Here is a 57,671-nt window from a genome sequence, read left to right as displayed (position 1 = left end):
GACGACCGTACAGGACCCCTCGGCAAAAGTCACGTTCCCATCACGACGGAACGCGGCCCCGCGCATCGCCGCAGGTCACGGCGTTTCCCCCGGTGAACGGGCGGCTATCCGCGGGCGACGAAGAGGTGGCGCGCGACGTCGTCGGGCAGGTCGAGGACGACCGGCGCACCCTCTCCCTGCACGGTGACCCCGCCGGCCGGTGCCGGTCGCACGACGAGCGTGCGGCGCGGCAGCACCCCGGCCTGGGCGAACCGCGCGAGGAGCTCGACGTCGACCTGGACCGGCTCGGCGATCCGCTGGAGCACGACGCGCACCTCGCCGCCGCCGAGGCCGTGCTGGGCGAGGTGGACGGGGAGCGACACGACGCCGTCGAGGAAGTCGACCTCCTCGAGCTGCTCCCCGAGCTCCGGCAGGCCCGGGATGGGGTTGCCGTACGGGTCGAAGTGCGGGTGGTCGAGCAGCCCGAGGAGCCGCTCCTCGACGAGCTCGCTCATCACGTGCTCCCAGCGGCACGCCTCGGTGTGCACGTACTCCCAGTCGAGCTTGATGACGTCCGTGAGGAGCCGCTCGGCGAGCCGGTGCTTGCGCATGACGCGCGTCGCCTTCTCGTGGCCCGCGGGCGTGAGCTCGAGGTGGCGGTCCCCCGTGACGACGACGAGCCCGTCGCGCTCCATGCGCGCGACCGTCTGCGACACCGTGGGCCCCGAGTGGCCGAGGCGCTCCGCGATGCGCGCGCGCAGCGGGACGATGCCCTCCTCCACGAGCTCGTAGATCGTCTTCAGATACATCTCGGTGGTATCGATCAGATCGGTCACGTCACGCTCCCAGTCGCTCGTCGGCTCGGGGCGCCCGGTCGTCGCTCCACGGGGCGCCTGCCCGCACCGGCGGGCCGCTGGGGGTCAGTCTATGGCGATCCCGTGACCCGACCGGGGTGCCGCCCGGGGCCACCCGTGGTGCTCGCGGCCCGCGCCTCCCCGCGGGCCCCCGGCGCGGGCCGTGCGGTGACGCACGGCCTGTGGACGAGGCTCCCGGGGCGCGCCGCGCGCGCGTAGGGTGACGCCGTGCCCGATCTCGCGAACACCTCGATCACGATCCCCTCGGACCTCCTGCCGGCCGACGGCCGCTTCGGGTCCGGGCCGTCCAAGGTCCGCGCCGCGCAGGTCCGGGCGCTGTCCGACGCCGGCACCTCCCTGCTGGGGACGTCCCACCGGCAGGCGCCCGTCCGGTCGCTCGTGCGGCGCACGCGCGAGGGCCTCGCCACGCTGTTCGCGCTGCCCGACGGCTACGAGGTCGTGCTGGGCAACGGCGGCTCCACGACGTTCTGGGACGTCGCGACGGCGTGCCTCGTCCGCTCGAAGGCGCAGCACGCGGCGTTCGGCGAGTTCGGCGCGAAGTTCGCCGCCGCGACGACCGCCGCACCCTTCCTGGAGCCGTCCCAGGTGATCTCGGCCCCTGCGGGGACCGTCGCGCTCCCGGAGCCCGCCGACGACGTCGACGTGCACGCGTGGCCGCACAACGAGACCTCGACCGGCGCGATGGCGCCCGTGCGCCGCGTCCCCGGCTCGCGCGAGCGCGGCGCGCTCACGCTCGTGGACGCCACGTCCGGCGCGGGCGCGATCCCCGTGGACGTCGCGGAGACCGACGTCTACTACTTCGCGCCGCAGAAGGTCTTCGGGTCGGACGGCGGCCTGTGGCTCGCGCTGTGCTCGCCCGACGCGCTCGCGCGCGCGGAGGAGGTCGAGAGCAGCGGCACGCGCTGGGTCCCGGAGTCGCTGTCGCTGCGCACGGCCGCGGCGAACTCCCGCCAGGACCAGACGCTCAACACGCCCGCGATCGCGACGCTCGTCATGCTCGCCGAGCAGGTGGAGTGGCTCCTGGGCAACGGGGGCCTGGAGTGGGCCGCCGCCCGGTCCGCCGAGTCGGCCGCGCACCTCTACGGGTGGGCGGACTCGCGCGAGTGGGCGACGCCCTTCGTCGCGAACCCGGCGGAGCGGTCGACGGTCGTCGGCACGATCGACCTGGACGACGCGATCGACGCGACGGCCGTCGTCGCAGCGCTGCGCGAGAACGGCGTGCTCGACGTCTTCCCGTACCGCAAGCTCGGCCGCAACCAGCTGCGTGTCGCCATGTTCCCGGCGATCGAGCCCGACGACGTCCGCGCCCTCACCGCGTGCGTGGACCACGTCGTCGACCACCTCGGCTGACGAGCGTGACCGAGGTCCGCGCCCAGCACGAGGCCGGTGCCGCCCACGAGACCGGGGCGGCACCGGCCTCGTGGCTCGGCGGGAGGGGCGGCGTCAGGCCGCCCGGGCGGCCTCCTGCGCGTCCTCGGCCTCGATCCGGCGCCGCGCCTCGGCGCGGGCGGAACGGTCGGTCGGGGTCCCGGCGTCGAGGTAGCGCACCACGAGGTGCGGGCGCTGCAGGACGCGGTACCGGACCTCGAGGTGCCAGTTGCGCACGGCCCAGACGGCGGCGCCCACCGCGACGAGCGCGGCGGTGATCGACCCGACGCCGATCGCCCAGCGCGGGCCCCACGCCTCGGCGATCCAGCCGACGAGAGGGGAGCCGACGGGCGTCGCACCGAGGAACACGATCATGTAGAGCGACATGACGCGCCCGCGCATGACGGGGTCCACGGACATCTGGATGGTCGAGTTGGCCGCGGTCATCATGGTGAGCGACGCGAGCCCCACGGGGATGCACGCGACGGCGAAGCTCGCGTACGTGGGCATGAGCGCCATGACCCCCGTGGCGACGGCGAACCCGAACGCGGACCCGATGACGAGCCGGACGCGCGGGCGTTCCCGGCGCGCGGCGAGCAGGGCCCCGGTGAGCGACCCGATCGCGAGGATGGACCCGAGGATCCCGTACTCCCCGGGCCCCATGCCGAACTCGACCTTCGCCATCATCGCGGACGTGAGCTGGAAGTTGAGCCCGAACGTCGACACGACGCCGACGACGACCATGATGACGATGATGTCCGTCCGTCCGCGCACGTACCGGACGCCCTCGCGGATCTGACCCTTCTCGCGCGGCGCGCTCGGCAGCACGTGGAGCTCGCGCGTGCGCATGTACAGCAGCGCGAGGATGGTCGCCCCGAAGGTCACGCCGTTGATGATGAACAGCCAGCCGGAGCCGACGGCCGCGATGAGCAGCCCGGCGACGCCCGGCCCGACGAGGCGCGCCGCGTTGAACGACGCGCTGTTGAGCCCGACGGCGTTGGAGAGCTTGTCGGCGGGCACCATCTCGGCGACGAACGTCTGGCGCACGGGGTTGTCGAACGCCGAGACGACGCCGAGCAGGCCGGCGAACACGTAGACGTGCCACAGCTCGACGTTCCCGGACAGCACGAGCGCGCCGAGGCCGAGCGCGAGCAGTCCCATCGCGCCCTGGGTGGCCATGAGGAGCCGACGGCGCGGGAGCCGGTCGGCGAGCAGGCCCGCCCACGCGGACAGGGCGAGCACGGGCGCGAACTGCAGCGCGGTGACGACGCCGACGGCGACGCCGGAGTTGTCGGTGAGGTCGCTGAGGACGAGCCAGTCCTGCGCGACGCGCTGCATCCAGGTGCCGACGTTCGCGACGAGCGCGGCGCCGAACCAGACGCGGTAGTTGTAGTACTGGAGGGAGGAGAACGTGGTGCTCATCGGGCGGCGATCCGGGTCAACAGCTCACTGGCGCGGGCCAAGGTCTCTCTTTCGTCAGGGGTGAGGGAGGACAGCTGCTGCGTGAGCCACGCGTCCCGGCGGCGCCGCGTCTCCTTGACCTCGCGCACGCCGGCGTCCGTGAGGCGCACGACGACCTGACGGCGGTCGCTCGCGTGCTCCCCCTTCTCGACGAGACCCATCTCGACGAGGGCGTTGACGGCGCGGGTCATCGACGGCGGCCGGACGCGCTCGTGCTCCGCGAGCTCGCTGGGCGACATGGCGCCGTGCTTGTGCAGGACGGTGAGGACGCCGAACCGCCCCTCGGGGAGGTCCGCCTCGCCGCGCTGGGCACGCAGCCGCCGGGAGATCCGGGTGAGCGCGACCCGCAGGTCGCCGCCGAGCGTCGCGGGCCGGTACTGGTTCCGGGTAGGAGCAGTGAGGTCCGCAGCAGGCATGATAGTTACCCTAACTCATTACCTTGGGTAAGAAAAGGCCTGCGGGTGGAGACGCCCGTCACGACCAGGCGTCCGAGACGTCCCGCACGTCCGCTATGGTGTGCGCCGTGCACCAGGAACTGACCCTCGCCGAGACGCTCCACCTGCTCGGCCTCATGGGCCGCAAGCTCCCCTCGTTCGTCACGTCGGTGTCGGGACGCGGGGACGCGCTCGAGGTCGTCGCCGACCCGCGCCAGGTGAAGCGCCTGCCCGCACCGCTCCGGCTCGCGACGCGCCTCGCCCCCACGGTCCGCGCCACGCTGCGCGTGGTCGACGTGCAGGACGGCGTCGCGACGATCTCCGTCGACGCGAGCGCCGGCGGCCTGCCCGCGCACAAGCTCCTCGGTCTCGCGGCGAGCCGGATCGAGTCCGTCGTCGCGGCGAAGGGCCTCCCCGCCGGGTCCGTGCGGGTGCTCCCGGACGCGCGCGTCGCGCTCGACGTCCAGCGTCTCCTCCAGGCACGCACCCCGGGCGCGCGGGTGAGCGGCGTGGCGTTCAAGGACGGCGTCGTCGTCCTCGACGGCGTCGCCTGACCCTTCCCTCGAGAGCCCGGCTCCGCGGGGGCCGCGTCCCCTCGGCGGGCCCGCGGCCTGCCGGGACCTGCGTCAGACGGCGGCGCGCGTCGCCTCGTCGAGGAGGTCGAGGAAGGCGCGGTAGTAGTCCTCGACGTAGTGGACCGGCGACGGGCCCCACCGGTGGGACGGGTCGCCGACCACGAGCCGGTCCGGGACCCGGAGGAAGCGCGCCTCGGGCAGGTCCTTGCGCATGCGCGCGTAGAGATAGGTGAGCGTGCGGTTCGCCGACTCGACGCGCTGCTGGTCGAACGCCCCGCCCGCCGCGTCGCCCCGCGCCCAGTACGCCTCGTGCACGACGACGCGGCCCAGTCGGCCCTGCCGGCGTGCCGTGGCCACGAGCGCAGCCCAGCCGGCCTCCCACCGGACGAGAAACTCGGGCGACCCCGACCCGACCCGACGCGACCGCACGCCGTCGCCACCGGCCCGCAGGAACTCCATGGAGCGCGTCGCCACGCCGCCGTCCGACCCGACCACGAGGTCGTACTGCTCGTCGACGAGGTCCAGCACGACGACGTCCGCGTCCGTCGTCCCGAGCCGCGCCGCGAAGTCCTTCCCCAGGTCCCGTTCGACCATGCGGCGCTGGAACGGGGACTCGACGCGGGCGACGTCGACCCCGGAGAGCCCCTCGGACGCGAACGCGGACGCCAGCGAGCTGCGTGCGTAGTAGTCGGCGAGGCGGAACCGCGTCTCCTCCGGCAGCGCGAACGCGTCGCGGGTGACGCAGCTCCCGTGGACGAGGACGCTGCGCTGCGGGCTGCTGGAGCGGTCGGTCACCGGCGCCCGATCACTTGACCGTGGGCGGCAGGACCTCGAGCGCCTCGGCGTTCTGGACGAGGTAGTCCCCGACGGAGTCGTTCGCGATCGACGCCATGAGCGGGTCGAACCGGGCACGGTCGAGCACGACGATCGACTGCCCGTCGGCGCTGCGCCCGGTCCCGGAGTTGGGCGCCGTCATGAACGTGACGTCGTTCGTGCTCAGACCGCGGGCACTCATGTAGAGGTTCCGCATCTCGTCGATGGTCAGGCCGTCGTCGGTCGCCACCGACTCGCTCACCGCGGTGAAGAAGCGCGTCATCATCGCGACGTCGTTGCGGTTGTTGTTGATCTTGCCGAGCATCGCGCGCATCCAGTTCTGCTGGCGCTGCACGCGGCCGAAGTCGCCGTTCGCCAGGCCGTGGCGCTGACGCGTGTAGGTGAGGGCCTCCTCGCCCGTCATCTGGTGCACGCCCGCCTCGAAGAACACCTTCTTGCCGTCGCCGATGTCCTCCGGGATGCGGATCTGCACGCCGCCCAGCGCGTCGGTGAGGGTCGTGAAGGACTCGAAGTCGGTCACGGCGAAGTGGTCGATCCGCACTCCGGTGAGGTCCTCGACCGTCTGGATCATGAGGGAGGGGCCGCCGTACGAGAAGGCGGCGTTGATCTTCGCCTCCCCGTGCCCGGGGATCGGGACCCACGCGTCGCGCGGGATGGAGACGACCTGCGCCGTCTGCCGGTCGGCCGGAAGGTGCACGAGCATGATCGCGTCCGTGCGCTGCGCGCCCGCCTCCCACTGGGACGGGTCCCCGGCCGAGATGCGGCTGTCGGAGCCGAGCACCAGGAAGTTCACGGCCTCCGTCGCGACCTCGGGGTCGCTCGGCGCCGGGTCGGGGCGGTTCTCCAGGCCCTCGAACGGGTCGGCGAGCTTCTCGATGTTGCCGTCGAGCTGGCGCTGGAACCACCAGGCGCCCCCGACACCGGCCAGGACGAGCACGGCGAGGAGCGACACGAGCACGACGAGCGCCGTCCGGCCTCCACGACGACGGCGCGCGTGCCGCCGGTCGGCACGCGGCTCGGGCGAGGGGTCCGGGAACAGGGTGTCGGCCACGGCAGGCATCCTACGGCGCGCGACCTGCTTCGACGGCTGTTTCGAGCGCCTGCGCCGGCCTCTTCACCCTCGGTGCTCGGCCGTCTCACGACTTCACCACGTTCCAGAGCGGTACTCTCGTACCGCTCAGTTCCAGGAAGGCACCGGCGGAGGGCGCGCCCCGGAGAGCCGTCGATCGCAGGGGGCGACATGTCTACGAGTGCGGCACGGCACGCTCGCGCGCGCCGTCGACCGGCGCCCCGACCGCGGCGCCGGGACCGGCACGACCACCTCCTCCTGGTCACCCACCACTACGAGCCCGAGACGGGCGCGCCGCAGCGCCGCTGGGGTGCACTCGTGCCCCGCCTGGTCGGCGCGGGCTTCCGCGTGACCGTCCTCGCTCCGCCCCCGCACTACCCGGCCGGCGTGCTCGACCCCGAGCACGCGCACCTGCGCCCCGGGCTCGTCCAGCGCGGCCGCCACGGCGAGCGGATCCTGCGCGTGCGCTACCGCGAGCACTCGTCCTCGCTCGTCTCCCGCACGGCTGACCACGTGGTCGCGGCCGCCCACTCGGTCGTCCTCGGGTGGCGGCACCTGCGCGCTCGGGCGCACCGCCCGACCGTCGTCGTCGGCACCGTGCCCGGCATCCCCAGCATGTTCGCCGCGTGGGCCCTGGCCCGGCTCTTCCGCGCCCGCTTCGTCGTCGAGATGCGCGACGCGTGGCCCGACCTCATCCGCCCGGCCGGCGTCGTCGCCGACGGCTCCGGCCGTCGGGCGCGGTCCGCGGTGGTCGCGCTCGCGCACCGCGCGATCGTCCGGCTGCAGACCCGCAGCGACCTCGTCGTGACGACGACGGAGACGTTCGCCGGGGTCGTCGAGAGCCGGGGCGCCCCGAACGTCGGGGTCGTGCGCAACGGCACCGCGTTCACCGACCGCCTCGCCGACAAGGTGGACGACGAGGTCGACGCCCTGCCCGACGACGACGCCCACCCCCTGGGCCCGGACCGGCCGCTGCGCGCCGTCTACGTGGGGACGATCGGCCGGTCGCAGGGTCTCGAGGTCGTCGTGGAGGCCGCCGCCGCGCTCGCCGCGCGGGGCGTGCCGCTCGAGGTGCACCTCGCCGGCACGGGGGCCGACGTCCCTCACCTCAAGGCCCTGGCCACGACGCTCGGCGCACCGGTGACGTTCCTCGGTCGTGTGCCGCACACGGACGTCCCCGCGCTGTACGCGTGGGCCGACACCGTGCTCGTGTCGCTGCGCGACTGGGAGCCCTTCCAGTGGACGGTGCCCTCGAAGCTCTACGAGACGATGGCGACGCGTCGGCACGTCACGGCGTGCCTCGCGGGCGAGGCCGCGGAGCTCGTGCTCTCGCTCGAGGCGGGCGACGTCGTCCCGCCCGGGGACGTCGAGGCGCTGGCCGCGCTCTGGGCCGGCTTCGTGGCCGCGGGCTCGGTCCCGGAGATCGGTCCCGCCGCCCAGGAGTGGGTCGCGCTCAACGCGGACGACGACGCGCTCGCCGCCCGCTACGTCGAGCTGCTCGACGGGCTGCGTCGATGAGGGCGGCGGCACCGCGCGACGCCGTCCGCGCCCTCGTCCTCGCGCTGTCCTTCGGGGCGCGCGCCGTCGTCGACGACCCGGTGTGGCTCGGGATCCAGGCCGCACGGCGCGCGCCCGCCCCGGTCCGGCGCGGCGTCGTCCGCCTGCTCCTCGTGGCGCGCGACCCGTCCGCGCGCCGTGCGCTCGGCCTCTTCCTCGACGGCTCCCCCGACGACGCGGCCCGCACCGTCGCCGCGGTGCTCCGCGCGCCCGGGTCGCGGCTCGCGCGCCGCGTGGCCGCCGAGGTCGCCGTCGCGGTCGGCCACCCCGAGCTGCTCGACGGCGTCCCCCACCCCGGCCCCGCCCGGCTGCGCGCGCTCTGGCAGGCGGGCGACGTGGACGCGCTCGATCGCGCCAGCGCGTCAGGCCGCGGCGAGCGTCGCACCCTCCGCGCCCTCCGCGCCCAGGTCGACGCGCTCCGGCCCGACCCCCCGACCAGCGGGACCTCGCCGCACCCGGCGCGGGGCGACGTCGGGCAGCCGCGGGTGCTCCACCACCTGACGAACTCGCTCCCCCACACCCAGAGCGGGTACACGCTGCGCAGCCACGCGATCCTCCGCGCGCAGCACGAGGACGTGCTGACCGTGTCCGCGACGACGCGCGGCGCCTACCCGGTGACGATCGGCGTGCTCGGCGCGCGCTCGGCGGACGTCGTCGACGGCGTGCGCTACGAACGGCTGCTCCCCTGGGTGCTGCGCGGCGACCCGGCGCTGCGCGCCGAGGTCGAGGTCGACCTGCTGGTGCGCGCGGCGCGGAGGTTCGCGCCCGACGTCGTGCACGCCACCACCCCCCACACGACCGGCGCGGCGGCGCGCGCGGCCGCCCGACGCCTCGGCGTGCCGTGGGTGTACGAGGTGCGCGGCCTGCCCGAGGAGACCTGGGCGGCGTCGCACCGCACGCCCGACGCGCGGCGCGCCGCCGAGGCGTCGGACCGCTACGCGCTGATCCGGGCCAAGGAGACCGAGCTCGCGCTCGCCGCCGACCACGTGGTGACCCTCAGCGAGACGATGCGGACCGAGCTCGTGGGGCGCGGCGTGCCGGGCTCCCGCGTCACGGTGGTCCCCAACGCGGTGCCGACGACGCTCCTGGGCACGACGCACCCGTCGCCCGACGCCGCCCACGAGCGCCTCGGGATCACGGCGCGCGGGCCCGTGATCGGCACGGTGAGCAGCGTCGTCGACTACGAGGGTCTCGACACGGTCCTGCGCACGGTCGCCGCGCTCCGGGCGGACGGCGTCGACGCGACCGCGCTCGTGGTGGGCGACGGCGTCGCCCGCCCCGGCCTCCTCCGCCTCGCCGACGAGCTGGGGCTCGGCGAGCACGCGATCCTGCCGGGGCGGGTGCCGCGCGCCCTCGCCACGACCTACCTCGCGGCGCTCGACGTCGTCCTCGTCCCGCGCCGGGACGACCGCGTGACGCGCCTCGTCACCCCGCTCAAGCCGGTCGAGGCGATGGCCGTGGGCCGGCCGGTGGTCGCGAGCGACCTGCCCGCGCTGCGCGAGGCCGTCGGTGCCGCGGGACGCCTCGTGCCCGCGGGCGACGTCGCCGCGTGGACCACCGCCGTGGCGGACGTCCTGGGCGACGACGACGCACGTCGTGGCATGCTGGCGCGCGGTCGCGAGCTCGCGGCCACCAGGACGTGGGCCGCGAACACGGCCCGGTACCGCGAGGTGTACGCACGAGCGCTGGCAGGAGGAACGCGATGAGCACCGCCCTCCTGCGTCGTCCCCTCGGTGCCCTCGTCGCGACCGCCCTGCTCGCCGGCTGCACGACGGCGGCGCCGGAGCCCGCGCCGTCGGCGACGAGCGCGTCCCCCGCGCCGACGCGCTCCGCGGCTCCCAGCCCGACCCCCACGCCGACAGGACCGGCGGACCCGCTGCCCGAGGGGCCGGTGAACGCGCTCCTCGTCGGCACGGACTCGCGAGACCCGGCCGACCTCACGGGCAACGCCGACACGATCCTGCTCGTCCACGTGCCCGCGGACCGGGAGAACCTGTACCTCGTGTCCTTCACGCGCGACATGTGGGTCGACATCCCGGGGCTCGGCGAGGGGAAGATCAACGCGGCGTTCTCGCGCGGCGGGACGGACACGCTCGTCCAGACGGTGTCCGGCCTGCTCGGCCGTGCGGAGATCGACTACGTCGTCCAGTCGAACTTCGCGGGGTTCATCGCCCTCACGCGCGCGCTCGACGGGTTCGAGGTGGACAACCAGCACGCGAGCACGGTGACCGTGCAGAGCACGGGACGCGTCGTCGACTTCCCCGAGGGGCGCATCACGCTCTCCGGCACGGACGGCCTCATCTACGTGCGCGAGCGCAAGCGGCTTCCCCTCGGCGACCTCGACCGCACCGAACGGCAGCGCGCCGCCGTCGTCGGGATGCTCGACAGGATCGCGGAGCGCGCCGACGATCCGGCGGTGCTCGCCGAGCTGATGCCGATGCTCGTGCGCAACGTGAAGATCACGGGCGACCTCGACGTGGACGACGCGCTCGCGCTCGTCCCGCTCGCCGCCGAGCTCGAGCGCGAGGACGTCGTCGGGCTCATGGTGCCGATCACCGGGTTCGGCGAGAGGGGCGGCGCGTCGGTCAACCTCGTGGACGCGGAGCAGACCGCCGCGCTCGGTGACGCGGTGCGCACGGACACGCTCGACGCCTACGTCGCGACGTACGGCACGGCGTACGCGCCGACGGGATCCTAGGATGCCGCGATGACCGGAGAGACGAGCACCACCGAGAGCAGGTCCCCTCGCGGGGACCTGTACTCGATGCTGTTCGCGGGCCCGCCGTCGACGACGGAGGTCGTCTCCGCGGGTCGGCTCACCCGCGTCGGGGCGCGCCCGCCGCTCGGGGTGTACCTCGGGCAGCTGTGGAACCGTCGGCACTTCCTGTGGGCCGAGGCCCGCGCGAAGGTGACGAGCGGGACGCGCGAGAACCTGCTCGGCACCGTGTGGCTCGTGCTCAAGCCCGTGCTCGACGGCCTGACCTACTTCCTCATCTTCGGCCTGCTGCTGAAGTCGTCGCGCGGCATCGACAACTTCATCGGCTACCTCATCATCGGGGTGTTCCTCTTCTCGTTCACGACGAAGGCCGTGACGGGCGGGGCGAACTCCATCAGGAACGGCCGCAACCTCATCCGGGCGTTCTCCTTCCCCCGCGCCTCTCTGCCCATCTCGGTGATCCTGCGCGGGATGCTCGACATGATCCCGGTGCTCGGTGCCATGGTGGTGCTGCTCGCCGTCATGCCCCCCGCCGAGGTGTTCACCTGGCGCGTCGTGCTCGTGCCCGGCGTCCTCGCGCTCCAGGTGCTGTTCACCACCGGCCTGGCACTGCTGCTCGCGCGGTGCGTCGCCGTCGTGCCCGACCTCAACCAGCTCATCAGCTTCGGCATGCGGCTGTGGCTCTACGGCTCCGCGGTGTTCTTCTCCTACGACCAGTTCATCGACCACCCGACGGCGCTCGCCCTCATGGAGGCGAACCCGATGTTCATGGTGCTGAGCATGGTCCGCGACTGCCTGCTCTACGGCGTGACGCCGGCGCTGTCGTCGTGGCTCGGGCTGGGCGCCTGGGCCGTCGGGACGCTCGTCGTGGGGTTCCTCTTCTTCTACCACGGGGAGGAGTCCTATGGCCGAGCTTGACCCCTTCGCGTCCGCCACCGTCGCGGTCCAGGACGTGCACGTGCGCTACCGCGTCCCGTCGACGGACGCGGCCGAGCGTCGGCGCTCGAACCGGCTCGTCCGGGCCGCCAAGACCGTGCTCGGCCAGCAGCCCATGGTGCTCGTGCGGGCGCTCTCCGGGATCTCCTTCGTCGCGCGCTCGGGCGAGCAGATCGGCCTCGTCGGCCAGAACGGCTCCGGCAAGAGCACGCTCCTGCGGATCATCGCCGGGCTCGAGCGGCCCGCGCGCGGGCGTGTGCTCGCCGAGAGCACGCCCGTCCTCATCGGGGTCAACGCCGCCCTCGTGCCCGACCTCTCGGGCGAGCAGAACGTCCGGCTCGGCTGCCTCGCCATGGGGCTCACCCCCGAGCAGACGGAGAAGGCGATCCCCGACGTCGTCGAGCTCGCCGGCCTCGGCAAGTCGATCTACCTCCCGATGAAGACGTACTCGTCCGGCATGGGAGCACGGCTGCGGTTCGCCATCGCGACCGCCGCGAACCCGCACATCATGCTCATCGACGAGGCCCTCGCCACCGGCGACGCCGCGTTCAAGGAGCGCAGCGAGGCCCGCATGAACCGGCTGCGGGAGAACGCCGGCACGGTGTTCCTCGTGAGTCACGCAGCGCAGACCATCGAAGAGACGTGCACGCGCGCGATCTGGCTCAACTACGGCCGCCTCGTGCTCGACGGCCCGGCGGAGGACGTCGCGCTGCGCTACCGCAAGTGGGCCTGGGCGATCGCCAAGGAGAAGCCCGACGAGGCGAAGAAGATCATCGAGGACGCCCTCGCGGAGAAGACCGAGACGCACGTGCAGGTGGAGGAGTCCCCTGGACGCAGCTACCGCCCCCGGCACGTCCGGGGACACGGCCGGGACGCGGCCGCAGCAGAGAAGAGAGAAGCATGACCGCTCGCATCATGACCGTCTACGGCACCCGACCGGAGGCGATCAAGGTCGCTCCCGTCATCAAGGCGCTCGAGGAGAGCCCCGACTTCGAGTCGGTGACCGTCGTGACCGGCCAGCACCGCGAGATGCTCGACCAGGTGAACGAGCTCTTCGGCATCGTCCCCGACCACGACCTCGACATCATGAGCCACGGGCAGACGCTGGCGCAGATCTTCGCGCGGGTGATCGAGGGCCTCGACCCGATCCTCGCGAAGGAGAAGCCCACCGCCGTCATCGTCCAGGGCGACACCTCCACCTCGACGGCCGCCGCGCTCGCCGCGTTCTACCGGCAGATCCCCGTGGTGCACCTGGAGGCAGGCCTGCGCTCCGGGAACATCCAGTCCCCGTTCCCGGAGGAGGCGAACCGGAAGATCACGACCCAGATCGCCGCCCTCCACCTCGCTCCCACCGAGACCAGCCGGGCGAACCTCCTCGCCGAGGGGGTCGACGACTCGACGATCGTCGTCACCGGCAACACCGTCATCGATGCGCTGCTCACCACGGTCGGCAAGGAGATCCCCTTCACCGACCCGCGCCTCGAAGACCTCGCCGCGTCAGGGCGGCGCATCCTCCTCGTGACCACCCACCGCCGCGAGAACTGGGGCGGCGCGATGGAAGGCGTAGGGCGAGCGCTAGCACGGATCGCACGGTCGTTCCCCGACGTGGAGATCGTCCTCCCGGCGCACCGCAACCCCGTCGTGCGGGAGGCCGTCCTCCCCCAGCTCGACGGCATCGAGAACGTCACCGTGACCGAGCCGCTGCCCTACGGCGAGTTCGCGCGCCTGATGTCGCTCAGCACCGTCATGCTCTCCGACTCCGGCGGCGTCCAGGAAGAGGCGCCGAGTCTCGGCAAGCCGGTTCTCGTCATGCGCGAAAACACCGAACGACCTGAGGCCGTAGCGGCGGGCACCGTTCGACTCGTCGGGACGGACGAAACGCGCGTGGTTGAAGAGGTAACCGAGATGTTCACCCATAACTCTTCATATCGGAAGATGGCTGCGGTCGACAATCCCTATGGCGATGGCAATGCCGCAACGGTATCAATCACGGCAATCGCGGCCGCGCTCAACTCGAAGCACCTCGCTTAGAGAGTCGACGCGGATCAAGATTGAACCGAAAAGCGCCTCCCGTCGTTCGGTCAGACCCCCGGTGCAAGGTTTAGCGAAGAAGAGCCGCGGCTGCCGCCCCGATGCGCCCCAACGGCCAGCCGCCAGAACACTGATCCCAGCCATCCGGCATAAAAAGACACCACGAAAGTCGTCCAAGCTGGCGCTGAGGTGAATCAGCACCGGCGATACCGATAACATGTAGCTTCGCGCAGATGAAGCCCACCAGGCCGCGAGAAACCCTGGGAATACAGGCCGCTCAAAGCCAACGTCCGTAAAACGAACGCGCGCTGAAGACAGCCGAGCGCGGGCGTACCACACAACTCAGCAAGACAACCTACGCCGCAAAAAACGATATTCTACAGTGAAGCAAAGGCAAAAACGCTCTGCCCCAAGCGCGCCTGCACTTATGCTCGAAATTCTCAGCAGACGAGGAGCCCTATGAGCGCCCGCCACGACCCCGATGGCGCAGCGCACACGAGGAAGAAAGGGCGACGCGGACGGCCTTACCGACGCCCTGGATCCGAGTGTGGCTACTCGTCCTCATAGAAGGCCGCGCGCACGTTCCTCACTACCACCCGACGCGCCTGGCCGCGCGGATTCCACGGTACAACCTCCAAAGCGCTTACGCGGGCAGCCTCGGGAATGCGAAGGCGCAACTTAATATCTCGGGATCCAGCGCGGGTGGCCAGATACGCGAATGGACTGTACGCGAATCCTGGCTTTACATGCACACCAACCGAATTCCATACGGTGTCGCCACCGGGGCCGCGGAACACCAATAGCGCATCCTGACCGCCAAGATCACCATCGCAATCGAGGGTTGCGGTGAACTCCAACGTTCCGTGCTCGAACCCAGAGAAGTCCATCCGTAGATCGCTATGGTTTAAGTCTACGGGGCCCTCTAGCTCATACGTACCTCCCTCGCGGCGCTGCGACGCAAGACGACGCAACTCAGCCCCCGACGTAACCCAATCAACGCTCCCCGACCAGTCATAGCTCGACCAATCTGCGCTCCGCACCAGCCGACCGAAGAAGGAAATGTAGAAGTCGGGAGTTGGCCCAACGTGGCCATCGCCCCAAGAACGCACCAGTACAGGAGTAGAAGCACTACGAGCTTCCACAAAGCGCGCAGCGTGAACATCGATGTGGTGTCGATCGGTACTATTTAGTAGCAGGATCGGAAAATTCGCGACGTCTAGCGAATACACTCGCCGCAGATCTTCGACAAAAGCTGCGCGCGCCAGCCCGGAGCGGGCGCGAAAGTCCTTCTTGGATATCCCCCAGCAACTTTCGTAGTAGCGCTCGATCGCCCAGTCCTCGTACTCGGGCAGAACCACCTGCGGAATACACGCAATCGCAACGCTTCCAGGAAATTCGTGCGACACTTGTAGCGCCGCGTATCCGCCACCAGATACCCCGAAGAATGCAAGCCGACGAGTCGAGGTACGGCAAAGGAGATGATCAATTGCGCGGGGCAGTATGGTCTGCGTAGGCAATCCAACGCCGCCGCCGTACCAAGCCAGCGAAAGTCCCATATCCAGATATAGCGTAGGATCGTGGACGAACAGCGCGTTAACCGGAATATCTTTAGAGAGTCGATCGATCACACCGGTTACGCTGAAGCCCGGGCGCTTCAAATCGCTCGGATAGCCCGCACCATTAAAAATGACCAGCGTCGTTTCCGCAGAATCATCGCGCCACAACAGGTCGAGAAAGACCTCGTCCTGAATGCGAATGGAATGAAGTCCTGACATGAACTCCGTACAACCGTAGAATTCGTCTAGGGACTCGTAGACGCGAGTGCGCCCCGCATACCTGCTGATATCACGTATGGGAATACGCTTCTCCTGCTGCTTCATCACTGGCTCACAGCTTTCCGCCGAACACCCAGTAGATCGACGCCGTCGGAAAAGAGCTCGTAGTGGGGTTCCAGAAATGTCACGAGCGCCTCGCCCTCCTCGGTATTCAGCAGCATCCACTCCATCAGCAGCATGCTAGGGCGAAACGACGACGGCATCGCGAATAGGATCTCCGCGTCCATTCCTTCGCAATCACTAACGTAGACGTTAGCACCTCTATCGAGTCCAGATTCGATTAGTGCGGATGCGCCTATCGAGTGGATGCGTCGCGTTCTCACATGACTCCGGATCCTGTCGAACGAATCGGCGGATACGAGTGCACCAGTGATCGCATTCCGCTCAGGCATCAAGCTAGAGATACCAAACGCCCATGCGGGCACTACCCCGGACGTAACTGCGGCGGGGTCGACAAAGTGTATGATGCGCTCGCCGCCCTCCGGCGTAACCGCGATGTTCAAGAACGTCGATCCAACTTTGTCACGGTAGTTCCGAACCAGCGCCTCAAAGTACTCGAGCATCGGTTCGATAAAGACGCCCTGTGCCCCCGAGTTTTGCTTCATGAAGCGGAAAACCGGATCGTGGCGGCGGCCATCACCAGCACCAATCTGGAGAAGTCTAACCCCGGCATGGACCATCAACCGAGAGAGTTCCTTACCGAAACGCTCGTGCAGATCCGCTGATGTGATCGGGTCAACTCCACGAGAAGATCGCATCGCGATCACACGCCCCTATTCTGGCCCGAGGGAAGGTCCAACTCGCTAATCGCTTGCACCAGCCCGCGAACGTCACCCACATCGACCAGCTTCTGCGGCGCTGCGGAGGGGCCGTGCTCGCTGAGTGCACCGACGTCGTACGAAACGGTCCGAAGTCCACTGCTCGTCGCCTCCAGAACTCCGTATCCGAAAGACTCCATGAGACTAGTGGACACAAAGCAACCGTCCGCACGTGCAACCTCGGCGTATAGGCGCGCAAGACGCACCGGCGATAGGTCCATCATGACACGAATGCGCTTCGTGAGCCCCAAGCTTGCCGCATAGCCCATAAAACGCGAGATCCGTTCTGGCGCATTCTCAAGGCTAAGCACCGTGAGGCCGATGTAGTCTTCTGGGAGAAGCGCGAGCGCGCGTAGAAAATCGTTCGGATTCTTGCCCTTGTCCAAGCGTCCGACCCAGAGGAGTGGCTTACGGCCCTCGAAGTTCAGGTGTGGCGTACGGCCAACGGCCAGCGGCTCAACTGCTGGAAGAAGATTCGGGCGAACACTGACACGCGAGGCAAAATTCGGAGCGATCGCCGCAACCATTTGTGCACTAAATCGGCTCGGGACTTGGATCGTCGTAATGCGATCGGAGTCAAGTCTCGCAAGTTCCCTGGTTACCACACTCTCATCAGAGGAGTGTACTTCATACGAAACAATATCCGGTCGCACGCCGGCCACTTGGTTCGCGAGCTCGGGCATAGATGTGATGCTGATTTCGCGGTATGGCTGCGTCGAAGCAAGATACTCCGCCAATGCATTGATCCTGCCCTTAGCCACGCGGTGAAGGACAATGTTTGGCGTTGCCGCAAGCGAGGCGCGCCCTCCCGCCTCGTTGTGAAAGAGAAAATCAAATGTTGTCGCCTTATCATTTGTCGCGCGTCCGCGCAGGACCGTCGACATGCCACCCGAACTGCAGTTCGGATAAACAAAGAGTGACCTCTGTCTCAATGGTCTGCCCCCATTAGTTCGGCCATCCTTCGGGCGCGCGTGGCCCAAGACATATCAGCGAGCGCGCGCTCAATCTTCGCTAGTTCCGCTGGTCGCATCGGTGCCTCACACGCCCGAGCAAGAGCCTTAGAGAATGCCTGAGGGCCCCGAACAACAGCAGTGCTGGGGCAGTCAGATACCGAACCCATGGGCACAGACACCGTCCGAAGTCCGAACGCTAGATACTCGTAGATCTTGTTCGGATCGACCGCCCAAGTCAGTGGACTCTGCTTGAACGGGATGATACCGACGCGCCACCTTCTAGCAATTTCGGCGCATTCCTCGTGGTCACGAGGCCCAAGAAATGCCACGTTATCCGGTAGGGCGACAGCATCGGGCATGCCGTGCCCGATAATCTCGAAGCGGATTTCGGGCAGGTCATTTGCGACCGCGGTCAGTAGGTTCCAATCGAACCATGACGGTGTTAGGTGCCCGATGTACCCAACGGTAGGTGGCGTTGAGGCGCGCTCGGCCCAGGCAGCCTCCGTCCGAAGATGGGCGGACTCTTCGATGGTGCGGATTGCGACACCATTGGGGACCACGTAGACATCATCTGCATTCCCTCGCAGATTTGTCATTTTCTCCGCCAGGCGCGGGCTTACATTTACTATGAGATCAGACTCCCGGGCGACCCGCATTTCGAGTATTGGGTCGTACCACTTTGAGTATCCGACGCGGTTGAACTCCTCCATCTCGTCCCGTACCTCATAGACAGTGCGCAGTCCACTCATCTTTGCATAGTCAATCGCGGTGGCCGCTTGGATATCGGGGAACGAACTGCATATGAAGATCGCCCGGGAACAGAGACTCTCATCGGCGGTCACGAGTTCCATGACTTCCATCAGATGTGCTCGTTCAAGCTGGAGGATGCTCTCCGAGTAGTGAGATGCGGCGGGGTCCACCGAACCGAAGGGAAAGAACACCACTGTCCAGCCGAGCGCGGCGTACTCGCGCGCCAGCCGATTGGGGCGCAGCCCTAGCGTGGGGTGATCCATGTTCGGCGCCGTGCTGTAAATGATAACGATGGGGCTTCTGCTGTCCCGAGACTCGAGCCAACTCTCGAGCGTAGGTTCGCTATCGGGACGGGCGATTGGCGCACTGTCGTTCGCGACAAAAGACACTACGCGTGTATCGGCTTGCTTCTTCCACTGCACGCCCTTGACCTTGAGATGCGCTGCGTCGTGCGGGAAGGTTAGGGATAGGGTTGTCTCACTAGTTCCCGCATCGTCAAGATACGCATACATACCAAGCTTTGGATGCACCGGATGCTGCACCACTGGAATGGCAATCGAGCCGTCATCCCGAACGAACTCAAACGTTAGGAGTGCGCCACGCTCGCACTGCTCGCCATAGTTTGCAGCGCGCATCGTCAGTTGAAGTTGACCCGAGTCGGTCCTCGGGATCCGGGCTTCGAACGTTCCGATCGGGGTTCCAGGGCGCTTGGTGAATGGATCGCGGTTCGTGGAGTCCTCATCCCGATGCGTTGCCAGTAACTGAGGACCGACCGGTGTCGTCGCCGATTTTGATGATTGCTTGCCCGCATCGCTAGGTCTTCCGGAATCCGCCAGTGTTCGGATCCGCAACTCCATCCGCGCGGCACGTCGGTCGCGTGAGTTTAGATCGTCGAAGAGTATCGCCACGAGCAGCAAGCTCATGGTCCCAATCGCCCAGACTGCGCCTGGAGCGGCGGAAGCCGCGCCAGCGAAAGCCGTCGCAGTGAGGATGATCAGGGTGCTAAGAAGCAGCGCGACACGGCGCCCGCGACTGAGTGTCTTCAGTCTCGTGACAGGCCCACCTCGTGCCTTCACCGCCAGACTCCCTTGGTGTCAATAACGATCTTCTCCCGCAAACGGAGGGGTTTGCGATCCGCCTGCTTGAAGTCGGTGTGGTCGACGAGAACCAGGACGATGTCGGCCTCGCTGACGGCACCGCTGAGGTTTCTGAGCTCCACGTTGGTCCGATCAGCGAGAAGCGTGGGAAGCTGGTCGATGTGCGGTTCGACCGCGAGGATGGTCGCCTCCTCAATCTCCTTCGCCAGGCGCGCGGCGATGTTGAGGGCAGGCGACTCGCGGAGGTCGTCGATGTCCGGCTTGAAGGCCAGGCCGAGCACCGCGATGCGCGGCGCCTTGAACCGGTCGGCGTGCGCCTTGACCCGGGAGATCACGTACTCGGGCTTGGCGTCGTTGACCTCGCGCGCCGTCCGGATGAGCTGTGCTCGCTCGGGCGCCGCGTCGACGATGAACCACGGGTCGACCGCGATGCAGTGGCCGCCCACGCCCGGGCCGGGCTGAAGGATGTTGACGCGCGGGTGGTGGTTGGCGAGGCGGATCAGCTCCCACACGTCGATGCCGAGGTCGGCGGAGATGAGGGAGAGCTCGTTGGCGAACGCGATGTTGACGTCGCGGTACGAGTTCTCCACGAGCTTCGCCATCTCGGCGGTGACCGCGTCGGTGAGCAGGATCTCGCCCTGGCAGAAGACCTGGTAGAGCTCCTTGGCCCGCTCGGCGGCGTCTGCCGTCAGACCACCGACGATGCGGTCGTTCGTGACGAGCTCGATCATGACCCGGCCCGGGAGCACGCGCTCGGGGCAGTGCGCCACGTGGATGCGCGCGCGTCCCTCGGACCCGTCGAGCGACAGGTCGGGGCGCGCCGCGAGGATCCGCTCCGCCATCTGCTGCGTCGCCTGGGGCGGGGACGTCGACTCGAGGATCACGAGGGCCTCGGCGGACAGGTGCGGCGCGATCGCCTCGGCCGCGGCCTGGATGTAGGAGAGGTCCGGCTTGTGCCCGTCGGTGAACGGGGTCGGCACGGCGACGATGAAGGCGTCGGCCGGCTCGGGCTTCGTCGTCGCACGCAGCGTGCCCTGGGTGACGGCGCCGGCGACGTAGGTCGCGAGGTCGGGCTCCACGAAGGGCACGTCGCCACGGTTCACCGCCTCGACGGTGCGCTCGTTGATGTCGACCCCGATGACCTCCACGCCGTTCGACGCGAGGATCGCTGCGGTCGGTAGCCCGATGTAGCCGAGCCCGACGACGCACACGCTGGTGCTGCTCATGTTTCCCCTTAGATCAGGGCGTGCTGGTCGGCACGCCCGTAGAACTGGACCTCACCGCTCGCGAGCAGCTCGGCGTCGGACACGTCCCACGTGTGCGCCGCTCCCGCGCGCACCTGGACGAAGTTGAAGCGGTCGGCGGAGAAGACCCGCGCCCCGGCGTCGACCGCCGACCGGAGGAACCCGGTGTCCTCGCCCCGGGCGACGGACTCGAAGGGCACCCGCTCGGCGAGACCGCGGGTCGCGACGATCGTCGGGCCCATGACGAAGTCCGTGTACCGGTGCTCCCGCTCGGCGAAGCGCAGCAGCGTCGCGTCGAGCGACGCCACGTACAGATAGTGGGCCTGCTTGCCCACCACGTCGGCGTCGGAGTAAGCCAGGGCGTCGAGCTGGTCGGACAGGTAGTGCTCGCCGTACAGGTCGTCGTCGTCCATCTTCGCGACGACGTCGCCGTCCGACGCCGCGACGAGGCGGTTGAGGCACTCCCCCAGCGGCACGTCCTCACCTGCCGTGAGGAGGACGAGGTCCTCGACCCCGGCCTCCTTGGCGCGCAGCCGCACGTCCGCCTCGTCCACGGCGAACCCGTGCGTGAGGAGCGCGAGCTGCACGTCCACGTCGCGCTGCGCGCCGACGGTCCGCAGCACGTGGTCGAGCTGGCCCGGGCGGTTGGTCGAGACCAGCGCAGACACGCTCGGGCGGGCGACCGTCCCCGAGTCGGCCAGCCCGACGTCGTGCAGCACGCGCTGGACCCGCGCCCCGTACGTGTGCTCGCGCCAGATCCGCCGCTGCCCCCGGTGCGTGGCGCGGTCGCGCAGCTCGCGCGAGCGGACGAGCGCACGGATCGTGTGCGCCGCCTCGGCGCGCTCCCCGACGACGAACACCTCGTCGGGCGGGAAGAACTCGCGGACGGCCGCGCTCGGCGTCGTCACCACGGGCGTCCCGCACGCCGTGATCTCGAAGACGCGGCGCGCGCACATGCTCGGCGAGTCGACGACCGAGTTCACGTTGAGGAACACCTTGTACTCGCGGTACGCGGTGAGCATCCGGTCGTAGTCGAGCGACCCGACGACGCGCGACCCGAACGGCTGCGGGAACTGGTACCGCTCGTCCCCGCCCTGGAACCGGGAGAAGATCTCGAGACCGTTCTTCATGCGCGGCGAGACGTCGACGGCTGCGCCCAGCAGCAGGTCCATCTGCGCCCGACGCTCCGGGTACTTGTGCGCGAAGTACATGCCGCCGAACGCGACGTCGCCGGACGGCCCGTCTCCGTGCGCGCGCACCGGGTTGTGGATGGCGGGCTGCGCCCCGAACGCGAGGACGCCCACGCGGTCGTGGCCCAGCCGCTCGCGGTACGCGTCGACCCGCCCGACGTCGGTCGTGTACACGTGGTCGAACAGCGCCGCCGCGTCGAGGAAGTCCTCGAAGTGCGCGGGGTCCTCCTTGTTCCAGAAGACCGTGGGCACGCCGAGCTCGCGGCACGCGGCGACGAGCTCGACGAACGCGGGGCGGGGGGCCGAGGTCCCCGTGAGGTGGTACTGCCAGGCGCCCCCGTTCCCGTTCCACGCGGACTCGACGAACAGCAGGTCCAGCCCGGGGCGGCCGTCGCGGTCGCGGTCGAGCTCGTCGCGCCACGACGTCGGGGTGAGGGCGACCTGGTCCCACTCGAACCCGAAGGCGAGCCGGGAGAAGTCGTCGAGGATCACCCCGACCCGCAGGGTCGGGCGGGCGGTCGCGCGCTGCGAGACCGTCCAGGGCTCGAAGGTCACCCCGTGGTCGGAGCGGATCGCGCCCGAGGAGCCGCCGAGCCGCGGCAGGCCACGACGGCGGAGATACGTACGGAACTGGGACAAACCACCCCGGCGGAGGTGCCAGAGGGCTCTGCGTGCGTCATCGAGGCGAGAGCCCCCCCGTGCGTCCATGCCACCATCTCGTCCGGCGTCAACCGGAGCTCACGTCGCGCCCCGGCCGCGCACATGGTACCGCTGTGCCGGTACCCCGGGAACACCGGTCCGGGCGCCGGTCACGGCACGAAGGCGACGACGACCTCGCCCTCGCCACGCATGACGACCGCGCCCGTACGGTGCGGGACGAACACGGACTCCCCCCGGACGAGCCGCGTCCCGGCCCCGGCGTCCGCGCGGTCGGCCGCGAGCGTCACCGCGCCGTCGAGGCACAGCACGACGCGCGGACCGGCGGCGGGCAGCGGCACCGCGCCCGCGACCCGGCCGGCCCGGAGCGCGAACTCCGCGACGGGCGGGCGGTAGGCGACGAGGCCGGTGCCGTCGTCGACGAGCCGCGGTCGCGCGGCCGGACCGGGCGTGCACGTGGCGCACTCGAGCAGGGCGTCGACGTCGACGAGCTTGCTCGTCAGCCCGGCCCGCAGCACGTTGTCGGAGCTCGCCATGATCTCGACGGCGCACCCGGACAGGTACGCGTGCACGTGCCCCGACGGGACGAACATCGACTCCCCGGGCTCCAGGGTGACGCGGTTGAGCATGAGGGACACGACGGCGCCCGGGTCGCCCGGGTGCTGCTCCGCGAGCGCGAGGACGGTCGCGTCGGCACGGCGCGACGTGCGCCGGCCCCCCGGCGCGGGCACCGCCGGCTCGCGCTCGGCCCGGGCACGGACGGACGCGACGGTCATCGCGAGGTCGGCCGCGACGTCGGGCTCCGCGCGGGCGTGGAGCGCGAGGGTGAACGCCTCGCGGACGCCCGCCTCGGTGGGGCGGGCGCGCAGGGTGTCGCGCATCCGTCCGGCGAGCGCGCCGTCGAGCCCGTCGAGCAGCTCGAGGATGCGCGCGGGCCGGCGGAACCCGGAGAGGCCCTCGAAGCGGGAGACCGCCACGACCATCTCGGGCTTGTGCTGGTCGTCGTGGAAGCTGCGCAGCGGCGAGTCGCGTGCGACGCCCTCCCGGTTCTCGCGGTTGAAACCGGCGCGCGCGAGGTGCGGGCGCGGGTGGACCTGCAGCGAGAGCGCGCGGTCGGCGGCGAGCACCTTGAGGAGGTACGGCAGGCGGGGCCCGTACTGGTCGAGGACGCGCTGGCCCAGCACCCCCACCGGGTCCGCGCGCACCAGGTCCGCGAGCGTCGTGCCCGACGCCGTCTCCGCGCCCGGGTGCGACGTCCCGCCCGGGCGGGCGCCGCCGTCGGGCACGACGCGCGACGGCGCGAGCGGGTGCGCCCCCATCCACAGCTCGGCCGCCGGACGACCGTCCGGTACCACCCCCAGGAGGTCCTGGATCGCCGACGTCGAGCCCCAGTCGTACCGCTGGACGGTGTTCTCCAGCCGGTAGAACGCGGACGGACGAGCGCCGGGGAGGGCGTCGTCCACCGACGCCTCCCCCGACCGCTCGTCCGCCGCGCTCGTCATGGGCCGAGCCTAGAGGCCCAGGGCGTCCCGGATGGGGCCGAGGAGGAAGTACACGACGAACATCGCCGCCGCGACCCACATCAGCGGGTGGATCGCCCGGACCTTGCCGAGCGCGAGCTTGATGAGCACGAAGGCGAGGAAGCCCGCCCCGATGCCGTCCGCGATCGAGTACGTGAACGGCATGACGATGATCGTGAGGAACGCGGGGATGCCGATCTCGACGTTCTTCCAGGAGATGCCGGCGATCTGCGTCATCATGAGGAACCCGACGAAGACGAGCGCGGGCGCCGCGGCCTCGTACGGGACGAGGGCGACGAGCGGCGACAGGAACGTCGCGAGCAGGAACGCGATCCCCGTGACGACCGACGCGAGGCCCGTGCGGGCGCCCTCGCCGGCACCCGTCGTCGACTCGACGAAGCTCGTGTTCGACGACACGGACCCGGCACCACCGGCCGCCGCGGCGATCGAGTCGACGACGAGGATCGCGCGCGAGCGCGGCGGAACGCCCTCGGCGTCGTTGAGGCGCGCCTCGGCGCCGACGGCGACCATCGTGCCCATCGAGTCGAAGAAGTCGGCGAGCAGGAGCGAGAACACCAGCAGGATCACGGTGACGGTCGCGATGTTCTGGAACGAGCCCAGGAGCGAGAACTGGCCGAGGAGGCCGAAGTCCGGGACCTGCACGACGCCGTCGAACGTGGGCGCGTTGAGGTTGAAGCCGTCCGGGTTCGAGCCGTCGGGGGCCTTCGCGCCGATGTGGAGCGTGTTCTCCAGCACGACGGCGAGCACCGTCGCCGTGAGGATCGCGACGAGCAGCGCGCCCTTGACCTTGCGCACCCACAGCACGATCGTCAGCACGAGGCCCACGACGAACACGAGGATCGGCCACGTGCCGAGGTTGCCGAGCGCGAGGAGCGTGCCGCTGCCCGCGGTGACGAAGCCCGCGTTGACGAGGCCGATGAGCGCGATGAACAGACCGATGCCGACGCTGATGGCGGTCTTCAGCTCGAGCGGCACGGCCCGGAAGACGGCCTCGCGGAACCCGGTGAGCACGAGCACGAGGATGATGAGGCCCTCGATGACGACGAGGCCCATCGCGTCCGCCCACGTGACCCCGGGCAGCGACGCGATCGAGTACGCGACCACGGCGTTGAGGCCGAGCCCGGCCGCGAGCCCGAGCGGGAAGTTCGCGAAGACGCCCATGGCGAGCGTCATGACGCCCGCGACGAGCGCGGTGGCCGCAGCGATCTTGCCGAAGTCCGGCTCGGCGCCCCCGCCGAGGAACTGGCCCGTGCCGTCCTGGACGGTCCCGATGATCAGCGGGTTCAGCACGATGATGTAGGCCATCGCGAAGAACGTCACGAGACCGCCGCGGATCTCGGTGCCGATCGTCGAGCCGCGCTCGGTGATCTTGAAGAAGCGGTCGATCGCGCCGCGCGCAGGCACGGGGGCGTGCTCGTCCTCACGGACGGAGGTGGGGGTGGACATGGGGAGAATGCTGCCAGAACCGTGTGACCGCGCGGTAACGCGCCGGACACGGTCGGGCATCGCCCGCCGGGTCGTCCGTGCACGTCAGGCCGCGCCGACGGCGTCGAGCGCCGTCCGGGGTGTGCTCGACGCCACGTCGGTCCGCCCGGGCGTCGCGGCGACGTCGTGCGCGCGGGGCGCCCCGTGACCGTGCCCGAGGGACTCGGCCGTCGCGAGGTCGGTGACGCTGCGGGGCGCGCCCGAGGCGAGCTGGACCGCGTGGAGCACGTCGAGGATCGCGTTCGCCCGCTCCCCGGCGGGGCCCGCGGGGACGCCGTGCACGACCCGGGCGGGGTGCAGGAGGTCGACGACGGCGTGGCCCGGCCGGTGCTCGTCGGGCACCCAGGCGACCGTGGCCGGGACGCCGTCCGCGGCGAGGCACGCGGCGAGCAGCTCGGCGGTGCCCGCCGGGACGCGGGCCCGGCCGACGACGAGGTCGCCGGGGCCGAGGTGCGGGGCGAGGCCGTCGAGCGCGTCCCGCAGCGTCGCGACGCGCGCCGCACCGCCGGCGTCGGGCGTGGCCCCGGCGCCGACGCAGAGCAGGTGCACGCGCGCACCGGCGACGGCCGTGCGGTCGGTCGTCGGGCGCAGGCGCCCGCTCACGAGGCCGAGCGCGAGGAGCCGGGGCAGCCGTGGCTCAGCGGTCCTCGGCCCGGAGCGGAGCGCGGCGAGCGCGCGCGGGTCCGGGTCGAGGAGCACGACCTCGTGCCCGGCGGCGGCGAGGCAGGCCGCGTGCAGGACGCCGCGGCGACCGCCTCCCGAGACCGAGACCCGCACGACGCACCTCCTCCTGCCCGCCCCGACGTCCCGGCGGGCCTCAGTAGGCCCCGGAGCCGGAGAACACCGCGCGCGCCGTGCGCGCGAGGATGAGGAAGTCGCCGAACATCGTCCAGTTCTCCACGTAGTACACGTCGAGGCGGACGCTCTCCTCCCACGACAGGTCCGACCGGCCGCCGACCTGCCACAGACCCGTGAGGCCGGGCTTGACCAGGAGCCGACGGCGGACCTTCTTCTCGTACTTCTGCACCTCGCGCGGCAGCGGGGGCCGCGGGCCGACGAGGCTCATGTCACCGCGCAGGACGTTGAAGAGCTGCGGCAGCTCGTCGAGCGAGTAGCGGCGCAGCACCCGGCCGACGGGCGTCACGCGCGGGTCGTCGCGCATCTTGAACAGGAGGCCGGAGCCGTCGTTCTGCTCCTCGAGGTGCTCGACCTCGCGGTCGGCGCCCACGCGCATCGAGCGGAACTTGTACATCGAGAACGTGCGGCCGTTGCGCCCGACGCGCTCCTGGCGGAAGAGGACGGGCCCGCGGCTCGTGAGCCGGACGGCGAGGGCGACCGCGACGAGCACGGGCAGGGCGGCGAGCGTGATGAGCGCCGCGCCCGTCCAGTCCACGACCGACTTCACGGCGAACTTGGGCCCCGTGAAGCGGGGCGCGTCCACGTGCAGGAGCGCGACGCTCTCGGCAGGCGTGATGGTGATGCGGGGGCCCGCGACGTCGGCGAGCTCCGCCGTGAGCATGAGGTCGACGCCGAACGGCTCGAGCTCCCAGCCCAGGCGGCGCACGACCTCGGCCGTGATGGCGTCCGAGCCGGAGACCGCGACGACGTCCGCGCCCACCCGGGTCGCGACCTCGCCCGCGTGCCGGAGCTCGCCGAGCACCGGGACGCCGTGGATCTCCTCGCCCGCCCCGAACCCGCCCGACGGAACGCACACGCCGACGACGCGGTAGCCCGACTCGTCGCGGGAGTTGAGGTCGCGGATGAGGCGCTCGGCCTGGTCACGGTGCCCGATCGCGAGCACCGCGGACCGCATGCCGCCGTGGGCGCGCTGCCGGTGGAGCCACTGGCGCCACGCGTACCGGCCGGCGAGCAGCCCGCCGAGGCCGAGGGGGAACGCGAACGCGAGGTAGCCCCGGGTCTCCGGGAAGCGGAGCAGGAAGGCGAGGACGGCGAGCACCGCGAAGAGGCGCCACGACGCGTCGAACACGCGGTGGTACTCGGTGGGCCCGCTGCCCATGACGCGGGGGTCGCGCGTCCGGCTGGCCACGAGGGACACGGACCAGGCGACGCCCACGAGCACGGACAGGACGACGTAGGGCACGCGGGCCCGGCTCACGGGCTCGTCGATCACGGCGTCCCAGCGCAGGAAGTAGGCGACCAGCACGGCCACGACGATCACCACCGTGTCGGTGACGAGCAGCCGGCGGCGGTAGGCGACCTCCCAGCCCTGCGCGGCGAACGCGGCCCGGGCGGCGCGGATGCGCGCCGCGGGCGACGCGGTGAGAAGAGTGCGCAGACCTCGTCTCGTGTCGTCGGTGACGCTGTGGGACATGCGTCCACCTCCGGTCGGCTCCACACCCTGCATGGCGACTCATCCTAGGTTCGAGAATGTGCGATAACGAGGGTTGACGAGGGCTTTCACCCGGGTGAGAAGGCGTTCCGGACGACGGCTGTCCGGAAGGTCCTGAGCCGCAGGATCCTGCGGTTGGCGCACCGCTCGCAGGCCTCGGAGGAATTCACTGGACAGGTGTCCAGGTTCGACGTTCCCCCGCACGCGACGCAGCGTGCGGAGAAGTCACGGAGGAGTGCCCGCCCGGATTCCGGAACGGTTCGAGCTGGACGGGCGACCACGAGCGGGAGAGCGTGGTGGGCCGCTTGCATCGTAGCGCGCGGTTGCGGGTGCTCCGGACGTGTGCTCACACGAGAGGGGAAGAGACGCAGGTCACGCCTGTGACGCGCCGTGGGGGTGAAAAGACCGGCGCGTCGCTACGATGCTCGGGTGCCCTCGGTCGTGACCCTCCTCCTCCACCCCGAACGCCGGCGCCCCGACCCGGCGCCCTGGCGGGTCGACCTGCGCGTCGTCATCCTCGCCGGCATGGCGCTCTGGACGGTCGCGCTCGTCGTGTGCGCCGTCCTGCTCGCCACCGGGACGCTCGCGCCCCGCGCGGTCGCGACGTGCGCCGTCGGGCTCGCGCTCGGCGCCCTCGGGCTCGGCTGGGAGCGGCGGAACCGGACGCGCTACCGCGCGTCCGCCGACGACTGAGGGTCGTCCCAGGCCGTCCGCGCCACCGCGCCCTGCGCCCCGTGCGGGTCGCGGAGCACCTCCTCGAGCACGTGCCGCGCGCCGTAGCGCCCCGCGACGACGGCGAGCGCCGCCGCGAGCCCCGCCGGACCGCTCGCGTGCACGACGACGTCCGCTCCCCCACGACCCTCGACCCACCACGGGACCACGACCCCGTCGACACGGAGGTCGTCGTGCCGTTCCCAGGTGCGCGGCACGGGCTCGCCGATGACGGTCCCCGCCTCGGTCGGGACGTCCTCGCGGTGCCCCGGGTCGTCCGGCGCGGGCGTGGGGCCCGTGACCGTCGCGACGTCGAGCAGGTCCGCGACCTCCTCGACCAGGCCCCGTCCGGCGGGCACGAGCGGTCGCAGCGGCGCCCACATCGGGTCCGGGGCCACCGCGACGTCGTCGGCCGCCGCGACGACGACCGTCCCGCCGTGCAGCGCGGGCACCCGCGCGGGGGCCGGGTCGAGCCGCACGCCGCTCTCCGCCAGCGCCTCCAGGGCGCGCCACAGGGACAGCGCGGCCGCGGCGTCGACCGGTGACCCGACGGGCGGCAGCCCGTCCAGCAGATCGGCCCACTCCTCCGGGTCGAGCTCGGCGAGGTCGTGCACGCCCCCGACGGCGGCGAGCGCCGCGTCGTCGAGCCCCGCCACCTCCGGCGGCGCCGGACGCAGGAACGCGGCGGCGGGGCCGCCGTCGAGCGCGAACGGCCCGCCCAGCTCCTCGCGCAGCCACCACGCCGTGTACGACCGGGCCGACGCCGCACGCCCGCCCTCCGCGCGCACAGGCGTGAGCATCGCCTCCCGCGCCGCGGGGTCGCCCGCGAGCCGGACGAGCACGTCGGGCCACGCGCCGTCGGCCACCGCGTCCAGGTCCGCGACGGCGAGCACGTCCCCCACGTACGCCTCGGGGCCGAGCGTCGTCGTGAGGTGCTCGAGGTACCCGGTCCAGTCGGAGAGCCAGCCCTCCGGCGCGTGCGGGTCCAGGTCGGGCTCGTCGTCGTCCGGCGCGGGTGTGAGCACGTCGCGCACCCGCAGCACGGTCGGTCCCGCCGCCGCGCCCACCGCGCGCAGCGTCGGCTCGCCCCAGCGGGCGACGATCCCCGGGTCGACGACGTCGAGCCCGTCGAGCACGTCCGCCGCCCAGGTGCCCGGCAGGGCGCAGCCGCGCGCGGGCGACCAGCCGCCGTCCGTCGTCGGGACCGGGAGCTCGCCCCACCAGAACGGCAGCACGTCGCCCGCCGGGTCCCGGACGTCGCGGAGCGCGGCGGCGACCAGCGCGAGCAGCCGCTCGACCTCCGCCGCGGGGTCGTCGCCCGCGTCCGCGGCGTCGGCAGCGGCGAGCACGCGCTCACGCACCGCGCCGTCGGCGAGCACCGCGCGCAGGTCCGTCGCGCGGGCGCCCAGCCGTTCGAGCAGCGGGTGCGCGGCCCGCGGGTCGACGACGCGCAGACCGAGGTCGACGGCATCCCGGGGGTCGAGCGCCCCGCCGTCCGTGCCGTCGTCCGTACCGTCGCCGATCAGCAGGAGGCCGCGGGCCCCGCGCACGACCTGACCGCCGAGGAGCGGGACCGGGAGCGCGCCCAGCGCCTCGAGCACCGACCGGTCCCCCGCGTGCGGCGCGAGCGCGTCGTACAGCGCCCGCCAGCGCTCGGGGTCGGCGACGAGCGGGAGGTCGTCCACGACATCGGCCAGATCCACGACCTGCGCCCCGAGCGACCGCGCGACCGCGCGCAGCGGGCCCGGCACGTCGACGAGGTGCGCCGCCCCGAGCTCGACACGCACGCGCGCATCGCCCACGTCCCCGGCGAGGACGCGCGCCTCGGCGGGCGCGAGGAGCCGCCGCTCGGCCCGCTGCGGCGCACCGTGCTCGTCGTGCTCGTCGTGTTCCCCGAGGATCCGCGGGTCTTCCCAGGTCTCGGCGAGCGCGAGACCGGGCTGGTCGGGCGGCAGGTCGAGCGGGAGGAGCGGCGTGCGGGCCAGGGCCGCCGTCGCCGCCGTGCGGACCGCCTCGTCGACCGCGCTCGCCGGCAGCCCGGTCGGGACGAGCGCGAGCACGTCGGCGCCGCGGTCGGCCGCGAGCGAGCCGAGGAGCGCCGCGAACGCACGACCCGCCTCGTGCGCGACGTGGTCCGTCACGGGACCGCGCGGGACGTGCCGGCGCGCGGGGTCGAGCGGGAACGTCGCCAGGAGCAGGGCCGGGAAGGTGAGCCGCTCGTCCGTCGGGGTGGGGGCGTGCAGCACGGTCGGTGCCACCGCGTCGTGGGGCAGCGCCCAGGTCACCGACCAGCGGCCCGCGCCGCGCTCCTCGACGGGACGGTCCGCGAGGAGCGCGGGGTCGAGCGTCCCCTCGCGCCGCAGCACCGTCCAGCGCTCGTCGACGTCCGCGACCCGGCGCTCCGCGACGCCGTCGCCCGCCACGACGACCTCCGTGAGCGCGGGCAGGGCGAGCAGCAGCGGGTCGCCGACGTCCGCGAGCTCGGCCCGCACGGCGTCGAGCGCCGCGTCGTCGCGCAGCTCGACCTCGACCACGGTGTCGTACCCCGCCGGCACCTCGACGCGCGCCGGGAACGGGAGGCGCAGCACCGGGAGCCGGTCGCCGCGCCCCGCGACCTCGGCGGCGAGGTCCGGGCGGTCCGCCACGACGTCGTCGAGCGCGGCGCGCGTGCGGTCGAGCGAGAGCTCGACGGCGTGGTCTCCCGCGCCGACGCGCACGCGGTCCGCGACCGAGCGGACCGCCGCGAAGCCGACCCCGAACCGACCCACCGTGCGCGGGCCACCGGCTGCGCCCGCGCCCCGACCGGTAGCCGAGGCCCGCATCGCGACGAGCGACGCGACGCCCGCCGCGTCGAGCGGCTCGCCCGTGTTGGCCGCGCGCAGCACCCAGCGCCCGTCGGGGTCGGACGGCGCGTGCAGGCTCAGCCGGAGGCGACCGGGGACACCTGCGCGGACGGCGGCGTCGGCGGCGTTCTGCGCGAGCTCGACGACGACCCGCCCCCGGTACGACCCGTGGGCGTGGTCCTCCTCCGTGTTCGCGTCCTCGCGCAGGCGCGTCGGCGAGGACCGCCACGCCTCCAGGACCGCACGACGCAGCGCGGCCGTCCCGAAGACGTCCTGCGTCACTCCCGCGGCTCGTCCGGCGCGGCGTCGACGGCGGGGTCCGGCGCGGTCTCCGCGTCGTCCGGCTCGCCTGCCACGGCCGCGGGGGCCTCCGGCGCGGTGTCGGTCGGCGTCGGGACATCGGCCACCGGCGTCGGCTCGTCCTGCGCCGCCGGAACCGTCTCGTCCGGGGCGGTCTCGTCCGCGGCAGTGTCCGTCGGCGCGGCCCCGTCCCGGGCCGCCTCCTTCCGGGCGACCGCGGACTCGAGGAGCGTGACGATCTCGACGTGCAGCTCGTCGACGAGCGGGTCCGGGTCCGGCCACTCGCTGCGCTGCGGCTCGACGTCCGTCTCCGAGTGCGCGCCGCAGCCGTGGTCGAGGCTCACGACCTTGCCGTCGTCGGGCGACCACTCGTTCGCGCACACGCCGAAGACCTGGCCGAGGCTGCCCTGGAGCGGCACGAGGAAGCCGCACGACCCGCAGTCGGCCGCGGCGGCGACGGCGCCGCGCGTCGTCGGGCCGCGCGACCCGCGGTACCAGCGCTCCGCGGCCTCGTCGCGGCCCTGCGGCGACAGCACGCGGGCACGCGCGAGCGCGAGCTCCTCGATCGCGACGGCGTCCTGCTCCTCGTCGCCCGTGGGCACGTAGCCGGGCTCGAGGCGCGGGTCGTCGGCGCGGAAGGGCAGCACGTCGCCCGGGCCGACGTCGCCCGGGCGCAGGCGCTCGGACCACGGGAGCCACGACGGCGCGAGCAGCGCACCGTCACCGGGCAGGAGCTCGACCTCGCACACCGTGGCCGTCCGGCCGCGCGGCACGCGCGCGAGCGTCACGGTCCAGTGCCAGCCGCGGTAGCCGCGCATCGTGCACGCGAAGCGGTGGGAGATGAGCCGGTCCGCCTCGGCGACCGTGCCGAGGTGCTCGCCCACGTCCTCCGGGCTCTCGGCAACCTCCTGCGCCGCGGCGCGCGCGAGCTCGACCGCGCCCGTGAGCACGGCGTCCCGCGCCGCGCGCGCGGAGACTCCTCGGACGCGCTCCTCTGCGGCTGCCACGGCGGACATCGTCAGGCCTCGATCTCGTCCGCGACCGCGCGCAGGACCGCGGCGACCTTGGTGGCCTTGCCCTTCTCCGGGTAGCGGCCGCGGCGCAGGCCGTTGCCGATCCCGTCGAGCTCCTTGATGAGGTCCTCGACGATGACCGCCATCTCGTCCGCCGAGCGACGCTTCGCCTTGACGACCGAGGGCGCCGGGTCGAGGAACGTGACGGCGAGCGCCTGCGGGCCACGGCGCCCGTCGGCGACGCCGAAGTCGACGCGAGCGCCGGGCTTGGGCGCGGGGGCGTCCGCGGGCAGCGCGGAGGCGTGGAGGAAGACCTCGCCGCCGTCGTCGTTGGCGATGAAGCCGAACCCGCGTTCGGTGTCGAACCACTTGACCTTGCCGGTGGGCACGTGGACCTCGTTCGTGCTCGTAGGAACCAGAACCCCCAGGTTACCGGCCACGCGGCGGCAAAGCCGCATCCATACCGCGGGCGAGCCCAGGGCGAGCCCGGACGACCGGCCGCGTCCCCGCCGTCGTCCCGGTCAGCGCGGGGCCGACCGCGGGACCACCCCGGCGTCCGCCCCCACCCGCAGCGCGACGGCGTCGAACCAGTCGGCGTAGTCGGCGACCGTGCGGTGGAGGTGGCCGAACAGCTCGAACGACACCGTGCCGAACAGGGTCGTCCACGCCATGAGCGTGCGCACGACGGCCTCGGGCGGGACGTCGGGCGCTGTGAGCCCGCGGGCGCTCACGTACGCAACGGCGGGGGCCACGAGCGCGGCCGCGTCCCCGCCCGACGGCGGTGCGGGTGCCGGGCCCTCGCCGTCCGCCCAGGAGTCGGCGACGACCCGGACCAGGGTCCGCACGACGCGCGTCGCGGGCTCGACCGTGTCCTGCGGTGCCGCGTACCCCGGCACGGGGGTGCCGTAGAGCAGCCCGAACTCCCCGGGCCGCGCGACGCACCAGGTGCGCAGCGCGCGGCACGCGGCGAGCCAGCGGCCGGGCAGGTCGTCCCGCGCGACGGCGGCCTCCGCGGCCTCGACGGCGGCCCCGAGCTCGTCGTAGCACTCGACGAGGAGCGCGGTGAGCAGCGCGTCCCGGCTCGGGAAGTAGCGGTAGACGGCGGACGACACCATGCCGACGTCGCGCGCGACGGCCCGCAGCGAGAGCGCGGCGGGCCCGTCGGCCACGAGCCGCGCGCGGGCGGCGTCGAGGATCTCGCGCGTGAGGGTCTCGCGCGCCAGGGCGCGCGCCGTCCGAGGTGCCGTCATGCCGTCAGGGTCGCAGACGAGAGCGCCGCCCACCAACGAGAGCACTGCTCTTGTTTCTCGGCACGCCATGTGCCAGGCTGCTCCTGAAACGAGAGCACTGCTCTCGGAAAGGAGCCCTCATGTCCAGCACCTCGTCCTCCGACGACCGGCATGTCGTCGTCGGCGCCGGCCCCGTCGGTCGTCACGTCGCCGCCGAGCTCGCGGCCCGCGGGTCGCACGTCACCGTCGTCACCCGCAGCGGGCGTGACACCGGGCTCGCTGGCGTCACGCACCTCGCGCTCGACGCGTCCGACGCCGACGCGCTGACCCGCGCCGCGGACGGTGCCGCCGTGCTCTACAACTGCGCCAACCCCGGCGACTACACGCAGTGGGAGAAGGTCTGGCCGCCGCTCGCCGCCGCGCTGCTCACCACGGCGGAGCGGACGGGAGCGGTCTACGCGATCACGGGCAACCTCTACCCCTACGGGCCGGTCGACGGACCGATGACCGAGGACCTGCCGGACGCCGCGACCGACCACAAGGGCGTCCTGCGGGCCCGGCTGTGGGCCGACGCCCTCGCCGCGCACCGCGCCGGCCGTGCGCGGGTCGTCGAGGTGCGCAGCTCCGACTTCGTCGGGCCCGGCGTCGGCGCCAACGGCCACGTGTCGCGCGTCGTCCCTGCTGCGCTGCGCGGCCGGGCCGTGACGATGATCGGCCGCACCGACCTGCCGCACTCGTTCACCGACGTGCAGGACGCCGCGCGCACGCTCGTCGCGGCGGCCGCGGACCCGGGCGCGCTCGGCCGCACGTGGCACACCCCGAGCAACCCGCCGCGCACCCAGCGCGAGGCGCTGACCGACGTCCTCGCGAGCGTGGGGCACCCGCCGGTCCGGGTCCGCTCGCTGCGCGGCCCCGGGCTCGCCGTCGCCGGACTGTTCTCGCCGCTGCTGCGCGAGCTGCGCGACCTCGCCTACCAGTGGGAGCACCCCTACGTCCTCGACGACACCGCGCCCCGCGACCGCTTCGGCATCGAGCCCACGCCCTGGGACGAGGTCTGCCGTCGGACCGCCCGCGGCTGACCGGTCGCTGCCCTCCGGGCGCGCGAGTCGGCACGTCGTGCGCTGTTCGGCACCTGGGGTTGCCGAGGCCCCGCACGCGGTGCCGAACCGCGTCCGCATCGCCGAAGCGTCTGACCGTCGCGCACAGGCGCCGTCGACCGGGGACCGTCCACAGGACCGGTCCGGACGACCCACGCGAGCTCCCGGACCGGGCACGCTCGCCCGGTGCACGACGACGACCCCCTCGCCCCCGGCGGCCCTCGACGACCCGCGTTGCTGCTCGCGGCGGAGCACCCGCCCCAGCTCGTGCGGCAGGCCGCGTCCTCCGGGTCCTGGGAGCGGGTTCGTCGGGGCGTCTACCGCGAGACCGGCACCACCAGGAGGATCGGGCCCGCCGACGAGCGCGACCTCGTGCTGGACCGGGCGACCGCGCTCCATCGCACCCTCCGCGCGGACCACGTCCTCAGCCACACCACCGCCGCCCTCGTCCACGGCCTGCGCCTGTGGACGGCGCCCAGTGACGTGCACGTCGTGCAGCCCTACCGGCGGTCAGGGCGCGCGGACCCCACGGTCGCGAGGCACCTCGGACTCGTCGACGCCTCCGACCGGTGCGTCGTCGGCGGTCTGCCGGTGACGACGCCCGCCCGCACCGTCGCCGACTGCCTGCGCACCCTGAGCCCGCTCGAGGGGCTGGTCGTCGCGGACGCGGCGCTCGCGCGGGGCCTCGCCCGCGAGGACGTCGCGGCCTGCCTCGCGCGACAGCCCCGGGCTGCCGGGACACCTCGCGCCCGGCACGTCCTCCGGCTCGCGGACGCCGGCGCCGAGTCGGCCTGGGAGACGTGGTTGCGGTACCTCGTCCTCCGGCTCGGCCTCCCCCGCCCGTCGACGCAGGTCCCGGTCCGCACCTCGGTCGGTCGGGTCCGCGCGGACCTCGGGTGGGAGCCGTGGCGGCTGCTGCTGGAGTTCGACGGGCTGGTGAAGTACCGCACGACGGGCGACGGCCTCGCTCCCCGTGAGGACCCGGGCCGCGTCCTCGTCGCGGAGAAGCGACGGCACGAGGCGATCGAGGCGACCGGACGTCGCGTGCTGCGGTTCACCGCGCGGGACGCGCCCGACGCCGTCGGCGAACGGGTCCTGCGCTGGGTGCCGTCGGACGTCGTCGCGTCGCTGCGCCCTGACCGTCACCTTCCCCCGCTGCGCTGACCGGTCGGCACCCCGGCGGCGGTTCGGCACTCGCAGCACTCGTCGGCACCTCGAGGTGCCGACGAACGACAGGAGGTACCGAACCGTCAGCACAACCCGCGTAGCATCGGACGGATGGCCACCTCCCGGCCCGAGCGGGCTCCGACGTACAGCGAGTCGCTGCGCCAGCGCGACGACGCCGCGCTGGTCGCCCTGCTCGCGGGGCGTCCCGACCTCGCCACGCCCTCCCCCTCGACGCTGCTCTCGCTCGCCGCGCGCGCGATGAACCGCACGAGCCTCGAGCGCGCGCTCGCCGGTCTCGACGAGCTGACGCTGCACGTGCTCGAGTCGGTGCTCGTGCTCGGCTCGGTGGGCACGCCCGCGACGGCGGCCGCGGTCGCGCGCGCGACGGGGGTGGACCGCGCGTCGGTCACCGCGGCGCTCGCGCGCCTCGACGAGCTCGCGCTCGTGTGGTCGCCCGGCACGCGCTCGGCCGGGTTCCGCCCGGCGCCCGGGACGGCCGAGGTGCTCGGCCCGCACCCCGCAGGCCTGGGCCCGGTCTCGGGCGACGCGCGCGACGCCCCGGCACCGTCCGCCGTCCTGCCCGACGACGCACCCCCGGGCGCGCGCGCGATCCTCGACGCGCTCGCGTGGGGGCCGCCCGTGGGCGTCGCCCCGCGCTCCGACGCGTCGGCGCGTCGGGCGACGGCCTGGCTGGTCGAGCGGGGGTACCTCCGCGCGACCGACGAGCGGCACGTCGTCCTGCCGCGCGAGGTCGGGCTCGCGCTGCGCGGCGGCCGCACCCACCGCGACGTGCGCACGACGCCGCCCGTGCCCGACGCGCGCGAGCTTCCCGTGGCGACGGTCCAGGCGGAGTCCGCGAGCGCCGGGCTGGAGGCGGTGCGCCTCGTCGCGCGCCTCGTGACGCACTGGACCGAGCACCCGCCCGGCGTCCTGCGCGCGGGCGGCCTCGGGGTGCGCGACCTGCGCCGTGCGGCCCTCGCGCTCGAGGTCGACGACGCGACGGCGGCCGCGGTCGTCGAGGTCGCCGCGGCGGCGGGCCTCGTGGCGGACGACGGCGACGACCCGCCCACGTTCGCCCCGACCTCGACGGCCAAGGACTGGCTCGACGACGACCTGGGCGACCGGTGGGCCGCGCTCGCGCGCGGGTGGTGGCGGTCGCGCCGCACGCCGTGGCTCGTCGGGAGCCGTGACGAGAGGGGCGCCCTGCGCGCCGCGCTCGACCCCGAGCTGTGGCGGCCCTGGGTCCCGCGGTTGCGTCGCTCGGTCCTCGACGTGCTCGCCCTCGCGCCCGACCGGCCGCTCGGCCCGGCCGACGTCGTCGCGGTCCTGCGCTGGCGCACGCCGCGCGCGGTGCCGCCGGAGCAGGCCGTCGCGGGGCTGCTGCGCGAGGCCGCGCTGCTCGGCGTGACGGGCGCGGGCGCACTCGCTCCCCCGGGCCGGGCACTCGTCGCGGGCGACGACCCCGCGCCGTCGTCGGAGCCCGTGGACCTGGGCGCCGCGTTCGAGGCCGTGCTCCCGCCCGAGGTGGACGACCTCCTGCTCCAGGGCGACCTCACCGGCATCGTGCCGGGCCGGCCGTCGCGCACGCTCGAGCGCCTCGTGGAGGTCGCGGCCGACGTCGAGTCGCGCGGCGCCGCGACCACGGTCCGGTTCACGCCGGAGTCGGTGCTGCGCGCGCTCGACCGGGGCGCGACGGCCGACGAGCTGCTCGCCGAGCTCGCGTCGCACTCCCGCACTCCCGTGCCGCAGCCGCTGGAGTACCTGGTGCGCGACACCGCGCGCCGCCACGGGCGCGTGCGGGTCGGGACGGCGTCGTCGTACGTGCGCGCCGAGGACCCGGTGCTCCTCGCGGGCATCGCGGAGGACCCCGCGCTGCGCGGCCTCGGCCTGGTGCTCCTCGCGCCGACCGTGCTCGCGTCCGGCGCACCGGCCGGTGAGCTGCAGGACGCGCTGCGGGCGCGCGGCGTGCCGTCGGTCGTGGAGGGCCCGGACGGGCGCGTGCTCGTCGCGGACCGTGCGGGCCGTCGCGACCTGCCCGACGCCGCGGGCCCGGCCCGGCGGGGACGGGCCGGGGCGGTCGTGGGCCGGCGCGGGAGCCGCGCCCGGACCGGCGTCGTACCGGGCTCCGGGGCCCGCGTCGACGAGGCGCGGGACGGGGCCGGGCGTGGCGAGCAGCGGTTCGCCGACCTCGTCGCCCGGCTGCGCGCCGCCGACGCGCGCTCGGCGGAGCAGGCCCGGTCCCGCGCGACCGGAGGGGTACGCGCGGACGGCGACGGGTCGCGCCGGGGCGGGGGGACGCCGTCGGGCAGGGCGGGACGCGGGGACGACGGCCCCGAGGGAACAAGCGACCCGGTGGCGGCGTTGGGGCTGCTGCGCGAGGCGATCGCGGACGGCGCCATGGTGTGGCTCGAGGTCGTCGGGTCGACGGGCGCGCCGGACCGCCGCCGCGTGCGGCCCTTCACGCTCGACGCCGGACGGCTGCGCGCGCAGGACCCGGCACGCGACGCCGAGCTCACGGTCGCGGTCCACCGCATCGCGTCCGTGACCCCGGACTGACCCCGGCCCGCCCCGGCACTACCCCCGGACCGTCACCCGACCGAGCCCGGACCACCACCGGCCCGCCCGGCGACCGCCCGGACCGCACGACCCTCGGCCACCCACGGCAAGGAGAACGCATGACCGACGGACCTCTCATCGTCCAGAGCGACAAGTCGCTCCTGCTCGAGGTCGACCACCCCCGTGCCGACGACGCGCGGCGGGCCATCGCGCCGTTCGCCGAGCTCGAGCGCGCCCCCGAGCACGTCCACACGTACCGGCTCACGCCGCTCGGCCTGTGGAACGCACGCGCGGCCGGGCACGACGCCGAGCAGGTCGTCAACACGCTCATCGAGTACTCGCGCTACCCGGTGCCGCACGCGCTGCTCATCGACGTCGCGGAGACGATGTCGCGGTACGGGCGGCTCACGCTCGCGCAGCACCCGACGCACGGGCTCGTGCTCGAGGCGACGGACCGCGCCGTCCTCGCCGAGGTGCTGAAGTCCAAGCGCACCGCCGGGCTGGTGGGCGACCGGATCGACGACACGACCGTCGTCGTGCACCCGTCCGAGCGCGGCCACCTCAAGCAGGTGCTGGTGAAGCTCGGCTGGCCCGCCGAGGACCTCGCGGGGTACGTCGACGGCGAGAAGCACGCCATCGCGCTCAGCCCGACGACGCCGCCGCGCACCGAGGGCGAGGAGCCGAAGCCCTGGGAGATGCGCCCGTACCAGGCGCAGGCGGTGGACGGGTTCTGGCACGGCGGGAGCGGCGTCGTCGTGCTGCCGTGCGGCGCGGGCAAGACGATCGTCGGCGCGGGGGCGATGGCGAGGTCCGGGACGACGACGCTCATCCTCGTGACGAACACGGTGAGCGCGCGCCAGTGGCGCGACGAGCTCGTGCGGCGCACGACGCTCACCGAGGACGAGATCGGCGAGTACTCCGGCGCGCGCAAGGAGATCAAGCCCGTCACGATCGCGACCTACCAGGTGCTGACGACGAAGCGGAAGGGCGTGTACACGCACCTCGAGCTGCTCGACGCCCGCGACTGGGGGCTCGTCGTGTACGACGAGGTGCACCTGCTGCCCGCGCCGATCTTCCGCATGACGGCGGACCTGCAGGCGCGCCGCCGCCTCGGGCTCACCGCGACGCTCGTGCGCGAGGACGGCCGGGAGGACGAGGTGTTCTCGCTCATCGGGCCCAAGCGGTACGACGCCCCGTGGAAGGACATCGAGGCGCAGGGGTACATCGCACCCGCGGACTGCGTCGAGGTGCGCCTCACGCTGCCGGAGTCCGACCGCATGACGTACGCCGTCGCCGAGCCCGAGGACAAGTACCGGCTCGCCGCGACCGCCACCGGCAAGAACCGGGTCGTGGAGCAGATCGTCGCGCAGCACCCGGACGACCAGGTGCTCGTGATCGGCCAGTACCTCGACCAGCTCGAGGAGCTGTCGCAGCACCTCGACGCGCCGCTCATCACGGGCGCGACGACGGTCCGCGAGCGCCAGCGCCTGTTCGACGCGTTCCGTACGGGCGAGATCTCGCGGCTCGTCGTGTCGAAGGTCGCGAACTTCTCCATCGACCTGCCCGAGGCGTCCGTCGCGATCCAGGTCTCCGGGTCGTTCGGGTCGCGCCAGGAGGAGGCCCAGCGCCTCGGTCGCGTCATGCGCCCCAAGGCCGACGGCCGCACCGCGCACTTCTACGCCGTCGTCGCGCGCGACACGGTGGACCAGGACTTCGCGGCGCACCGCCAGCGGTTCCTGGCGGAGCAGGGGTACGCCTATCGCATCGTCGACGCGGAGGACCTGGGCGTCGTGCAGTGACGGGTGGGGGTCCCGCGACGTAGGAGCGCGGCACCCGCCCGGCACGGAGCGACGCCCAGGGCCGACCAGGAACACGAAGGACCTGGGCGTCGTGCAGTGACCGAGGGCCCCGCGGCACCGATTGCGGGTCCTGGGCGGCTGGGAAAGGATCGGGCCGTGAGCACGGCCGATCGTCCCTGGCACCCCCGCGCGGCCGGGGGCCGCGGCGCCCGCGCGTTCCTCGCCCTCGTCGTCTCGACGCTCGTCGGGCTGCTGACGTGCGTCGCCCTCGTCGCCCCGGCGGGCCCCGCGCACGCCGTCCCGCCGATGGACGTGACGGACGAGATCACCGACCCGTCCGGCGTCCTCGGGGACCGCACGGACGACGTGCGCGCGGCGCTCGACCGCCTGGCCCAGGACACGGACCTGCAGCTCTTCGTCGTGTACGTGGACGACCTCGACGGCATGGACGGCGTCGACTGGGCGAACGCGACGGCGAACCAGTCGGGGCTGGGGGTCGACGACCTGTTGCTCGCGGTCGGGACGCAGGACCGGCGGTACGGGCTGTCGTACGACAACAACGTCCCGCTGTCGGACGCCGAGCTGGACCGGATCACGTCCGCCGTGGAGGACGAGCTGCGTGCCGACGACTGGGCGGGTGCGGCCATCGCGGCGGCCGAGGTGGCGCGGGGTGCGGGCCAGGGCTCGGGCGACGTGTCGTGGTTCTGGGTCCTGCTCGTCGGCGGCGTGATCGTGATCGTGGTCGTGGTGGTCGCCCGCGCGGCGGGACGACGCCGCCGGGCCGCGACCGCCGTCGGGCCGGCGGGCGACCCGCTCGCGGCGCTGCCCACGGCCGAGCTGGACCGCCGCGCGAGCGCGGCCCTCGTGGCGATCGACGACGCCGTGAAGACGTCCGAGCAGGAGCTCGGCTTCGCGCAGGCGCAGTTCGGGATCGAGGCGACGCAGCAGTTCTCCGCCGCGCTCGCCGAGGGCAAGCGGCGGGTCGCGGAGGCGTTCGCGCTGCGCCAGCAGCTCGACGACGACCAGCCCGAGGCGGAACCCCAGGCGCGGCAGATGATGGCGCGCATCGTCGCCCTGTGCGACGAGGTCGCGGACTCGCTCGACGCCCAGTCCCGCACGTTCGACGAGCTGCGCGACCTGCAGGCCCGCGCGCCGCAGGTGCTCGACGAGACCGACCAGCGCGCGACCGAGGTGCTCGCCCGCGTCGAGCCCGCGCGCGCGACGCTCGAGGCGCTCGGGCGCACGTACCCGTCGACGGCGCTCGTGTCCGTCGCGCAGAACCCCGAGCAGGCGCAGGCGCTCCTCACGGGCGCGCGCGAGTCGGTGGCGCGCGGTCGGGAGGCGCTCGCCTCCAAGGACCGGGCGACGGCGGTCGCGCTCGCCCGGGCCGCGCAGAACGCCGTCGGGCAGGCGGTGACGCTGCTCGACGCCGTCGACCGCGCGGGCACCGACCTCGCCGAGTCCGGTCCGCGCCTGGACCGGGGCGTCGCGTCGATCACGTCCGACATCGCGGACGCGGGGCGGCTCGCCCCCGGGGATCCCACGGTCGCGCCCGCGCTCGCGGAGGCGCAGGCCGCCGTCGCGGTGGCCGGGGCCGCGCGCGACGGCGGCGACCCGCTCGCCGCGCTCCGTCGCCTCACGGACGCGGAGGCGGCGCTCGACGCCGTCCTCGCCCCGTTCCGCGAGCGTGCCGAGCAGGCGGCGCGCGCGAACGCGCTGCTGCGCGAGACCCTCGCGCGCGTCGACTCGCAGGTCCGCGCGACGAACGACTTCATCGAGACCCGGCGCGGCGCCGTCGGGCCGGAAGCACGGACCCGGCTCGCGGAGGCGATCCGCCTGCTCGGCGAGGCGCGCGCGCTCCAGCCGACCGACCCGGTCTCCGCGCTCCAGCGCGCGCAGCAGGCCGACGCGCAGGCGCAGTCCGCGGCCCAGCGCGCGCAGCAGGACGCGTCGAGCTGGCAGTCGTCCCAGGGTGGCGGGTTCGGCGGGGGTGGCGGCAGCAACGTCGGGGGCATGGTCCTCGGCGGGATCCTCCTCGACTCCATCCTCCGCGGCGGGGGTGGCGGCGGACGCTCCGGCGGGTTCGGCGGCGGCAGCTTCGGCGGCGGCTACGGGGGTGGCGGGTTCGGCGGCGGACGCTCCGGCGGACGGTCGGGCGGACGGTCGTCGGGCGGACGCTCCGGCCGCGGCGGACGCTTCTGAGCACGGCGGCACCTGACGCCCCGCACCACGGGACGACGGCACGACGGACACGACCAGCACCAGACGGCTCACCAGAGAGGGACGACCATGGCGGAGAAGCAGAGCATCTTCGGACGGATCGCGCAGCTCGCCCGCGCGAACATCAACGCGCTCCTGGACAGCGCCGAGGACCCGCAGAAGATGCTGGACCAGCTCGTGCGCGACTACACGAACAACATCGCCGAGGCGGAGCAGGCCGTCGCGCAGACCATCGGCAACCTGCGCCTCGCCGAGCAGGACTACAACGAGGACGTCGCCGCCGTCCAGGAGTGGGGCCAGAAGGCCGCGGCCGCGTCGGCGCAGGCCGACCGGTACCGCCAGCAGGGCGACGCCGCGAACGCCGACAAGTTCGACAACCTCGCGAAGATCGCGCTCGGCAAGCAGATCGCCGCCGAGAGCGAGGTCCGCCAGGCCGAGCCGCTCATCGCGTCGCAGCGCGAGTCGGTCGAGAAGCTCAAGTCCGGCCTCGCGATGATGAAGGACAAGCTCGGTCAGCTGAAGTCCAAGCGCGACTCGCTCGTGGCGCGGCAGAAGAGCGCGCAGGCGCAGCAGACCGTGCAGGGCGCGCTCAGCTCGATCAACGTGCTCGACCCGACGAGCGAGCTCTCCCGCTACGAGGAGATCGTCCGCCGCGAGGAGGCGCAGGCGCTCGGCCAGGCGGAGGTCGCGGCGTCGAGCATCGACGCCCAGTTCGCCGAGCTCGAGACGTCGGGCGAGGCCGTCGAGATCGAGGCCCGCCTCGCCGCGCTCAAGCAGGGCTCCGCCCCCGCCGCGCAGGTGTCGCCCACCCAGGTCACGCCCGCGATCGGTTCCGGGACGACCACCCAGGACGCCCCCTCGACTGACTGGTGACCTCGGACCGGGTCAGGCGGGGACGCGTCGTCGGCTCACCCGGACCGCGGTGACGAACGACTCCGCGAGCCGGCGCCCGCCGTCGAGCAGCGCGGGGGCGTGCTCGTCGAACCCGGCCAGGGCCGCCGCGGCGTCGACGTCGTCGTACCGGTCGCACCAGGCCGCGAACCCGGCGCGCGACGCCTCGGGGTGGAACTGGACGCCGAGCGCGGACCCGAGGCGGAACGCCTGGTAGGGGTACATGTTCGACGACGCGAGCCAGACGGCGCCGTCCGGGAGCTCGACGATCGCGTCGCCGTGCATGCTCGTCACGCAGCGCACCGGGTCGTCGCCGGTCGCGAGCGGCGCCAGCACCGGGTCGGTGTCCGCCTCGGCACGCCAGAAGACGCGGGTCGCGCCGACCTCGCGCCCCGGCGGGGCGGCGACCGCCACCTGTCCCCCGCCCGCGACGGCGAGGAGCTGCGCGCCGAGGCAGATCCCGAGCGTCGGGACGCTCTGCGTCGCGGCGGCGACGAGGGTCTCGCGCAGGGCGGGCAGCCACGGGGCGCGCGCGTCGTCGTACGCGGACACGTGGCCCCCGAGGACGACGAGGCCGTCGCCGAGCTCGTCGAGCCGGTCCGCGGCGGGGACCGGCTCACCCTCGTGGGCGCGGACGACGCGGAGCTCCGCGTCGAGGAGGTCGGCGAAGGCGTCGAGCGTGACGTCCGGGGAGTTCTCGACGACCGTGAGCCGGACGGTCCCGGTCGCGGTCGTGGCGTCGGTGTCGTGCGTGGTCACGAACCCTGACGGTACCCACTCGGGGGTGGGAGGACGCAAACACCCACGTCGTGGACAGTGCGGCGGGCGCACCGGGACGGAGCGCGGCGGGTCGCGCGCGGATAGGCTGACCGGCATGTCCGACCTCCAGACCTCCGACGGCCGAGCGCTGACGACGCCGCGCCGCACCTACCTCGTCGTCGACGGCGAGAACATCGACGCGACGCTCGGCATGAACGTCCTCGGCCACCGCCCCGCCCCGGAGGAGCGGCCGCGCTGGGACCGCATCGTGGACTTCGCGCGCCAGGCCTGGGGCCAGGACGTCACGCCCCTGTTCTTCCTCAACGCGTCGTCGGGCCAGATGCCGATGTCGTTCGTGCAGGCGCTGCTCGCGATGGGCTACCGCCCGATCCCGCTGTCGGGGTCGAGCAACGAGAAGGTCGTCGACATCGGTATCCAGCGCATGCTGGACGCGATCGCCGGCCAGCCGGGCGACGTCCTCCTCGCGAGCCACGACGGCGACTTCCTGCCCCAGGTCGAGACGCTGCTCGACGACAAGGACCGCCGCGTGGGCGTCCTCGCGTTCCGCGAGTTCGTCAACGTGCGCCTCACCGAGCTCACGGGCCGCGGTCTCGAGATCTTCGACCTCGAGGACCACGCGGGCGCGTTCACGGCCGTGCTGCCGCGCGTGCGGATCATCCCGCTCGACGAGTTCGACCCGATGCGCTACCTCTGACCGCCCGTACCGCGGGCTCCGTCGCTCACGCGTGGAGCTCGCGGTACAGCGGCGTCGGGAACGACGCCGTCACGCCGTCGCCGCCGAGGAGCGCTGCGATCCGCTCGGCCTCGGCCGCGACGGCCCGCTCGCCGTCGGCGCCGACGTCGTCGAGGAGCCGCCACGCGGGCTCGCCGCCCGGCCGCACGACCCAGGCCCCGACGATCCGGCCCTCCCACCAGACGGTCGCGCCCGCGTTGCCGATCGTGTCGAAGACGGCGGCCTTGTGCGCCCCGAGGTACCAGTCGCGCGCGGTCCAGCCCATCGTCGTCGGGTCGAGCGACGGCAGGAGCGCGACGCGGCCCTCGATCGGCACCTCGTCCGGGCCGGGCAGGTCCGTGCCCCGCAGCATGATGCCGGGGCGGGCGTCCTCGCCGCCCGCCGCACCGACCTCGACCTCCACTTCGACGACGTCGAGACCCGCGAGCGCCGCGCGCGTGTCGCGGCGGTTCCAGCCGGTCCACCACACGAGGTCCTCGACCGTCGCGGGCCCGAACACGTCGAGCCAGGCCCGCGCCAGCGCGGTGCGCGCCGCGGCCTCGTCGAGCACGGGGATGCCGCCCGGGAACCAGTCCTCGACGGGTGACCAGACGTGCCGGTTGGACGACCACGTGCCCCGCGGCTCGCCGCGCACCACCACGCCCTCGGCGGAGAGCAGCGAGAGCAGCGGGGACGTCATGGTGCGGCGCACGTCCCACGTCTTGGTGGTCGTGGGCAGGAACGCCGTGCGCAGCAGCGGCGCGGCCCGCGACAGGCTCGCGCCGTCGAGCGGGCCGTGCTCGGCGAGCGCCGCGTGCACCTGGGCCTCGACCGCGGCGAGGAAGGTCGCGGCGTCGTCGACGGGCGGGTCCGTGGGCAGGGTCGCGAGCTCCTTGAGCAGGCGGGTGCGCAGCCGTCGCGCGACGGCGAGGGCCGCCGCCGCGTGCACGACGGGCACCGTCTCGCGGCGCACGACGAACATCGTGCGTCGCATGGCGAGCACCTTGACGAGCGAGCGCCGCCGGAAGACGGCGTCCCGGACGTCGTCGAGCACGAGGCCGGGGACCCGCGCGAGCACCGACAGGTAGACGCTCGAGGCGTCGGTCGCGTGCAGCGCGAGCAGCCGGTCGACGACGTCCTCCGGGCTCCGGGCCGCCGGCCTGCCGGGCAGGTCCGTGGCGAGCGCGAGCTGCTGCGCGACGAGCCGCCGCCGCCTCTGGTCCACCGTGATCCGCACGGCGGCCATCCTGCCCCGGGCCACCCACGCCCGCCCGCCCGCGTGCCGCGCCCGGCGCCGGCGTCGCGCCGGTGCCGCCGGGGTCGAGCACGTTCCCAGGCGTCTCCCAGACCGCGGGAGCACACTGGACGTATGAGCACCACCCCCGAGGCACGCCTCGTCGTCGTCGACGACGAGCCGAACATCCGCGAGCTGCTCGCCACGTCCCTGCGCTTCGCCGGGTTCGAGGTGCACGCCGCCGCGGACGGGCAGAGCGCCCTGCGGCTCGTGCGCGACGTCGAGCCCGACCTCGTCGTGCTCGACGTGATGCTCCCCGACATGGACGGGTTCACCGTGACCCGCCGCCTGCGCGAGAAGGGCCAGCACACGCCCGTCGTCTTCCTCACCGCGAAGGACGACACGCGCGACAAGGTGACGGGGCTCACCGTGGGCGGCGACGACTACGTGACGAAGCCCTTCAGCCTGGAGGAGGTCGTGGCGCGCATCCGGGCCGTGCTGCGCCGCACGCACGCCGAGCCGGTCGACGACGCGGTCCTGCGCTTCGCCGACCTCGAGATGGACGAGGACTCGCACGAGGTCCGCCGCGCCGGCGTCGACATCGACCTGTCCCCCACCGAGTTCAAGCTGCTGCGCTACCTCATGCTCAACGCGGGCCGCGTGCTGTCCAAGGCGCAGATCCTCGACCACGTGTGGCAGTACGACTGGGGCGGCGACGCGAACATCGTCGAGTCGTACATCTCCTACCTGCGCCGCAAGATCGACAACCTCACCGTGCCCGGCCCGGACGGCGAGCCCGTGGCCCTCCCGCCGCTCATCCACACCAAGCGCGGCGTCGGCTACCTGCTGCGCCAGCCGCCCGCGGCGTCATGACGGCCGGCCCCGACCGCACGGCGGCCGGGTCCCCGCCGGTCCCGCCCCCTCCCCCGCCCCCCGGGGCGGTCTCGCAGCCCGGCCGCGCTCCGTCGAGCGAGCGCGCAGCGTCCGCACCCGTCCCCGACGGCCCGACGGCGGAGCGCCCCTTCGGCCGGCCCGTCCCCACCGAGGGGTGGGGCTGGTTCGCGCGCGTGCCGCTGCGGGCACGGCTCGTCGCGATCACCGTGCTCCTGCTCGCGGCCGGGCTCGGGCTGGCCTCGGCGGTCACGACGACCGTGGTGTCGAACTACCTCGTGCGCCAGGTGGACGCGCAGCTGGAACGCTCCGCGGAGGCCGTCGCGAACATCACGCTCAACGAGCGCGTGGGGGCGAGCTCTCAGCTGCCCAGCGACTACTTTGTCCTCGTGCGCCCCACCAACGGCGAAGAGGTCCCTCTTCGCTGGCCGCAGACCGTGTCCCTGTACGGGGTGCCCGAGATCCCCGCGATGTCCGACCCCGAGGTCGAGGCGAGCCTCGGCGCGCCGTTCACCGTCAGCTCCGAAGGTGGCGCCGAGCCCGCCAAGTGGCGCGTCGTGCCCTTCTTCTACGGGTCGAACGTGTCCAGCGCCCGCGAGGGGACCGCGTTCGTCGCCCTCCCGCTGACGGGCATCCACGAGACGGTCAAGGTGCTCGGTCGCGCGCTCGCGCTGTCCGCGCTGGGCATCGCGCTCGTCGGCGGCGCGGTCGCCTACCTCGCGGTCCACCGTGCGTTGCGCCCGCTGCGCGAGATCGAGGAGACCGCCGCCGACATCGCCGCGGGCGACCTGTCGCGTCGCGTGCGCCCCGCGCCGCCGACGACGGAGGTCGGCTCGCTCGCGGCGTCGCTCAACGCGATGCTCACCCAGATCGAGGAGGCGTTCGCCGTCCAGGAGGCGTCCGAGGAACGGATGCGGCGCTTCGTCTCGGACGCGAGCCACGAGCTGCGCACTCCGCTCGCGACGATCCGCGGCTACGGCGAGCTGTACCGGATGGGCGCGCTCGACACCCCGGACAAGGTCGACGACACGATGGGCCGCATCGAGGACTCGGCGACCCGCATGGGCACGCTCGTCAACGACCTGCTCGCCCTCGCGCGGCTCGACGAGGGCCGGCCGCTGCGCCACGAGCCGGTCGACCTCGTCTCCCTCGCGCGGGACTCCGCACAGGACCTGCACGCGCTCGACCCCGCGCGCGACGTGCGGGTCGTCGGGCTCGCGCCGGGTGCGGACGCTCCGGCGGCGCTGCGCGTCGTGGGCGACGAGGACCGGCTGCGGCAGGTGCTCGCCAACCTCGTCGGGAACGTCGCGCGCCACACGCCGTCGGGCACGCCGGTGGAGATCGCGCTCGGCGCGGCGCCCGCCCCCCGGTCCGACGACGCGCCGTCGGGCGACGGCGCGGGCGGGAGCGGCGCCCCGGCCGGCGACGCCGCGCGCGACGTCGCGGTGCTCGAGGTCCGCGACCACGGCCCGGGCGTCCCGACGACCCAACGGGGCCGTCTGTTCGAGCGGTTCTACCGGGCGGACACGTCGCGCAACCGCTCGTCCGGCGGGTCCGGGCTCGGTCTGGCGATCGTCGCCGCGATCGTCGGGGCGCACCGCGGCCGCGTGTCGGTCCGTGAGACGCCGGGCGGCGGGCTCACCGTCCGCGTGGACCTCCCGCTCGGCTCCTGACGGCCCGCACCCCGCCCGACCTGCGGGTTCGTCGACGACCGTCCGCGACGTCGCGTGGGAGCCCGCCGGGGCGTCCCGACGCGCCGCCGACTGGGGCTACGATGGCGGGTCGTCCCGCGAGACCTAGGCTGAAGACGAGGCCGCGCGGCGACGCGGGGGCCTCCGCGCCGGGCAGCACGCCCGGCGACGACGACCTCCGTCCTGCTCGTCTCCGTCGAAGAAGGCTGAAGTTCATGGGCGTCAACAGCGCCGACGCACCGCAGTGGTTCCTCTCCTCGTTCGTCCGCAGCGCCCGGGGCGCCGGGGCGACCGCCCCGGACGACGAGATCCGCGCCGTCGGGCAGGGGCTCCTCGACCGCTGGGACCAGCCGGGACGCCACTTCCACAACCTGCGCCACCTGGCCGACGTCCTGGGCCGGGTCGACGAGCTCTCGCAGGAGACGCACGACCCCGACCTCGTCCGGCTCGCGGCCTGGTACCACGGCGCCATCTTCGACGCGAAGGGCCGCGCGACCTACGCCAACAAGGGCGGCGAGGACGAGACCGCGAGCGCCGCGCTCGCCGTCGCCGAGCTCACGCGGCTCGGCGTCCCCGAGCCCGCGGTGCGGCGCGTCGCGCACCTCGTCAACGCGCTCGTCCGCCACGCCCCGGACGCCTCCGACTTCGACTGCGCGGTCCTGTGCGACGCCGACCTCGCGATGCTCGCGGCCGAGCCGCAGCGCTACAAGGAGTACCTCAAGGACGTGCGCGACGAGTACGCGCACATCCCCAAGCCCGACTACGTGCGCGCCCGCATCGCGATCCTCACGAAGCTGCTCGACCGGCGCACGCTCTTCTCGAGCCCGCTCGGCGCGGCCTGGGAGGAGGCCGCGCGGCAGAACCTCGACGCGGAGCTCCAGCGCCTGCGCAAGGAGCAGGCCAAGCTCGCGGAGGCGTCGACGGCGTCCCCAGCCTCCGGCGCCTGAACCGCCGTCCACAGGCCTGACCGCCGCCCCTCCGGACCCGGGGAGGTCCGCCTACCGTTGTCGCCACGCCCCGGTGCTCACCGGGGCGAGGGACGGCCCGCGGGCCGAGGGACGACGGAGGTTCGGATGAGCCGGTACGAGGTGGACAGCGCGCGCGTCGCGCAGGCGAGCGCCGCGGTGCACGGGTCGGTCACGGCGATCCGTGCGGAGGTCGGCGCCATGATGCGGCACCTCACGGACCTGCAGACGTCGTGGCGTGGTGGGGCGGCGACGTCGTTCACGGGCGTCATGGCGCAGTGGCAGACGACGCAGACCCAGGTCGAGGTCGCGCTCGACGACATCACGGCCGCGCTCGGCGCCGCCGCGCAGACCTACGCCGACGCCGAGTCGCAGGCCGCGCGCCTGTTCACGGCGCGGTAGGCCCCGCCCGGGAGCTCTCTTCAGGGCACGACGAAGGCCGCCGGCCGGGCGAACCCGGCCGACGGCCTTCGGTGTCCTACGACTCCCCGTGAGGGGAGGCGGGTCGGCTCAGAAGTCCATGCCGCCCATGCCACCGGTCGGGTCGCCCGCGGGGGCGGCCTTCTCCGGCTTGTCGGCCACGACGGCCTCGGTCGTGAGGAACAGCGCCGCGATGGAGGCGGCGTTCTGCAGCGCGGAGCGCGTGACCTTGACCGGGTCGTTCACTCCGGCGGCGAGGAGGTCCTCGTACACACCGGTCGCGGCGTTGAGGCCCTGGCCCGACGGGAGGTTGCGCACCTTCTCCGCCACGACGCCACCCTCGAGGCCCGCGTTGACCGCGATCTGCTTGAGCGGGGCGTCGATCGCGGCGCGCACGATCTGCGCACCGGTCGCCTCGTCGCCCTCGAGCTCGAGCTTCTCGAACGCCACGGCACCGGCCTGGATGAGCGCGACGCCACCACCAGCGACGATGCCCTCCTCGACGGCAGCCTTCGCGTTGCGGACGGCGTCCTCGATGCGGTGCTTGCGCTCCTTGAGCTCGACCTCCGTCGCGGCACCCGCCTTGATGACGGCCACGCCGCCGGCGAGCTTCGCGAGGCGCTCCTGGAGCTTCTCGCGGTCGTAGTCGGAGTCCGACTTCTCGATCTCGCCACGGATCTGGTTGACGCGACCCTGGATCAGGTCGGCGTCGCCCGCGCCCTCGACGATCGTGGTCTCGTCCTTCGTGACGACGACCTTGCGCGCCTGGCCGAGCAGGTCCAGCGTCGCGTTCTCGAGCTTGAGGCCCACCGTCTCGGTGATGACCTGGCCGCCGGTGAGGATCGCGATGTCCTGGAGCATGGCCTTGCGGCGGTCGCCGAAGCCCGGGGCCTTGACGGCGACGGACTTGAACGTGCCACGGATCTTGTTGAGCACCAGGGTCGCGAGCGCCTCGCCCTCGACGTCCTCGGCGATGATGAGGAGCGAGCGGCCGGCCTTCATGACCTGGTCGAGGACCGGGAGCAGGTCCTTCACGTTCGAGATCTTGGACTCGACGATGAGGACGTACGGGTCCTCGAGCACGGCCTCCTGGCGCTCGGGGTCCGTCTCGAAGTAGCGCGCGAGGAAGCCCTTGTCGAAGCGCATGCCCTCGGTGAGCTCGAGCTCGAGGCCGAACGTGTTCGACTCCTCGACCGTGATGACGCCCTCCTTGCCCACCTTGTCGAGGGCCTCGGCGATGAGCTCGCCGATCGCGGGGTCGCCGGCGGAGATGGCGGCCGTGGCGGCGATCTCCTCCTTGGTCTCGATGTCCTTCGCGGCGTTGAGCAGCTGCTCCGTCACCGCGTCGACGGCCTTCTCGATGCCGCGCTTGACGGCGATCGGGTTGGCGCCGGCCGCGACGACACGCAGGCCCTCGCGCACGAGCGCCTGGGCGAGCACGGTCGCGGTGGTCGTGCCGTCACCCGCGACGTCGTCGGTCTTCTTGGCGACCTCCTTGACGAGCTCCGCACCGATCTTCTCGTACGGGTCCTCGAGCTCGATCTCCTTGGCGATGGAGACGCCGTCGTTCGTGATGGTCGGCGCGCCCCACTTCTTGTCGAGCACGACGTTGCGGCCCTTGGGGCCGAGGGTGACCTTGACGGTGTCGGCGAGCGTGTTGAGCCCGCGCTCCATGCTCCGACGAGCCTCCTCGTCGAAGGCGATGATCTTGGCCATGGGGAATGATCCTCCGCTGGTGGCGTATGGCGGTCGGCCGGCGCCCGCGACGGACGGCCCACGACGGCGGCGTTCATGTCACGCCGCCAGGGCGGGCCTCACCTGTCGACCTGGTGGGTTGCGCCGCAGCCGCCTGAGCGGCTGCCTGCGCTGGTCACTTCTGTCACTCTCGTGACGAGAGTGCTAACGCCATTATTGGCACTCGCACGGTGCGAGTGCAAGACAGCGGCGCGCCACGCCGCCGCGTATCGCGAGGGGCGAAACCGAGCGCCGCGCGGCTCGCTCTAGGATGCGCGGTGTGATCCGCGCAACACCGTCGTGGCGCCCCCTCGCAGCCCTGGCCGGCTTCGTGCTGGTCCCTGCCCTCGGCCTGACCGCCGCGACCGCGGTCGCGGCGCCCTCGGGCGAGCACATCGACCTCTACCAGGACGGCGTCGCGGTGACGACCGGGCCCGACGGCGGCCCCGCGGTGCTGCGCCTCGCGCCCGGCGTGGGCGCGACCTACCTCGAGGGCAGCCGCGTGCTCGACCCGGCGGCGCTCGACCCCGGCGCGCTCGCCGCGGGCGTCGACCCCGCGGACGGCGAGGCGGACCGGCTCGCGCAGGTCGCCGGGGCGCGCCTCGACGCGACGGCCCTCCTCGACCCCGGTCTCGCCCACCAGACCGCCACCGCGTCGCGGGCCTGGCTCGCGTCCGGCGTCGTACCGGGGACAGGCGGGCCGTTCGCCGCGCTCGGCGAGGCGGCCCTCCTCGACCTGCGCGCGCTGACGCTCGACGACGGCGCCGCCCTCGCCGCGCCGTCGCCCAGGTGGCGCTACGTGTGGCCGCGCGACGCGTCGTTCACCGCGGCGGCGTTCGCACGCACCGGTCACGTCGACGACGCGCGCGCCGTCCTCGGCTTCCTCGCCCGGGTCCAGGAGGACGACGGCTCGTTCCACGCGCGCTACCTCCCCGACGGGTCGGGGGTCCCGGACGACCGGGGCATCCAGTCCGACGGCGTCGGCTGGGTCCTGTGGGCCACCGACGTCGTGCTGGAGGAGACGCCCGCCGCGGACCGCCCCGAGGTGGCCGCCGAGCTGCGCCCGCTGGTCGACGCCGCGACGGACCACGCGCTCGGGCTCGTCGACGGCGAGGACCCGCTGCCGCCGCCGTCGAGCGACTACTGGGAGGTCGAGCCCACGTCCCTCACGCTCGGGACCGCCGGACCGCTGCTCGCGGGCCTGGAGGCCGCGGCGGACGTGTACGCGGCCGCGGGCGAGGCGCCGCGCGCGCACGAGGCGACCCTCGCCGCCGCCCGTCTGCGCATGGCGGTCGAGCGCTCGTTCGGGTCCCAGGGCTACCCGCGCCACGTCACGGGCGGCGCGCGCGACGCCTCGACCGCGTTTGTGCTGCCGCCGTTCCAGCCGGAGCCGCTCGCCGGGGCGGACGAGGCCTGGCGCGCGTCCGTGCGCGAGATGCTGCGCCCGGCCGGCGGGCTCGCGCCGGGCGCGGGCTGGCGCGCCGACGGCATCTCGTGGACCCCCCAGACCACGCTGTACGCGCTGGCGGCGGCGTCGTCGTCCGACCCCGAGGACCGCGCCGACGCCGAGGAGTGGCTCCGCTGGGTCGACGACCACCGCACCGCGTCCGGGGCCATCCCGGAGAAGGTCCTCGCCGACGGCTCGCCCGCCGCCGTCGCGCCGCTGTCGTGGAGCTCCGCGCTCGTCGTGCTCGCGCTCGTGGAGCTCGGCAACCAGGGCACGCCGGGCGGCGCGGGCTGACGGTCCTCCTGGGCTCTCCCGGTCCGCCGCGGCCGGCGCGCCGGGGCTACCGGGTGGTCGCGCCGCTCGTCGCGACGGGCGCCAGGTCGGGCGCGTCGCGCACGTCGAACTCGCGCCTCAGCACCCGTTGCGCGGCGTACCAGCCCCCGAGGCCGTGCACGCCCGGCCCGGGCGGCGTGGACGCCGAGCACAGGTAGACGCCCTCCAGCCCGACGGCGTAGGGGTCGAACCGGGGCGTGGGCCGCGCGACCATCTGCCACATGCTCACGGCACCGCCCGCGATGTCGCCGCCCACGTAGCTCTCGTCGTGCGCCGCCATCTCCGCCGCGGGCACGCAGCGCGACGCCACGACGACGTCCCGGAAGCCCGGCGCGAACCGCTCGACCTGCGCGACGACGTCCTCCGTCACGTCGCGCGTCGACCCCGCGGGCACGTGCGCGTAGGTCCACAGCGGGCGCAGCCCGCCCGCCCCGCGCCCGGGGTCGACGACGGTCGGGTCGCTCACGAGCACCACGGGCCGGGCGGCGTGGCGACCGGCCGCGACGTCGGCCTCGCTGCGCGCCATCTCGGCGCGCGTCCCGCCGAGGTGCACGGTCCCCGCGCGCCCCAGCTCCGGGTCTGCCCAGGGCACAGGCCCGGAGAGCACGAGGTCGACCTTCGCGGCGGCGTCGCCGTGCCGGAACCGGCGCAGCGCGTCCTCCGCGCGCGGCGGGAGCCGGTCCGCGAACACGTCCGCGACGACGCGCGGCGTCGTGTCGAACACGTAGGCGCGAGCCCGCGGGAGGTCGGCGCGCGAGCCGACCCGGTGGCCCGTGACGACGTCGCCCCCGTGGGCGCGCAGGTCGTCCTCGAGCGCGGCGACGATCGCGCCGGAGCCGCCGCGAGGCAGCGGCCATCCGCCCGGCGCGTGGCCGAGCGACGCCAGCAGCACCGCCGTCCCGGCCGCGGCGAGCGACGGGAGGCGGGAGATCGCGTGCGCCGCGACGCCCGTGAGGAGCGCGCCCGCCTCGTCGGTGCGGAAGCGCCGCGTCCACGCGGGGCTCCCCTGCTCGAGCACCGCCGCGCCGAACCGGGCCGTCACACCTGCGCCGCTCGGCGTGAGCACGCGTCCCGGCACCGAGCGCTTGTCCCCGAGGGCGACCGCGACGACGTCGCGCCACCCCTCGGCGAGCGGGCCGAGCAGGGCGCGCCAGGCGGCGCCGTCCACCCCGAGCCGCTCGACCGTGCGCTCGAGGTCGTGATAGGCGACGCCCGCGCGACCCCCGTCGAGGGGGTGGGCGTACGAGACCTCCGGCACGAGCAGCTCCACGCCGCGCGCGCCGAGGTCGAACGCCTCGAAGAACGGCGACGCCCACGCCATCGGGTGCACCGCCGAGCACACGTCGTGCACGACGCCGTCGGCCAGCCCGAGGTCGAGCGTGCGGGCTCCGCCGCCCGACGTCGGCTGCGCCTCCAGCACGCGCACGGAGAGACCGGCGCGTGCGAGGGTCACGGCGGCGGCCAGGCCGTTGGGGCCCGAACCGACGACGACGGCGTCGAGATCCTCCGTCACGCGACCCTCGGAGCCGGGCTCAGAGCGGCCGCACCTGCTCGGCCTGCGGGCCCTTGCTGCCCTGGCCGAGCTCGAACTCGACCTCCTGGCCCTCGTCGAGCGTGCGGTAGCCGTCCGTCTGGATCGCGCTGAAGTGCACGAAGAGGTCCTGCCCACCCGCTGCGGGCGTGATGAACCCGTAGCCCTTCTCGGCGTTGAACCACTTCACGGTCCCCTGAGCCATGTACGTCTCCTCGTGCATCGTCGCCCGCGAGGCGACCGCCGCCCCGTGGTAGCCCGAGCCTAGCCCGCAGGCGGCGTGCACGGAAGGTCGAACGGCAGGTGGCGCTCGTCGGACTCCGGGCCGAACGAGCAGGTCACGCGGGTGCAGCGTCAGGTCGTGGTGCCACGGCCGGGGCGGCCCGGGGGTCCGGGTCAGCCGACCGGCGCCAGCTCGGACTTGATGATCACCGCGACGTCGCCCTCGCGCAGGCTGTCGACCTGGACGACGTTCTCCGCGGGGATGCCCAGCGTCGCGGCGACGGCGGCGGCGGTGTCGCTCCGCTCGGGCACGTACCAGACCGTGGTGACGTCAACCGGCGCCGGCCCGTTCGTGTAGTCCGTGGCGACGGTGTTGCTGAAGCCCTGCGCGTCGAGGGCGTCCTTGCCCTTGGCCGCCTCGCCGCCGATGCCGCTGTCGTTCAGCACGCGGACGTAGGCGCTCGGGTCGGCCGCCGCCATGAGCGTCGCGAGGTCCGGGGTCTCGGGCGTCTCCTCGGTCGCGGGCGGCTCCTCCGCGGCCGGCGGCTCCTCGGTCGCGGGCGGCTCCTCCGCCGCGGGCGGCTCCTCGGTCTCCGCGGGCGGCGGCTCCGTGGACTGCGCCTGCGGCGGGTCCTCCGTGGCACCGTTGTCGGACAGCAGCGCGACGCCCCCGTACGCGAGGCCGGCGAAGACGACGGCGACCAGCAGGAACGGCCACGTCTTGCTCCACCCGCTGCGCGGCGTGCGGTGCACCCCCACGGGCGCACCCTGCGGCGCGGGCGCGTCGAACTCGTCGGGCGCGTAGGGGTAGCGGCTCTTCGTCACGGCGACAGGGTAGCCCGGTCGGGGCTCTCGGCTAAACGCCCTGTTCGCCCGGACTTCACGCGCGGCCCGTCGTCCCGGGTCAGAGACCCTCGAGCCGGCGCGCCGTGCGCGCCCGCTGCCGGGTGGACCGCATCCGCCGCAGCCGCTTGACGAGCATGGGGTCGTGCGCGAGCGCGGCCGGGGAGTCGATGAGCGCGTTGAGCACCTGGTAGTAGCGCGTCGCGGACATGTCGAACAGCTCGCGCACCGCCTGCTCCTTGGCGCCCGAGTACTTCCACCACTGCCGCTCGAACGCCAGGATCTCCTGGTCCCGCTCGCTCAGGCCCGACGCCGGCGCCTCCGAGGTGGTCGGGTCGCCGACCGCGTCGGGTCCGTCGAGCACGTACGCCGCCTCGCTCATCGTTCCCTCCCTGCACTCTCTCGTCACCGGACCTGCGCACTCCCGCGCGCGGCCGCCTCTCAGCCTACGCACGAACCACACCCGTGTCATTCGTCCTCGCCGCACGCTGCGGACGTGCCGAGGACGCCGGTTAGGCTCGGGGCCGTGGAGAGCGCACCCGCCCAGCCCGTCGCCGTCGACCCGGTCGCGACCGCCTCGACGGCCGACCCCCGCCCGGCCCTCGCGAGCATCATGGCGCCCGACTGGGCCGAGGCCCTCGCGCCCGTCGAGCCGCAGCTGCACGCGCTCGGCGACTTCCTGCGCGCCGAGGTGGCGGCCGGACGGGAGTACCTCCCCGCGCCGTCGGCCATCCTCAACGCGTTCTCGCGCCCCCTGGCCGAGGTGCGGGTGCTCGTCGTCGGGCAGGACCCGTACCCCACGCCCGGGCACCCGATGGGGCTGTCGTTCTCCGTGCAGCCGCACGTGCGCCCCGTGCCCCGCTCGCTCCAGAACATCTTCGCCGAGCTCGCGGACGACGTCGGCGCCCCGACCCCCGCGAACGGCGACCTGTCCGCGTGGAGCGACCAGGGCGTCATGCTCCTCAACCGGGTGCTCACGGTCCGTCCGGGCGAGCCCGGGTCCCACCGCGGCCAGGGCTGGGAGGCCGTCACCGAGGCGGCGATCCGCGCGCTCGTCGCGCGCGACGCCCCGCTCGTCGCGATCCTCTGGGGTCGCGACGCCGCGACCCTGCGCCCGATGCTCGGCGACACCCCCGTCGTCGCGAGCGTCCACCCGAGCCCGCTCTCCGCGCGCCGCGGGTTCTTCGGGTCGCGCCCGTTCTCGCGCGTCAACGAGCTCCTCGTCGCCCAGGGCGCCGCCCCCGTCGACTGGCCCCTCCCCCCGGCGTGACCTCCGCCCGCCCCCGG

The 57,671-nt window shown here is 73.3% G+C and carries 48 protein-coding genes; 22 read left to right on the top strand and 26 right to left on the bottom strand.

The window, feature by feature from the left end; all coding sequences use genetic code 11:
- Positions 1-104: 104 nt before the first annotated feature.
- Positions 105-815: a metal-dependent transcriptional regulator gene (locus ACI769_RS16390; RefSeq protein ID WP_021482469.1), complete on the bottom strand. Its 711-nt coding sequence runs from the start codon at positions 813-815 to the stop codon at positions 105-107.
- 246 nt (positions 816-1,061) lie between these two features.
- Here ACI769_RS16390 and serC point away from each other — a divergent pair, with 246 nt between their 5' ends.
- Positions 1,062-2,204: a phosphoserine transaminase gene (serC, locus tag ACI769_RS16385; protein WP_389303422.1), complete on the top strand. Its 1,143-nt coding sequence runs from the start codon at positions 1,062-1,064 to the stop codon at positions 2,202-2,204.
- A gap of 93 nt (positions 2,205-2,297) precedes the next feature.
- On the opposite strand, the gene ACI769_RS16380 is transcribed toward serC, so the two are convergent.
- Together ACI769_RS16380 and ACI769_RS16375 are read right to left on the bottom strand one after the other, a co-directional pair.
- Positions 2,298-3,644 (bottom strand): MFS transporter, encoded by a 1,347-nt coding sequence (locus tag ACI769_RS16380; protein ID WP_034651240.1) that lies wholly within the window; start codon positions 3,642-3,644, stop codon positions 2,298-2,300.
- Positions 3,641-4,099: a MarR family winged helix-turn-helix transcriptional regulator gene (locus ACI769_RS16375; RefSeq protein ID WP_021483075.1), complete on the bottom strand. Its 459-nt coding sequence runs from the start codon at positions 4,097-4,099 to the stop codon at positions 3,641-3,643. The genes ACI769_RS16380 and ACI769_RS16375 overlap by 4 nt, the downstream gene beginning before the upstream one ends.
- Before the next feature lie 107 nt (positions 4,100-4,206).
- Here ACI769_RS16375 and ACI769_RS16370 point away from each other — a divergent pair, with 107 nt between their 5' ends.
- Positions 4,207-4,671: a hypothetical protein gene (locus tag ACI769_RS16370; RefSeq protein ID WP_244985604.1), complete on the top strand. Its 465-nt coding sequence runs from the start codon at positions 4,207-4,209 to the stop codon at positions 4,669-4,671.
- Between the two features lie 72 nt (positions 4,672-4,743).
- Here ACI769_RS16370 and ACI769_RS16365 read toward each other — a convergent pair whose 3' ends face one another.
- Complete coding sequence (locus ACI769_RS16365) at positions 4,744-5,487, bottom strand: DUF6270 domain-containing protein (RefSeq protein WP_409141984.1); 744 nt, start codon at positions 5,485-5,487, stop codon at positions 4,744-4,746.
- 10 nt (positions 5,488-5,497) lie between these two features.
- On the bottom strand, positions 5,498-6,577 hold the full coding sequence (locus ACI769_RS16360; protein WP_409141983.1) for an LCP family protein: 1,080 nt from the start codon (positions 6,575-6,577) through the stop codon (positions 5,498-5,500).
- A gap of 336 nt (positions 6,578-6,913) precedes the next feature.
- Here ACI769_RS16360 and ACI769_RS16355 point away from each other — a divergent pair, with 336 nt between their 5' ends.
- The 6 genes from ACI769_RS16355 to wecB are packed head-to-tail and all read left to right on the top strand — an operon-like array spanning position 6,914 to position 13,835.
- On the top strand, positions 6,914-8,113 hold the full coding sequence (locus ACI769_RS16355; RefSeq protein WP_368666456.1) for a glycosyltransferase family 4 protein: 1,200 nt from the start codon (positions 6,914-6,916) through the stop codon (positions 8,111-8,113).
- Positions 8,110-9,858, top strand: coding sequence for a glycosyltransferase (locus ACI769_RS16350; protein ID WP_409141982.1), 1,749 nt, complete (start codon positions 8,110-8,112; stop codon positions 9,856-9,858). The genes ACI769_RS16355 and ACI769_RS16350 overlap by 4 nt, the downstream gene beginning before the upstream one ends.
- Positions 9,855-10,850, top strand: coding sequence for an LCP family protein (locus ACI769_RS16345; RefSeq protein ID WP_409141981.1), 996 nt, complete (start codon positions 9,855-9,857; stop codon positions 10,848-10,850). Before ACI769_RS16350 ends, ACI769_RS16345 begins: the two co-directional genes overlap by 4 nt.
- Positions 10,851-10,859: 9 nt before the next feature.
- Positions 10,860-11,786 carry an ABC transporter permease gene (locus tag ACI769_RS16340; protein ID WP_409141980.1) on the top strand — a complete coding sequence of 309 codons (927 nt, stop codon included), beginning with the start codon at positions 10,860-10,862 and terminating at the stop codon, positions 11,784-11,786.
- Complete coding sequence (locus ACI769_RS16335) at positions 11,773-12,708, top strand: ABC transporter ATP-binding protein (protein WP_051876538.1); 936 nt, start codon at positions 11,773-11,775, stop codon at positions 12,706-12,708. Before ACI769_RS16340 ends, ACI769_RS16335 begins: the two co-directional genes overlap by 14 nt.
- Positions 12,709-12,719: 11 nt before the next feature.
- Entirely contained in the window at positions 12,720-13,835 is a 1,116-nt protein-coding gene (gene wecB, locus ACI769_RS16330) for a non-hydrolyzing UDP-N-acetylglucosamine 2-epimerase (RefSeq protein ID WP_409141979.1), read from the top strand.
- Between the two features lie 551 nt (positions 13,836-14,386).
- Here the strand turns inward: wecB and ACI769_RS16325 are convergent.
- The 10 genes from ACI769_RS16325 to ACI769_RS16280 form a co-directional block, all read right to left on the bottom strand.
- Positions 14,387-15,715 carry a hypothetical protein gene (locus ACI769_RS16325; protein ID WP_409141978.1) on the bottom strand — a complete coding sequence of 443 codons (1,329 nt, stop codon included), beginning with the start codon at positions 15,713-15,715 and terminating at the stop codon, positions 14,387-14,389.
- Positions 15,715-16,437 (bottom strand): hypothetical protein, encoded by a 723-nt coding sequence (locus ACI769_RS16320; protein WP_409141977.1) that lies wholly within the window; start codon positions 16,435-16,437, stop codon positions 15,715-15,717. The genes ACI769_RS16325 and ACI769_RS16320 overlap by 1 nt, the downstream gene beginning before the upstream one ends.
- A complete protein-coding gene (locus tag ACI769_RS16315; RefSeq protein ID WP_409141976.1) occupies positions 16,434-17,372 on the bottom strand; it encodes a glycosyltransferase family 4 protein in 939 nt (312 codons plus the stop codon). The genes ACI769_RS16320 and ACI769_RS16315 overlap by 4 nt, the downstream gene beginning before the upstream one ends.
- A 44-nt stretch (positions 17,373-17,416) precedes the next feature.
- Positions 17,417-19,114 carry a hypothetical protein gene (locus ACI769_RS16310; RefSeq protein WP_409141975.1) on the bottom strand — a complete coding sequence of 566 codons (1,698 nt, stop codon included), beginning with the start codon at positions 19,112-19,114 and terminating at the stop codon, positions 17,417-17,419.
- Between the two features lie 149 nt (positions 19,115-19,263).
- Positions 19,264-20,514: a UDP-N-acetyl-D-mannosamine dehydrogenase gene (gene wecC, locus ACI769_RS16305; protein WP_409141974.1), complete on the bottom strand. Its 1,251-nt coding sequence runs from the start codon at positions 20,512-20,514 to the stop codon at positions 19,264-19,266.
- An 8-nt stretch (positions 20,515-20,522) separates the two neighbouring features.
- A complete protein-coding gene (locus ACI769_RS16300) occupies positions 20,523-22,430 on the bottom strand; it encodes a glycosyltransferase (protein WP_409141973.1) in 1,908 nt (635 codons plus the stop codon).
- Positions 22,431-22,531: 101 nt separating this feature from the next.
- On the bottom strand, positions 22,532-23,881 hold the full coding sequence (manA, locus tag ACI769_RS16295) for a mannose-6-phosphate isomerase, class I (RefSeq protein ID WP_409141972.1): 1,350 nt from the start codon (positions 23,879-23,881) through the stop codon (positions 22,532-22,534).
- 9 nt (positions 23,882-23,890) lie between these two features.
- Positions 23,891-25,366, bottom strand: coding sequence for an NCS2 family permease (locus ACI769_RS16290; protein ID WP_137281497.1), 1,476 nt, complete (start codon positions 25,364-25,366; stop codon positions 23,891-23,893).
- An 84-nt stretch (positions 25,367-25,450) separates the two neighbouring features.
- Positions 25,451-26,182 carry a hypothetical protein gene (locus ACI769_RS16285; protein WP_409141971.1) on the bottom strand — a complete coding sequence of 244 codons (732 nt, stop codon included), beginning with the start codon at positions 26,180-26,182 and terminating at the stop codon, positions 25,451-25,453.
- 40 nt (positions 26,183-26,222) lie between these two features.
- The gene (locus tag ACI769_RS16280) at positions 26,223-27,737 is read right to left on the bottom strand and encodes a sugar transferase (protein WP_051028379.1); all 1,515 of its coding nucleotides are present in this window, start codon (positions 27,735-27,737) and stop codon (positions 26,223-26,225) included.
- A 447-nt stretch (positions 27,738-28,184) separates the two neighbouring features.
- Here ACI769_RS16280 and ACI769_RS16275 point away from each other — a divergent pair, with 447 nt between their 5' ends.
- Positions 28,185-28,448 (top strand): DUF2530 domain-containing protein, encoded by a 264-nt coding sequence (locus ACI769_RS16275; RefSeq protein ID WP_051028378.1) that lies wholly within the window; start codon positions 28,185-28,187, stop codon positions 28,446-28,448.
- On the opposite strand, the gene ACI769_RS16270 is transcribed toward ACI769_RS16275, so the two are convergent.
- The 4 genes from ACI769_RS16270 to ACI769_RS16255 form a co-directional block, all read right to left on the bottom strand.
- Complete coding sequence (locus ACI769_RS16270; RefSeq protein ID WP_409141970.1) at positions 28,424-31,591, bottom strand: sacsin N-terminal ATP-binding-like domain-containing protein; 3,168 nt, start codon at positions 31,589-31,591, stop codon at positions 28,424-28,426. The genes ACI769_RS16275 and ACI769_RS16270 overlap by 25 nt on opposite strands.
- A complete protein-coding gene (locus ACI769_RS16265) occupies positions 31,588-32,625 on the bottom strand; it encodes a DUF3027 domain-containing protein (protein ID WP_409141969.1) in 1,038 nt (345 codons plus the stop codon). Before ACI769_RS16265 ends, ACI769_RS16270 begins: the two co-directional genes overlap by 4 nt.
- Before the next feature lie 2 nt (positions 32,626-32,627).
- Positions 32,628-33,011 (bottom strand): cold-shock protein, encoded by a 384-nt coding sequence (locus tag ACI769_RS16260; protein WP_034651071.1) that lies wholly within the window; start codon positions 33,009-33,011, stop codon positions 32,628-32,630.
- 132 nt (positions 33,012-33,143) lie between these two features.
- Positions 33,144-33,872 carry a TetR/AcrR family transcriptional regulator gene (locus tag ACI769_RS16255; RefSeq protein WP_409141968.1) on the bottom strand — a complete coding sequence of 243 codons (729 nt, stop codon included), beginning with the start codon at positions 33,870-33,872 and terminating at the stop codon, positions 33,144-33,146.
- Positions 33,873-33,991: 119 nt separating this feature from the next.
- Here ACI769_RS16255 and ACI769_RS16250 point away from each other — a divergent pair, with 119 nt between their 5' ends.
- From ACI769_RS16250 to ACI769_RS16225, 6 genes are all read left to right on the top strand, one after another.
- The gene (locus tag ACI769_RS16250) at positions 33,992-34,930 is read left to right on the top strand and encodes an NAD-dependent epimerase/dehydratase family protein (protein ID WP_409141967.1); all 939 of its coding nucleotides are present in this window, start codon (positions 33,992-33,994) and stop codon (positions 34,928-34,930) included.
- A 204-nt stretch (positions 34,931-35,134) separates the two neighbouring features.
- Positions 35,135-36,112, top strand: coding sequence for a hypothetical protein (locus ACI769_RS16245; protein WP_409141966.1), 978 nt, complete (start codon positions 35,135-35,137; stop codon positions 36,110-36,112).
- A 114-nt stretch (positions 36,113-36,226) separates the two neighbouring features.
- Positions 36,227-38,671, top strand: coding sequence for a helicase-associated domain-containing protein (locus ACI769_RS16240; protein WP_409141965.1), 2,445 nt, complete (start codon positions 36,227-36,229; stop codon positions 38,669-38,671).
- A 119-nt stretch (positions 38,672-38,790) separates the two neighbouring features.
- The gene (locus ACI769_RS16235) at positions 38,791-40,470 is read left to right on the top strand and encodes a DNA repair helicase XPB (RefSeq protein WP_074808193.1); all 1,680 of its coding nucleotides are present in this window, start codon (positions 38,791-38,793) and stop codon (positions 40,468-40,470) included.
- 156 nt (positions 40,471-40,626) lie between these two features.
- Positions 40,627-42,672 (top strand): TPM domain-containing protein, encoded by a 2,046-nt coding sequence (locus tag ACI769_RS16230; RefSeq protein WP_409141964.1) that lies wholly within the window; start codon positions 40,627-40,629, stop codon positions 42,670-42,672.
- 87 nt (positions 42,673-42,759) lie between these two features.
- Complete coding sequence (locus ACI769_RS16225; protein WP_051028097.1) at positions 42,760-43,563, top strand: PspA/IM30 family protein; 804 nt, start codon at positions 42,760-42,762, stop codon at positions 43,561-43,563.
- Positions 43,564-43,575: 12 nt separating this feature from the next.
- Here the strand turns inward: ACI769_RS16225 and ACI769_RS16220 are convergent, their stop codons facing one another.
- The gene (locus ACI769_RS16220) at positions 43,576-44,340 is read right to left on the bottom strand and encodes a type 1 glutamine amidotransferase (RefSeq protein ID WP_409141963.1); all 765 of its coding nucleotides are present in this window, start codon (positions 44,338-44,340) and stop codon (positions 43,576-43,578) included.
- 115 nt (positions 44,341-44,455) lie between these two features.
- Between ACI769_RS16220 and ACI769_RS16215 the strand changes: the two genes are divergently transcribed.
- Entirely contained in the window at positions 44,456-45,055 is a 600-nt protein-coding gene (locus ACI769_RS16215) for an NYN domain-containing protein (RefSeq protein WP_061268040.1), read from the top strand.
- 25 nt (positions 45,056-45,080) lie between these two features.
- On the opposite strand, the gene ACI769_RS16210 is transcribed toward ACI769_RS16215, so the two are convergent.
- Positions 45,081-46,310 (bottom strand): winged helix DNA-binding domain-containing protein, encoded by a 1,230-nt coding sequence (locus ACI769_RS16210; RefSeq protein WP_409141962.1) that lies wholly within the window; start codon positions 46,308-46,310, stop codon positions 45,081-45,083.
- A gap of 132 nt (positions 46,311-46,442) precedes the next feature.
- On the opposite strand from ACI769_RS16210, the gene ACI769_RS16205 reads away from it, so the two are divergent.
- From ACI769_RS16205 to ACI769_RS16190, 4 genes are all read left to right on the top strand, one after another.
- Complete coding sequence (locus ACI769_RS16205) at positions 46,443-47,180, top strand: response regulator transcription factor (RefSeq protein WP_043654159.1); 738 nt, start codon at positions 46,443-46,445, stop codon at positions 47,178-47,180.
- A complete protein-coding gene (locus tag ACI769_RS16200) occupies positions 47,177-48,871 on the top strand; it encodes a sensor histidine kinase (RefSeq protein ID WP_409141961.1) in 1,695 nt (564 codons plus the stop codon). The genes ACI769_RS16205 and ACI769_RS16200 overlap by 4 nt, the downstream gene beginning before the upstream one ends.
- Positions 48,872-49,104: 233 nt before the next feature.
- Positions 49,105-49,836: a hypothetical protein gene (locus ACI769_RS16195; protein ID WP_021479889.1), complete on the top strand. Its 732-nt coding sequence runs from the start codon at positions 49,105-49,107 to the stop codon at positions 49,834-49,836.
- A gap of 126 nt (positions 49,837-49,962) precedes the next feature.
- Positions 49,963-50,256 (top strand): WXG100 family type VII secretion target, encoded by a 294-nt coding sequence (locus tag ACI769_RS16190; protein ID WP_114553804.1) that lies wholly within the window; start codon positions 49,963-49,965, stop codon positions 50,254-50,256.
- A gap of 108 nt (positions 50,257-50,364) precedes the next feature.
- Here the strand turns inward: ACI769_RS16190 and groL are convergent, their stop codons facing one another.
- Entirely contained in the window at positions 50,365-51,990 is a 1,626-nt protein-coding gene (gene groL, locus ACI769_RS16185) for a chaperonin GroEL (protein WP_031315159.1), read from the bottom strand.
- A 289-nt stretch (positions 51,991-52,279) separates the two neighbouring features.
- On the opposite strand from groL, the gene ACI769_RS16180 reads away from it, so the two are divergent.
- Complete coding sequence (locus ACI769_RS16180; protein ID WP_232322711.1) at positions 52,280-53,749, top strand: glycoside hydrolase family 15; 1,470 nt, start codon at positions 52,280-52,282, stop codon at positions 53,747-53,749.
- A 46-nt stretch (positions 53,750-53,795) separates the two neighbouring features.
- Here the strand turns inward: ACI769_RS16180 and ACI769_RS16175 are convergent, their stop codons facing one another.
- From ACI769_RS16175 to ACI769_RS16160, 4 genes are all read right to left on the bottom strand, one after another.
- A complete protein-coding gene (locus tag ACI769_RS16175) occupies positions 53,796-55,301 on the bottom strand; it encodes a phytoene desaturase family protein (RefSeq protein WP_409141960.1) in 1,506 nt (501 codons plus the stop codon).
- 19 nt (positions 55,302-55,320) lie between these two features.
- On the bottom strand, positions 55,321-55,524 hold the full coding sequence (locus ACI769_RS16170; RefSeq protein ID WP_021482750.1) for a cold-shock protein: 204 nt from the start codon (positions 55,522-55,524) through the stop codon (positions 55,321-55,323).
- A 191-nt stretch (positions 55,525-55,715) separates the two neighbouring features.
- Complete coding sequence (locus tag ACI769_RS16165; RefSeq protein WP_211932937.1) at positions 55,716-56,366, bottom strand: LytR C-terminal domain-containing protein; 651 nt, start codon at positions 56,364-56,366, stop codon at positions 55,716-55,718.
- A 79-nt stretch (positions 56,367-56,445) separates the two neighbouring features.
- Entirely contained in the window at positions 56,446-56,766 is a 321-nt protein-coding gene (locus ACI769_RS16160) for a DUF3263 domain-containing protein (protein WP_021482752.1), read from the bottom strand.
- A 228-nt stretch (positions 56,767-56,994) separates the two neighbouring features.
- Here ACI769_RS16160 and ACI769_RS16155 point away from each other — a divergent pair, with 228 nt between their 5' ends.
- Complete coding sequence (locus tag ACI769_RS16155; protein ID WP_409142019.1) at positions 56,995-57,654, top strand: uracil-DNA glycosylase; 660 nt, start codon at positions 56,995-56,997, stop codon at positions 57,652-57,654.
- Positions 57,655-57,671: the final 17 nt, after the last annotated feature.

This window comes from Cellulosimicrobium sp. RS, from assembly GCF_046159675.1.
Lineage (GTDB): Bacteria > Actinomycetota > Actinomycetes > Actinomycetales > Cellulomonadaceae > Cellulosimicrobium > Cellulosimicrobium funkei.
This window is presented reverse-complemented; position numbering and strand designations above follow the sequence as displayed.

Coding starts and splice junctions, on each gene's coding strand:
- ACI769_RS16380 (WP_034651240.1), bottom strand. CDS start 3,644: ATGAGCACCACGTTCTCCTCCCTCCAGTACTACAACTACCGCGTCTGG.
- ACI769_RS16375 (WP_021483075.1), bottom strand. CDS start 4,099: ATGCCTGCTGCGGACCTCACTGCTCCTACCCGGAACCAGTACCGGCCC.
- ACI769_RS16350 (WP_409141982.1), top strand. CDS start 8,110: ATGAGGGCGGCGGCACCGCGCGACGCCGTCCGCGCCCTCGTCCTCGCG.
- ACI769_RS16345 (WP_409141981.1), top strand. CDS start 9,855: ATGAGCACCGCCCTCCTGCGTCGTCCCCTCGGTGCCCTCGTCGCGACC.
- ACI769_RS16340 (WP_409141980.1), top strand. CDS start 10,860: ATGACCGGAGAGACGAGCACCACCGAGAGCAGGTCCCCTCGCGGGGAC.
- ACI769_RS16335 (WP_051876538.1), top strand. CDS start 11,773: ATGGCCGAGCTTGACCCCTTCGCGTCCGCCACCGTCGCGGTCCAGGAC.
- wecB (WP_409141979.1), top strand. CDS start 12,720: ATGACCGTCTACGGCACCCGACCGGAGGCGATCAAGGTCGCTCCCGTC.
- ACI769_RS16325 (WP_409141978.1), bottom strand. CDS start 15,715: ATGAAGCAGCAGGAGAAGCGTATTCCCATACGTGATATCAGCAGGTAT.
- ACI769_RS16315 (WP_409141976.1), bottom strand. CDS start 17,372: ATGTCGACGGTCCTGCGCGGACGCGCGACAAATGATAAGGCGACAACA.
- ACI769_RS16310 (WP_409141975.1), bottom strand. CDS start 19,114: ATGAGCTTGCTGCTCGTGGCGATACTCTTCGACGATCTAAACTCACGC.
- wecC (WP_409141974.1), bottom strand. CDS start 20,514: ATGAGCAGCACCAGCGTGTGCGTCGTCGGGCTCGGCTACATCGGGCTA.
- ACI769_RS16300 (WP_409141973.1), bottom strand. CDS start 22,430: ATGGACGCACGGGGGGGCTCTCGCCTCGATGACGCACGCAGAGCCCTC.
- manA (WP_409141972.1), bottom strand. CDS start 23,881: ATGACGAGCGCGGCGGACGAGCGGTCGGGGGAGGCGTCGGTGGACGAC.
- ACI769_RS16290 (WP_137281497.1), bottom strand. CDS start 25,366: ATGTCCACCCCCACCTCCGTCCGTGAGGACGAGCACGCCCCCGTGCCT.
- ACI769_RS16280 (WP_051028379.1), bottom strand. CDS start 27,737: ATGTCCCACAGCGTCACCGACGACACGAGACGAGGTCTGCGCACTCTT.
- ACI769_RS16265 (WP_409141969.1), bottom strand. CDS start 32,625: ATGTCCGCCGTGGCAGCCGCAGAGGAGCGCGTCCGAGGAGTCTCCGCG.
- ACI769_RS16255 (WP_409141968.1), bottom strand. CDS start 33,872: ATGACGGCACCTCGGACGGCGCGCGCCCTGGCGCGCGAGACCCTCACG.
- ACI769_RS16250 (WP_409141967.1), top strand. CDS start 33,992: ATGTCCAGCACCTCGTCCTCCGACGACCGGCATGTCGTCGTCGGCGCC.
- ACI769_RS16240 (WP_409141965.1), top strand. CDS start 36,227: ATGGCCACCTCCCGGCCCGAGCGGGCTCCGACGTACAGCGAGTCGCTG.
- ACI769_RS16235 (WP_074808193.1), top strand. CDS start 38,791: ATGACCGACGGACCTCTCATCGTCCAGAGCGACAAGTCGCTCCTGCTC.
- ACI769_RS16225 (WP_051028097.1), top strand. CDS start 42,760: ATGGCGGAGAAGCAGAGCATCTTCGGACGGATCGCGCAGCTCGCCCGC.
- ACI769_RS16215 (WP_061268040.1), top strand. CDS start 44,456: ATGTCCGACCTCCAGACCTCCGACGGCCGAGCGCTGACGACGCCGCGC.
- ACI769_RS16205 (WP_043654159.1), top strand. CDS start 46,443: ATGAGCACCACCCCCGAGGCACGCCTCGTCGTCGTCGACGACGAGCCG.
- ACI769_RS16200 (WP_409141961.1), top strand. CDS start 47,177: ATGACGGCCGGCCCCGACCGCACGGCGGCCGGGTCCCCGCCGGTCCCG.
- ACI769_RS16195 (WP_021479889.1), top strand. CDS start 49,105: ATGGGCGTCAACAGCGCCGACGCACCGCAGTGGTTCCTCTCCTCGTTC.
- ACI769_RS16190 (WP_114553804.1), top strand. CDS start 49,963: ATGAGCCGGTACGAGGTGGACAGCGCGCGCGTCGCGCAGGCGAGCGCC.
- groL (WP_031315159.1), bottom strand. CDS start 51,990: ATGGCCAAGATCATCGCCTTCGACGAGGAGGCTCGTCGGAGCATGGAG.
- ACI769_RS16180 (WP_232322711.1), top strand. CDS start 52,280: ATGCGCGGTGTGATCCGCGCAACACCGTCGTGGCGCCCCCTCGCAGCC.
- ACI769_RS16170 (WP_021482750.1), bottom strand. CDS start 55,524: ATGGCTCAGGGGACCGTGAAGTGGTTCAACGCCGAGAAGGGCTACGGG.
- ACI769_RS16160 (WP_021482752.1), bottom strand. CDS start 56,766: ATGAGCGAGGCGGCGTACGTGCTCGACGGACCCGACGCGGTCGGCGAC.